General features: G+C 29.2%; 51 protein-coding genes, 2 tRNA genes, 2 pseudogenes and 1 CRISPR repeat array. Of the genes and pseudogenes, 48 read left to right on the forward strand and 7 right to left on the reverse strand.

The window, feature by feature from the left end:
• The first annotated feature begins 41 nt into the window (after window positions 1-41).
• From dnaK to AC27L2_RS10900, 7 genes are all read left to right on the forward strand, one after another.
• On the forward strand, window positions 42-1955 hold the full coding sequence (gene dnaK, locus AC27L2_RS10870; RefSeq protein WP_487211792.1) for a molecular chaperone DnaK: 1914 nt from the start codon (window positions 42-44) through the stop codon (window positions 1953-1955).
• Between the two features lie 62 nt (window positions 1956-2017).
• The gene (locus AC27L2_RS10875) at window positions 2018-2413 is read left to right on the forward strand and encodes an Hsp20/alpha crystallin family protein (protein WP_487211793.1); all 396 of its coding nucleotides are present in this window, start codon (window positions 2018-2020) and stop codon (window positions 2411-2413) included.
• Window positions 2414-2529: 116 nt separating this feature from the next.
• Entirely contained in the window at window positions 2530-4509 is a 1980-nt protein-coding gene (locus tag AC27L2_RS10880; protein WP_487211794.1) for a M1 family metallopeptidase, read from the forward strand.
• Window positions 4506-5408 carry a hypothetical protein gene (locus AC27L2_RS10885; protein WP_487211795.1) on the forward strand — a complete coding sequence of 301 codons (903 nt, stop codon included), beginning with the start codon at window positions 4506-4508 and terminating at the stop codon, window positions 5406-5408. The genes AC27L2_RS10880 and AC27L2_RS10885 overlap by 4 nt, the downstream gene beginning before the upstream one ends.
• Window position 5409: 1 nt before the next feature.
• Window positions 5410-5955: a peptide deformylase gene (def, locus tag AC27L2_RS10890; protein WP_487211796.1), complete on the forward strand. Its 546-nt coding sequence runs from the start codon at window positions 5410-5412 to the stop codon at window positions 5953-5955.
• 23 nt (window positions 5956-5978) lie between these two features.
• Window positions 5979-6881, forward strand: a complete 903-nt coding sequence (fmt, locus tag AC27L2_RS10895; protein WP_487211797.1) for a methionyl-tRNA formyltransferase — start codon at window positions 5979-5981, stop codon at window positions 6879-6881.
• 21 nt (window positions 6882-6902) lie between these two features.
• On the forward strand, window positions 6903-7880 hold the full coding sequence (locus tag AC27L2_RS10900; RefSeq protein WP_487211798.1) for a PLP-dependent cysteine synthase family protein: 978 nt from the start codon (window positions 6903-6905) through the stop codon (window positions 7878-7880).
• A gap of 4 nt (window positions 7881-7884) precedes the next feature.
• Here AC27L2_RS10900 and AC27L2_RS10905 read toward each other — a convergent pair whose 3' ends face one another.
• From AC27L2_RS10905 to AC27L2_RS10915, 3 genes and pseudogenes are all read right to left on the reverse strand, one after another.
• Window positions 7885-8430 carry a CZB domain-containing protein gene (locus AC27L2_RS10905; protein ID WP_487211842.1) on the reverse strand — a complete coding sequence of 182 codons (546 nt, stop codon included), beginning with the start codon at window positions 8428-8430 and terminating at the stop codon, window positions 7885-7887.
• 57 nt (window positions 8431-8487) lie between these two features.
• A pseudogene (locus AC27L2_RS10910) lies at window positions 8488-9390 on the reverse strand (methyl-accepting chemotaxis protein); the annotation flags it as partial.
• Window positions 9382-10212, reverse strand: a pseudogene (locus tag AC27L2_RS10915) (GAF domain-containing protein); the annotation flags it as partial. The pseudogenes AC27L2_RS10915 and AC27L2_RS10910, both read right to left, overlap by 9 nt.
• A 202-nt stretch (window positions 10213-10414) precedes the next feature.
• On the opposite strand from AC27L2_RS10915, the gene AC27L2_RS10920 reads away from it, so the two are divergent.
• From AC27L2_RS10920 to AC27L2_RS11025, 22 genes are all read left to right on the forward strand, one after another.
• Window positions 10415-11728: a trans-sulfuration enzyme family protein gene (locus tag AC27L2_RS10920; RefSeq protein ID WP_487211799.1), complete on the forward strand. Its 1314-nt coding sequence runs from the start codon at window positions 10415-10417 to the stop codon at window positions 11726-11728.
• A 27-nt stretch (window positions 11729-11755) separates the two neighbouring features.
• The gene (gene pgeF / locus AC27L2_RS10925) at window positions 11756-12499 is read left to right on the forward strand and encodes a peptidoglycan editing factor PgeF (protein ID WP_487211800.1); all 744 of its coding nucleotides are present in this window, start codon (window positions 11756-11758) and stop codon (window positions 12497-12499) included.
• Entirely contained in the window at window positions 12496-13404 is a 909-nt protein-coding gene (locus AC27L2_RS10930) for a DMT family transporter (RefSeq protein WP_487211801.1), read from the forward strand. The genes pgeF and AC27L2_RS10930 overlap by 4 nt, the downstream gene beginning before the upstream one ends.
• A gap of 5 nt (window positions 13405-13409) precedes the next feature.
• Window positions 13410-13778 (forward strand): dihydroneopterin aldolase, encoded by a 369-nt coding sequence (folB, locus tag AC27L2_RS10935; RefSeq protein ID WP_487211802.1) that lies wholly within the window; start codon window positions 13410-13412, stop codon window positions 13776-13778.
• Window positions 13771-14271: a 2-amino-4-hydroxy-6-hydroxymethyldihydropteridine diphosphokinase gene (folK, locus tag AC27L2_RS10940; protein ID WP_487211803.1), complete on the forward strand. Its 501-nt coding sequence runs from the start codon at window positions 13771-13773 to the stop codon at window positions 14269-14271. The genes folB and folK overlap by 8 nt, the downstream gene beginning before the upstream one ends.
• An 8-nt stretch (window positions 14272-14279) precedes the next feature.
• Window positions 14280-14924 (forward strand): deoxynucleoside kinase, encoded by a 645-nt coding sequence (locus AC27L2_RS10945; RefSeq protein ID WP_487211804.1) that lies wholly within the window; start codon window positions 14280-14282, stop codon window positions 14922-14924.
• Between the two features lie 4 nt (window positions 14925-14928).
• On the forward strand, window positions 14929-15132 hold the full coding sequence (locus tag AC27L2_RS10950; RefSeq protein ID WP_487211805.1) for a hypothetical protein: 204 nt from the start codon (window positions 14929-14931) through the stop codon (window positions 15130-15132).
• A gap of 6 nt (window positions 15133-15138) precedes the next feature.
• Window positions 15139-16239 carry a glycosyltransferase family 9 protein gene (locus AC27L2_RS10955; protein ID WP_487211806.1) on the forward strand — a complete coding sequence of 367 codons (1101 nt, stop codon included), beginning with the start codon at window positions 15139-15141 and terminating at the stop codon, window positions 16237-16239.
• Window positions 16236-17798, forward strand: coding sequence for a Ppx/GppA phosphatase family protein (locus tag AC27L2_RS10960; protein ID WP_487211807.1), 1563 nt, complete (start codon window positions 16236-16238; stop codon window positions 17796-17798). Before AC27L2_RS10955 ends, AC27L2_RS10960 begins: the two co-directional genes overlap by 4 nt.
• A gap of 95 nt (window positions 17799-17893) precedes the next feature.
• A complete protein-coding gene (gene asnS, locus AC27L2_RS10965) occupies window positions 17894-19192 on the forward strand; it encodes an asparagine--tRNA ligase (protein WP_487211808.1) in 1299 nt (432 codons plus the stop codon).
• Window positions 19193-19708, forward strand: coding sequence for an NADH-quinone oxidoreductase subunit J family protein (locus AC27L2_RS10970; protein WP_487211809.1), 516 nt, complete (start codon window positions 19193-19195; stop codon window positions 19706-19708).
• Between the two features lie 19 nt (window positions 19709-19727).
• Entirely contained in the window at window positions 19728-20036 is a 309-nt protein-coding gene (nuoK, locus tag AC27L2_RS10975; protein WP_487211810.1) for an NADH-quinone oxidoreductase subunit NuoK, read from the forward strand.
• 6 nt (window positions 20037-20042) lie between these two features.
• Entirely contained in the window at window positions 20043-21983 is a 1941-nt protein-coding gene (nuoL, locus tag AC27L2_RS10980; RefSeq protein ID WP_487211811.1) for an NADH-quinone oxidoreductase subunit L, read from the forward strand.
• 19 nt (window positions 21984-22002) lie between these two features.
• Window positions 22003-23529, forward strand: a complete 1527-nt coding sequence (locus tag AC27L2_RS10985; RefSeq protein WP_487211812.1) for an NADH-quinone oxidoreductase subunit M — start codon at window positions 22003-22005, stop codon at window positions 23527-23529.
• A gap of 14 nt (window positions 23530-23543) precedes the next feature.
• Window positions 23544-24977: an NADH-quinone oxidoreductase subunit N gene (locus tag AC27L2_RS10990; protein WP_487211813.1), complete on the forward strand. Its 1434-nt coding sequence runs from the start codon at window positions 23544-23546 to the stop codon at window positions 24975-24977.
• 476 nt (window positions 24978-25453) lie between these two features.
• Window positions 25454-27019: an NAD(P)H-hydrate dehydratase gene (locus tag AC27L2_RS10995; protein WP_487211814.1), complete on the forward strand. Its 1566-nt coding sequence runs from the start codon at window positions 25454-25456 to the stop codon at window positions 27017-27019.
• Window positions 26985-27425: a VanZ family protein gene (locus AC27L2_RS11000; protein ID WP_487211815.1), complete on the forward strand. Its 441-nt coding sequence runs from the start codon at window positions 26985-26987 to the stop codon at window positions 27423-27425. The genes AC27L2_RS10995 and AC27L2_RS11000 overlap by 35 nt, the downstream gene beginning before the upstream one ends.
• Before the next feature lie 96 nt (window positions 27426-27521).
• The gene (locus tag AC27L2_RS11005) at window positions 27522-28181 is read left to right on the forward strand and encodes an energy transducer TonB (RefSeq protein WP_487211816.1); all 660 of its coding nucleotides are present in this window, start codon (window positions 27522-27524) and stop codon (window positions 28179-28181) included.
• Between the two features lie 116 nt (window positions 28182-28297).
• Entirely contained in the window at window positions 28298-29104 is an 807-nt protein-coding gene (locus AC27L2_RS11010; RefSeq protein ID WP_487211817.1) for an ABC transporter ATP-binding protein, read from the forward strand.
• Complete coding sequence (locus AC27L2_RS11015; RefSeq protein ID WP_487211818.1) at window positions 29101-30126, forward strand: YdcF family protein; 1026 nt, start codon at window positions 29101-29103, stop codon at window positions 30124-30126. The genes AC27L2_RS11010 and AC27L2_RS11015 overlap by 4 nt, the downstream gene beginning before the upstream one ends.
• Window positions 30127-30179: 53 nt before the next feature.
• The gene (nusB, locus tag AC27L2_RS11020) at window positions 30180-30662 is read left to right on the forward strand and encodes a transcription antitermination factor NusB (protein WP_487211819.1); all 483 of its coding nucleotides are present in this window, start codon (window positions 30180-30182) and stop codon (window positions 30660-30662) included.
• The gene (locus AC27L2_RS11025) at window positions 30625-31929 is read left to right on the forward strand and encodes an MFS transporter (RefSeq protein WP_487211820.1); all 1305 of its coding nucleotides are present in this window, start codon (window positions 30625-30627) and stop codon (window positions 31927-31929) included. The genes nusB and AC27L2_RS11025 overlap by 38 nt, the downstream gene beginning before the upstream one ends.
• Here the strand turns inward: AC27L2_RS11025 and AC27L2_RS11030 are convergent.
• On the reverse strand, window positions 31926-32606 hold the full coding sequence (locus AC27L2_RS11030; RefSeq protein WP_487211821.1) for a M50 family metallopeptidase: 681 nt from the start codon (window positions 32604-32606) through the stop codon (window positions 31926-31928). The two genes, AC27L2_RS11025 and AC27L2_RS11030, sit on opposite strands and share 4 nt — an antisense overlap.
• A gap of 77 nt (window positions 32607-32683) precedes the next feature.
• Here AC27L2_RS11030 and AC27L2_RS11035 point away from each other — a divergent pair.
• The 7 genes from AC27L2_RS11035 to AC27L2_RS11065 all read left to right on the forward strand — a co-directional run bounded on the left by AC27L2_RS11035 (window position 32684) and on the right by AC27L2_RS11065 (window position 38201).
• Window positions 32684-32756, forward strand: a tRNA-Gly gene (locus tag AC27L2_RS11035).
• Between the two features lie 149 nt (window positions 32757-32905).
• Window positions 32906-32980, forward strand: a tRNA-Val gene (locus AC27L2_RS11040).
• Window positions 32981-33623: 643 nt separating this feature from the next.
• Window positions 33624-34286 carry a carotenoid biosynthesis protein gene (locus AC27L2_RS11045; RefSeq protein WP_487211822.1) on the forward strand — a complete coding sequence of 221 codons (663 nt, stop codon included), beginning with the start codon at window positions 33624-33626 and terminating at the stop codon, window positions 34284-34286.
• Window positions 34287-34336: 50 nt separating this feature from the next.
• Window positions 34337-34909, forward strand: coding sequence for a lysophospholipid acyltransferase family protein (locus AC27L2_RS11050; RefSeq protein WP_487211823.1), 573 nt, complete (start codon window positions 34337-34339; stop codon window positions 34907-34909).
• Complete coding sequence (locus tag AC27L2_RS11055) at window positions 34910-36019, forward strand: glycosyltransferase family 2 protein (protein WP_487211824.1); 1110 nt, start codon at window positions 34910-34912, stop codon at window positions 36017-36019.
• Window positions 35977-36708 (forward strand): tetratricopeptide repeat protein, encoded by a 732-nt coding sequence (locus tag AC27L2_RS11060; protein ID WP_487211825.1) that lies wholly within the window; start codon window positions 35977-35979, stop codon window positions 36706-36708. The genes AC27L2_RS11055 and AC27L2_RS11060 overlap by 43 nt, the downstream gene beginning before the upstream one ends.
• An 8-nt stretch (window positions 36709-36716) precedes the next feature.
• Window positions 36717-38201 carry a phytoene desaturase family protein gene (locus AC27L2_RS11065; RefSeq protein ID WP_487211826.1) on the forward strand — a complete coding sequence of 495 codons (1485 nt, stop codon included), beginning with the start codon at window positions 36717-36719 and terminating at the stop codon, window positions 38199-38201.
• Between the two features lie 46 nt (window positions 38202-38247).
• Here AC27L2_RS11065 and AC27L2_RS11070 read toward each other — a convergent pair whose 3' ends face one another.
• From AC27L2_RS11070 to AC27L2_RS11080, 3 genes are read right to left on the reverse strand one after another with little or no spacing between them, the layout of a single operon-like run.
• On the reverse strand, window positions 38248-38946 hold the full coding sequence (locus AC27L2_RS11070; protein WP_487211827.1) for a lycopene cyclase domain-containing protein: 699 nt from the start codon (window positions 38944-38946) through the stop codon (window positions 38248-38250).
• Window positions 38943-39416 (reverse strand): sterol desaturase family protein, encoded by a 474-nt coding sequence (locus AC27L2_RS11075; protein WP_487211828.1) that lies wholly within the window; start codon window positions 39414-39416, stop codon window positions 38943-38945. Before AC27L2_RS11075 ends, AC27L2_RS11070 begins: the two co-directional genes overlap by 4 nt.
• Before the next feature lie 11 nt (window positions 39417-39427).
• Window positions 39428-40264, reverse strand: coding sequence for a phytoene/squalene synthase family protein (locus AC27L2_RS11080; protein WP_487211829.1), 837 nt, complete (start codon window positions 40262-40264; stop codon window positions 39428-39430).
• Window positions 40265-40614: 350 nt separating this feature from the next.
• Here AC27L2_RS11080 and AC27L2_RS11085 point away from each other — a divergent pair, with 350 nt between their 5' ends.
• The 12 genes from AC27L2_RS11085 to cas2 all read left to right on the forward strand — a co-directional run bounded on the left by AC27L2_RS11085 (window position 40615) and on the right by cas2 (window position 55044).
• Window positions 40615-43074, forward strand: coding sequence for a WD40 domain-containing protein (locus AC27L2_RS11085; RefSeq protein WP_487211830.1), 2460 nt, complete (start codon window positions 40615-40617; stop codon window positions 43072-43074).
• 76 nt (window positions 43075-43150) lie between these two features.
• Window positions 43151-44461 (forward strand): ligand-binding sensor domain-containing protein, encoded by a 1311-nt coding sequence (locus AC27L2_RS11090; RefSeq protein ID WP_487211831.1) that lies wholly within the window; start codon window positions 43151-43153, stop codon window positions 44459-44461.
• Window positions 44462-44580: 119 nt separating this feature from the next.
• Window positions 44581-45480, forward strand: a complete 900-nt coding sequence (locus AC27L2_RS11095) for a DUF1848 domain-containing protein (protein WP_487211832.1) — start codon at window positions 44581-44583, stop codon at window positions 45478-45480.
• Between the two features lie 498 nt (window positions 45481-45978).
• The gene (cas6, locus tag AC27L2_RS11100; protein ID WP_487211833.1) at window positions 45979-46701 is read left to right on the forward strand and encodes a CRISPR-associated endoribonuclease Cas6; all 723 of its coding nucleotides are present in this window, start codon (window positions 45979-45981) and stop codon (window positions 46699-46701) included.
• A complete protein-coding gene (locus tag AC27L2_RS11105) occupies window positions 46698-48071 on the forward strand; it encodes a hypothetical protein (protein WP_487211834.1) in 1374 nt (457 codons plus the stop codon). The genes cas6 and AC27L2_RS11105 overlap by 4 nt, the downstream gene beginning before the upstream one ends.
• Window positions 48072-48073: 2 nt before the next feature.
• On the forward strand, window positions 48074-48541 hold the full coding sequence (locus AC27L2_RS11110; RefSeq protein WP_487211835.1) for a hypothetical protein: 468 nt from the start codon (window positions 48074-48076) through the stop codon (window positions 48539-48541).
• Between the two features lie 22 nt (window positions 48542-48563).
• Window positions 48564-49598: a type I-B CRISPR-associated protein Cas7/Cst2/DevR gene (cas7i, locus tag AC27L2_RS11115; RefSeq protein WP_487211836.1), complete on the forward strand. Its 1035-nt coding sequence runs from the start codon at window positions 48564-48566 to the stop codon at window positions 49596-49598.
• A gap of 9 nt (window positions 49599-49607) precedes the next feature.
• Window positions 49608-50435, forward strand: coding sequence for a type I-B CRISPR-associated protein Cas5b (gene cas5b, locus AC27L2_RS11120; protein WP_487211837.1), 828 nt, complete (start codon window positions 49608-49610; stop codon window positions 50433-50435).
• Window positions 50410-53064, forward strand: a complete 2655-nt coding sequence (gene cas3 / locus AC27L2_RS11125) for a CRISPR-associated helicase Cas3' (protein ID WP_487211838.1) — start codon at window positions 50410-50412, stop codon at window positions 53062-53064. The genes cas5b and cas3 overlap by 26 nt, the downstream gene beginning before the upstream one ends.
• Complete coding sequence (gene cas4, locus AC27L2_RS11130) at window positions 53061-53561, forward strand: CRISPR-associated protein Cas4 (protein WP_487211839.1); 501 nt, start codon at window positions 53061-53063, stop codon at window positions 53559-53561. The genes cas3 and cas4 overlap by 4 nt, the downstream gene beginning before the upstream one ends.
• Window positions 53562-53610: 49 nt before the next feature.
• Entirely contained in the window at window positions 53611-54699 is a 1089-nt protein-coding gene (gene cas1b / locus AC27L2_RS11135) for a type I-B CRISPR-associated endonuclease Cas1b (protein ID WP_487211840.1), read from the forward strand.
• 81 nt (window positions 54700-54780) lie between these two features.
• The gene (cas2, locus tag AC27L2_RS11140) at window positions 54781-55044 is read left to right on the forward strand and encodes a CRISPR-associated endonuclease Cas2 (protein WP_487211841.1); all 264 of its coding nucleotides are present in this window, start codon (window positions 54781-54783) and stop codon (window positions 55042-55044) included.
• Window positions 55045-55144: 100 nt separating this feature from the next.
• A CRISPR array of direct repeats spans window positions 55145-57421; the repeat unit is 30 nt; unit sequence GTGTTAATCGAACTATAGTAGAATTGAAAC.
• Window positions 57422-57435 lie beyond the last annotated feature (14 nt).

Here is a 57435-nt window from a genome sequence, read left to right on the forward strand (position 1 = left end):
TATCCTTTTTTTATTTATAAACAAATTAAAGGGTATGAAAAATGGGAAAAATAATTGGAATTGACTTAGGAACTACAAACTCCTGTGTAGCTGTAATGGAAGGGAATGAGCCGGTAGTTATTCCGAATTCTGAAGGTGGAAGAACTACTCCTTCGGTTGTTGCTTTTACAAAAACAGGAGAAATTCTTGTAGGACAGCCTGCAAAACGACAGGCAATTACTAACCCTAAAAATACGGTCTTCTCAATTAAAAGATTTATGGGAAGAAGACTTGATGAAGTTGATGAAGAAACTAAAGAAGTTCCTTATGAAGTTGTTGCTGCAGAAAATGGCTCGGCAAGAGTTAAGATTGGAGATAGATTATATTCACCCCCAGAAATTTCTGCAATGATTTTGCAGAAAATGAAAAAGACTGCAGAAGATTACCTTGGTCACGAAGTTACAGAAGCTGTTATTACTGTTCCAGCTTATTTTAATGATGCTCAAAGACAAGCTACTAAAGATGCAGGTGAAATTGCTGGTCTTAACGTAAGAAGAATTATTAATGAACCAACTGCTGCTGCTCTTGCTTATGGTCTTGATAAAAAACACAAAGACCAAATTGTTGCAGTTTATGACTTAGGTGGTGGAACTTTTGATATTTCTATTCTTCAAATTGGTGAAGGAGTTTTTGAAGTTAAATCTACAAACGGAGATACACACTTAGGTGGTGATGATTTTGACCAGAGATTGATTGATTATCTTGCTGATGAATTCCAGAAACAGGAAGGTATTGATTTAAGAAAAGATCCTATGGCTCTTCAAAGATTGAAAGAAGCTGCTGAAAAAGCTAAGATTGAATTATCTTCTTCTATGCAGACAGATGTTAATTTGCCATTTATTACTGCTACTCAAGATGGACCAAAACACTTAAACATTACTATTACTCGTGCAAAGTTTGAACAATTAATTGATGATTTAATTCAAAGAACAATTCCACCTTGCGAAAAAGCAATGAAGGATGCTGGAGTAACTCCTTCACAAATTGATGAGGTTATTCTTGTAGGTGGTTCTACTCGTGTTCCAAAAGTTCAGGAAGTTGTAAGAAAAATATTTGGCAAAGAACCACATAAAGGAGTAAATCCTGATGAGGTTGTAGCTGTTGGCGCTGCTATTCAAGGTGGTGTTCTTGCGGGTGATGTTAAAGATGTTCTGTTGCTTGATGTTACTCCATTGTCTTTAGGTATTGAAACTTTAGGCGGTGTTATGACTGTTCTGATTCCAGCTAATACTACAATTCCAACTCGAAAGAGTGAAATATTCTCAACAGCTGCCGATAATCAATCGTCTGTGGAAATTCATGTTCTCCAGGGTGAAAGACCAATGGCAGCAGACAATAGAACACTTGGAAGATTCCATCTTGATGGAATACCGCCAGCTCCGCGTGGTGTTCCTCAAATAGAAGTTACTTTTGATATTGATGCTAATGGAATTCTTCATGTTTCTGCTAAAGATAAAGCTACTAATCGAGAACAAAGCATCAGAATTACATCTTCAAGCGGCTTAACAAAAGAAGAAATCGAAAGAATGAAACAGGAAGCTAAAGCTCATGCCGCCGAAGATAAGAAAAAGAAAGAAGCTGCTGAAATCAGAAATAATGCTGATAATCTTGTTTTCCAAACTAAAAAGCAGATCCAAGAACTTAAAGATAAATTAACTCCTGAACAAAGAAGCAGACTTGAAAGTGAAATTCAGAAAGTTGAGGATGCTCTCAAAACTAATGATACTGACAGAATCAAAAATTCTGCTGATGCTCTAACAAGAGTATGGAACGAAATTGCTCAGCATCTCTATGCTCAGCAGGGAGCTTATTCTCAAGCTAATCCTGGTTCTCAAACCAAATCTGATGGAACTGGAAAGGATGATAAAGATGTTCAGGATGCTTCCTATGAAGTTGTTGATGACGACAAAAAATAATGTTTGAAAATAAATTCAGTAATTGAATTGAAAAAGTTTGAAAAATAAAAAAGGAGGTGGATATGGCAGAAGTAAAAGAAATGCAAGAAGTTAAAACCCAAAAAAGCTGGGAAGAAGCATTAGAAAATGAATCCTGGGTTGCTCCTCTTGTTGATATTTATGAAACCGATGATGAGTTTTTCTTAAATGCTTATATCCCAGGAGTAAAAAAAGAAAATCTCAAGATTAAACTTGAAGACAATCATCTCGTCATAATGGGCAGAATTGATAATTACGATGAAGCTGTAAACCGTAAATATGTTCTAAAGGAAACTGAAATTGGAAACTTCTATCGAAGATTTAAAATTTCAGACAGCATTGATGAATCAAAAATTGATGCAAAACTTGAAAATGGTGTTCTTGAAATTCGATTGCCTAAACATGAACGTGTAAAACCAAGAACAATTGAAATAAAGTAATTCCTGATTTAAAGGCTGCTCGAAATTAATTACTCTCAATTCCAGATAAATTTTGAGCAGCCATTTTTTATTTATAAAATTGAATTAAAAATCTAGTGTTCTTATGTTTCTGATGTATGAAAAAATTATTTATTCTGATTTTTTTAATCTTATTTTCTGGTATCCTTTATTTTTATCAAAATAACTTTGAATCATACCAGAATTTTGATGTTCAGAATACATCTGCTTATTTCAAAGGTATTCTGAAATCAGAATATGATAAAATTCAGAGTGTTGCCAATTACAATATCGACGTTGAACTAATCCCTCATGAAAATCAGATTAATGTTAAAGAAGAAATCATCTGGATAAACAAAACAAGTTTTTATACCAACGAAATTCATTTTCATTTTTATGCAAATGCTTATAAAAGCAACAAAACTTTATTTGCTTCGGCATTTAATCTTGAAAAGGAAAATCAAACAGAGATTAAGATTAAGAAATTTTATGTTGACGGCAAATCTTCAGAATTAATCTTTTTCCAGCCTGAAATTCCAAATCCGCACGACAGCACTGTAGCTAAAGTAATGCTGGATAAATTTATAAAGCCAAATGATACAGTAAAAATTTATTTCGAATACTCACTGATAATTCCGATTTCAGTAAAAAGATTTGGAAGAGCTGCAGGAAGAAATTTTTATTTTGTATCTCAGTGGTTCCCAAAAGTTGGCGTATTTGAAAATGGCAAATGGATATGTAGTCAATATCATCCTTATCTTAATTTCTATGCTGATTTTGGAGAATACAATGTAAATATTAAAGTGCCAGAAAGTTATATTGTAGCATCAACTGGGGTTTGTAAAGAAAAAATAGTTAATGAAAAATTTACTTTGTATAAAATAACTCAATATGGAGTTCATGATTTTGCATGGATGGCTTCCGATGAAATTATTCATAAAAAAGATATTTATAAAAGAAAAGACGGCACACCAATTTTTATTAATGCTTACATTCAACCAGAAAATGAAAAATATTCAGAACGATTTATTCAATGTGTGAAAAATTGCTTAGAGTATTTTGAAAATTATATAGGAATTTATCCTTATCAAACAATTTCTCTAATTGATGTTCCTCATTCAAGTGCTTCTGGTGGAATGGAATATCCTACATTGTTTACTGTTCATGTAAATTTATTTTCGCCAAAAAACACTGGTTCACCTGAGTATCTTACAGCTCATGAATTTGCTCATCAATATTTTTATGGTATTATTGCAAACAACGAAGTTTATGAAGCCTGGCTCGATGAAGGTTTTGCCTCTTATCTTTCAACAAAAATAATGTACAAATATTATCCAAACATTTTAGAAAATTTTAAAATACTTACCTATATACCTGTCTATGGAATAAATTTTCTTTCGTTCAATGATATTCCTTTAATCTACACTGTTGCAGATATTCCAATAGTTGAAGGCAGCAATAGTGCAAAAGATTATTATAAAAATTTAACGATTGGCTCGATTGCAGATACTTCTTACAAACAGCCATCAAGACTTTCTTATGTTGTTAACTCTTATGATAAACCTGAATTAATGTTATTATCTCTCGAAAGATATTTGGGCTTTGATAAGATGATGAAAATACTTCAAGAATATTTTGATAGATATAAATACAAACATCCAAAGTCAGAAGATTTTATTAATGTAGTTAATAAAAATTGCAATGAAGATATATCATGGTTCTGGGAAGATATTTTTTACAACTCAAAAATTTTTGACTACAGAATTACATCTGTAAAAAAAGTTTCATCGAATGTGTATCATGTTTTAGCTGAAAGACTACGGGACGGTGTTTTTAAGAATGATATTGCACTTTATACTGATAAAGATACTCTCTATCAAAAGTGGGATGGCAAAGAAAGATGGAAAATTTTTGAATTTAGAACTAATAACAAAGTTATTGCAGCCGAGATTGATCCTCAAAGAAAAAATCTTCTTGATATAAATTTTGCAAATAATTCATTTACAATGGAGCCAAGATATTGGGCTTCAATTTCAATTGCACTCAGATGGTTTTTCTGGGTTCAAAATGCATTAATGATGCTTGGAAGTATAGGATGATAAAAAGTATCAACGAAATTATAATTAACTCAATAAGAGCTGTAAGTCATAATCTTAAGTTTGTCATTTTATTCTGGTTTACAAATACTGCATTTGCTGTTGTGCTCAGTGTTCCAATTTATAATTTGCTTTTAAATGACTTAAAGAATTCTTTGATTAGTGATAAATTAAATTCTGGATTTGATTACTTCTGGTATCTTCAATTCAGAAATTTATATCAAATACCGCTTGACCAAATTCCATGGGCTATTTATACAGTTGCCGGAATTTATACAATTATTCAAACATTTTATCTTGGAGGTTTGATTTCTGTATTCAATCAGTTCAACAAAAATCATTTTGTTGATTTTTTTTATGGCGGAGTTAAATACTTCTTCAGATTTTTTAAGGTGCTTCTTGTATCTGTAATTTTTTATTCAATTGCATTTCTAATGAATGACCTTCTTGGTGATTTAATAACTGTTGTATTTCGAAATACTGAATTCATGAAGACTGAATTTATTATGCGTTTTTTAAGATATACATTTTTACTATTCTTAATTGGAATAATTACATTGATATCAGATTACTCGAAGATTGCTCTTGCATTGAAAGATAAAACTAAAGTTCTTCAAGAAATTATCTATGCATCAAATTTTATTAAGAACAATTTTTCAATTGTATTTCTTGTATTCTTGTTTATTGCATTTCTTGGAGCAGTTGGTTCAATTGTTTATAATCTTATTGTAATAGAAATTCCACGAACACCTTATTACTTTTTGGCAATTTCCTTTTTTCTTCAGCAAATGTTAATTATCTTTCGATTGTTAATTCGAATGTTATTCTGCTCAAGCGAGGTAATTTTATTTAAAGACTTGGCAGCAGGTATTGTTCAAACAGAAGAAAAGGAAGAAATTTAAAATGGCAATATTACCAATAACGATATATGGAAATAAAATTTTAAGGCAGAAAGCTAAACCTGTGCGTTCGGTTTCTGATGAACTGATTAAAAAAATTAAAGATATGTTTGATACAATGCGAAATGCTAATGGAATTGGACTTGCAGCAAATCAAGTTGGATTTACGGAATCAATATTTGTTGTTGATTTAAAAGGTGTTGATGGTTATGAAAAATTCAAACCAGTTGTGATGATTAATCCAGAAATTATTTTGAAATCAGAAGAAACAGAAATTATGGAAGAAGGATGCTTAAGCCTTCCTGGATTAAAAGCAGAAGTTGAACGACCAAAACAAATCAAAGTTAAGTATGTTGATGCAGATGAAAATGAAGTTGAAATCGAAGCAGATGATTTGTTTGCAAGAGTAATCCTTCATGAATATGACCACTTAATTGGCAAGTTAATTCCCGACAGAGTTAATGCAGAAATTAAGAAACAATTGCAGGAAGATTTGAACAAAATTAAAAAGAGAGAAGTCAGCATTGATTATCCCATTGTTGAAGATTAAATATAATTTGTTTGGAGAGTGACTTGAAAATTGTATTTATGGGTTCTCCTGAATTTGCAATCCCTTCTTTAGAAAAATTATTAAACAGCAATCACACAGTTGAATTAGTTGTTTCTGCACCAGATAAAGAAAGAGGAAGAGGGAAAAAACTATTACCAACACCTGTTAAAGAGTTTGCACTTTCAAAAGGATTAAAAGTTTTATCTCCAATTTCGCTCAAAGAAGAAAATTTTATTAAACAGCTCAAAGAAATAAATCCGGATTTATTTGTTGTAGTTGCTTTTAGAATTCTTCCACAAGAAGTATTCACAATTCCTTCAAAAGGTTCTTTTAATCTGCATGCATCTTTACTGCCAAAATACAGAGGAGCAGCACCAATTCAATGGGCACTGATTAATGGAGAAAAAGAAACAGGCGTAACAACATTTTTTCTTGAAGAAAAAGTAGATACTGGCAATATCATTCTTCAAGAGAAAATTGAGATTGAAGATGAAGATAATTTCGGAACACTTCACGATAAATTGATGATTCTTGGAGCAGATGTTGTGCTAAAAACTGTTGAGTTAATTGATTCAGGAAACTATGAATTAATCAAGCAAGATGATTCATTAGCATCACCAGCCCCAAAAATTACAAAAGAGATATGCAGAATTGATTGGTCAAAAAGTGCAATAGAAATACATAATCTAGTAAGAGGTTTATCACCTCACCCCTGTGCATTTTTTGAACATAACGAGAAAATTTATAAAGTATACAAAACTAAAGTTGTTAAGAATATAAATTTAGAACAATCAAAAATTCATCAAACTAAAAAAGAAATTTTTGTTGGCACTTCCAGTGGAGCAATTCAAATTTTAGAATTGCAATTGGAAGGAAGAAAAAGAATGTCAGCAGAAGAATTTCTAAGAGGTTATTCTTTATTATAAAATATTACAAGAGAATTAAAGATGAGAAATTTTTGTTATGAAAATGTTCTTGAAGCAATTGGAAGAACCCCAATTGTTAAATTAGGAAATATTTCCAAAGGCTTGAAAGCAAAGATTTATGCTAAACTTGAGTTTATGAATCCTGGTGGAAGCATCAAGGATAGAATTGCAAAGTATATGATTGAAAAAGCTGAAAGAGAAGGAAAGATAAAACCCGGTGACACAATAATTGAAAATTCATCAGGCAACACTGCGATGGGTTTGGCAATTGTTTGCAGACAAAAGGGATACAAATTGAAAATTGTAATTCGTGATACAACCAGCAAAGAAAAAATTAAAATGCTTGAAGTACTTGGAGTTGATGTAATTAAAGTCGATGCTTCACTTCCTCCAGAACATCCTGAATCTTACAACAATTATGCATATAACTTAGCTAAGAATGACCCAACAATTTATTATATCGATCAACATAACAATTTAGATAACAACGAAGCTCATTACATGACAACTGGACCTGAAATATGGGAACAGATGGAAGGAAAAATTGATTACTTAATTGGGGCAATTGGAACAGGAGGAACAATTACAGGCGCAGGAAAATTTTTGAAGGAGAAAAATCCTGCAATCAAAGTTATAGGCATTGACCCTGTAGGTTCAATATTTTATGAATATTTCAAAAACAAAAGACTAATCAAACCTTCAAAATATTTAATTGAAGGAATGGGAGATGAATTTTTAATTAAAACAGCTCAGCTTGATATTCTTGATGATATGTATCAAATAGATGATAAAAAGGCTTTTGGATGGACAAAAAAATTAGCTTATGAAGAAGGAATAATTGCAGGCGGTTCATCAGGCGCAAATATCTGGGGAGCAGTTAAACTTGCAAAAGAAATTGACAAAGAAGCCAATATTGTCACCATTATAAATGACAGCGGTTATAAATACTTTTCTACCATTTATAATGATGACTGGCTTAGAGAAAATAATTTGTTATGATTTTTTATTGTAAACTCGGAGTAAGTAAATAACCTTTGTATTTGGTGGACTTTCTCTCGAGTATATCCAATAATTTAATTATTTCATCGCTGTATTTTTCTATATCTTCCAATTTTATTTTAGCTGAAGTTTTATTGCCATGAATTACATCTTTTACAATTTCTTCTGCTAATTTATGTAATTGAATGTGCCATTTTTCTAATTCAATAAAGTTTGGATCATTTTTGAAGTAAGCTGAACCTGCTCCATAATACCATTTGCCAAGTGAACAAGCTTTATAATTTCCTGCTGTATGAGGTTCAACTTTTTCTTTTCCAAGAATTACATTGGATAATCTTATTTTCCATTGTCTGTGAGCAAGCTTTGCAGCTGAAAAATCAAAATCATCAATTTTAATATTATCACCTGTTATTTGTTTTGTTTTAACTAAAGTATCTGATTCAGAGAGCCTGAACATATTTAATAGTTCCTGCAAACTAACAGCTAATCTCGAGAGGTCGTTGGAACCTACTGCAATTTGTGACAAAGCTTGTGCTGATTGATGAATCATTTCTGATATATTTTCAACATTTTTATAAACTTGTTTTGAAGTTGCTGATTGTTCTTCGCTTGCTGCAGCAATTTGATTAATTAACTCAATTACTTCTTCGATATTAGCTGGAATTTTTTCGAGTGATTTCTGTGATTTTTCAATAAGATCAATTATTTCTAATACATTTTTATTTCCTGCATTCATTGAATCGATTACATTATGTGTTTCTTTCCTAATCGCAGTAATAATATCGCTGATTTCTTTTGTAGATTTTGAAGAACGTTCGGCTAATTTACGAACTTCATCGGCTACAACTGCAAATCCTCTTCCATGTTCACCAGCTCTTGCAGCTTCAATTGCAGCATTAAGAGCAAGTAAATTTGTTTGTTCAGCTATTTCATCAATAACTTGTAAAATTCCAGTGATTGCTTCTGTAGATTTTCCAAGTTCTTCTAATTTCTTAGTTGCATTCTGAACAAAACTTGTAATTTGTTTGACTTTGTCAATTGTTCCACCAATTTCATAAATACTTTCTTTAATAATTTGTCCGTTAGTCGAAACTTTGTTTGCAGTTTGAACAGCATTTTCAGCATTGGTCTGAATTGCAACATTCATTTGGTCTGCTGATGTTGTTATTTCATTTATTTGCTCTGATTGATTGTTAAGTGTTGCAGTCAATTCTTCTGTTGTTGCCGAAATTTGATTTGTTGATGATGCAAGAGTATCGGTAACTTCACGAACCTGCTTGAGAATATCTTTCAGCGAGTAAACCATGAATTGCAGATTATCTAATATCAATTTATTGTTTTCATCTTCAAAGTGATTATTGTTAAAATCAATTGCAAAATTTCTGTCAGATAAATTATTTAATATTTCTTTTAGTTTTTCAGATTCATTCTTTAATAAGTTATTTCTTCTAGTTATATATTCGATGAAATCAAAATTAATAATTTGATTTACTGCTATAATTGCAAGCATTTCAATGAATTTTTTATCTTCTTCTTTAAATGGCTGACCATTGTTTTTCTCTGATATGTATAAATTTCCAAAACTTTTATCTTCATGGATTAACGGCGTAGCAAGCAAAGTTTTCATAACAGGATGATTTGGAGGAACTCCGAATGATTTAGGATGTTTCGAGAGGTCATCAAGCATTAATGTTTGTTTTGTTTGATGAATATAACCGAGTAAACCTTTCCCTTCTGGGTATCTTCCAATTAATTTTTTTGTTTCTTCATCAATGCCTCTTGTTATAAATTTTTTTACTCGCGAATTATCATCAAAGACAGAAATTGCAACATATTTTACATCGAAGATTTCTTTTGTTAAATCAGCTAATGTTTCTAAAATTTCATCTATATTTTTTTGATTACGGAATTTAAAAAATGCATCTATAATTAAACTTGTATTTTTAACAAATCGATGAAAGGTGTTGTGAACAAGATTAAGGTCATTATTAATATTGCTTAATTCATCATTAATAAAAAATTTATTGTATGATTCTGAAAAATCTAACTGTGCTAATTTATGAAGCTTTAATTTTAGCTGACTTATTTTTGAGATTAATGTGAATATAAAAAATAAAGCTAAGCAAAATGCTGCTATTGTAATAACAATAAATAAAAAATGTAGTTTTGTTATGTAATTATTAACAATAGTTTTAATGCTTGTAATATCTTTTCGAAGAAGGTAAGAATTTATTTCATTTGTGAATGAATTGACATTTAAATAAAGGAAGAAAACAAGAATTCCAATAATAACAGCTGCTAATAAAAATTGAATTTTTAAATTAATCCTCATTTTTATCTCCAAAATATAATTTCTGTAAATATTATCGGATAAAAGGGCTTCCGGTTTAGTGATTACTGTAGAACAGACTTCAGTCTGTTGTTATTATAAAAAAATTTTGTAAAAATTTTTTGAGATTAATATTCTGATTCAAACAAGATAGGTTTCTAATCTACTTTTCTTTAATTTTCGTTAGAAAAAATCGGAGGTAATTATGGCTGAGAATGCCAAAAATAATAAGTATGATGAATCGAAGTATTCAATGGATACCCATTTAATCTATGGGAAATATATTACTGATAAATGGGATTACTCACATCATGTTACAGCTCCAATTTCATCTTCCACAACATTTCGATTAGATTCTGTTGAAAGAGGTGCCGAAGGATTTATGAGATTTGCTCATACTCAGGAATTTGGTGAAAAAGCACCAATATTTATTTATGACAGACTTGGCGAACCTAACAAAGATATGCTCGAAGAAAATTTAGCTTATGTTGAAAAAGGAGAAATGGCTGTTAGTTTTGCAAGCGGTATGGGGGCTATTTCAGCTGTGCTTGGTATTTTAACAAAATCAGGTGACGAAATCATAACTCATAACACTCTTTACGGATGTACACTTTCATTATTAACTAATTGGTATCCTCGATATAATATTAAATGGACACCTATCGATTTAACTAATTCACAAAATTTACTTAATCATGTAACAGAAAAAACTAAGGTAGTCTATTTTGAAACTCCTGCAAATCCTAATTTGCAAATAATTGATATTCAAGAAATTAGAAATGTAGTTGATGAAATAAACAAAACAAGAACTGAAGAAAACAAAATTCAAATTGTTATTGATAACACATTTGCTACTCCATTCTGTCAGCGTCCAATTGAATTTGGAGCAGACTTTGTAGTTCATTCTCTTACAAAAGGAATTGGCGGCTTTGGAACAGATATGGGTGGTATTGTTATTGGGAAAAAGAAATATCAAGATTTACTTCAGCTTTATAGAAAAGATTTTGGAGGTGTATTGAATCCTAAAAGTGCATGGTCAATTTTAACTTATGGACTTCCAACTTTACCAATTAGATTAAGACAACAAATCAATTCTGCTACTAAAATTGCAGATTACTTAAATTCTCATCCAAAAATTGAATTTGTCAATTATCCAGGGTTACCAGATTTTAAATACTATGAAACCGCAAAAAAACAAATGAAAGATTTCAACGGAAACTTTGCCCCGGGAAGTTTAATTTACTTTGTAATAAAAGGGAATAACCCGGCTGAAAGCAAAGAAAACGGAAGAAAATTTATGGATTATGCTGCCGATTATGCTTACACAATGACTCTTGCTGTTAGTCTTGGTCATACTCGCACTTTGCTTGAACATCCTGCTTCGATGACTCATTCTGTTGTTCCACCTGAACAACTGGCAGATAGAGGTATTGATGCCGGTGGAATTAGATTGGCTATTGGCCTTGAAAATCCTGATGACATTATTTATGACCTTGAACAATGTCTGAAAATTATATAATAAATTTTCATTCATCTTGTTATTGAAATGTTAAAGATTATTCAGAGTAATTTATTCAGAAAATTTCCAGAAATTATTTTTGGATTTTCAACAAAAATTGGACTTAACAGAAAAGAACCTTATTACTTTAATATGTCTTATTCTGTTGGTGATAAAAAAGAAATTGTGGAAGAAAATAGAAGAGAATTTTTTAAAGAACTTGGATTAAATCCTGCTAATGTAGCTTATCAAAAACAAATTCATAGCGATATTGTTAAGATAATTGAAAAACCAGGCTATGCTGGACTGAGTGATGCTTTAATAACGCAGGTTCCTGAAATTGCTTTAGCAATTTCTTCTGCAGATTGTGCTGCAATTTTTATTTACGACACAAAAAATAAAATCATAGCAGCGGTTCATTCAGGATGGAAGGGAACATATAAAAAAATTCTTAAAAAAACTCTTCATCTAATGTTTGAAAATTTTCATTCCAACCCAAAAAATTTATTTGCCTACATAGCACCATCAATTTCCCAAAAAAATTATGAAGTTAGAGAAGATGTAGCTTCATTGTTCGATTCAAAATATCTTAAAAAAATTGATAGTAAAATTTTTCTTGATATAAAAAAAGCAAATGAAGATATGTTAATTGAAAATGGAATACCTGAAAAACAAATTGAAATTTCAGAATTATGTTCTTATGAAGAAAAAAATTTGCTCCATTCATACAGACGTGATGGGAAATATTCCGGCAGAGCTTTAGGTTTAATTGCTATGAGAAAAATTTTATGATATCAGAAAATTTTAAAATAATATTGGGCTACATTTTAATTTGTTTAATTTGGGGTTCAACCTGGCTTGCTATTCGAATTGGGTTGGATTCTTTAACTCCAATTTTTTCAGCAGGAATAAGATTTATCTTGGCTTCTATTTTCATTTATATTCTTATGAAATTGAAAAACATTGAATTGCAAAGAGATTCATCTTCAATGAGGTTATATTTAATTCTCTCACTATTTTCTTTTACAATTCCATTTGGATTGGTATACTGGGCAGAACAGTTTATTCCTTCTGGTTTAGCTTCAATTTTATTTGCAATGCTTCCGTTTGGTGTAATAATTTTTTCTTTCCTTGCTTTCGAAAATTATAAAGTTTCTTTCAATCAATTAGTTGGTGTTTTATTAGGTTTTGCTGGAATTGTAATTATTTTTTCAGAAAACCTCAGCTTTAATTTATCAGATTACTTCTGGGGTACATTAGCTGTTCTGCTTAGTGCATTTATGCAGGCTTCAATTGCAGTTATAATTAAAAAATATGGTGAACATTTAAATCCGCTTTCAATGAATTTTTTACCATTATTATTTGCTGGTTTAATTATGATTATTGCTGCATTTATGTTTGAAAATTCTTCTGCATGGAAATTTGATTATAAAGCTGTCGGCTCAATTATTTTCCTTTCGTTCTTTGGGACAGTTGTTACTTTTACAACTTATTACTGGCTTCTTAAAAGGATGAATATTGTTATACTTTCTTTATCTTCTTTCATTACTCCAATTGTTGCAGTTTTACTTGGTTGGTTGATCTTAGATGAATCACTATCAAGTTACACAATTTTTGGAAGCTCATTAGTGCTAATAGGAATTTTATTTGCTAATTTTAGAGGGTTGATAAAATATTTTGAAGCAAAAAAATTGTAAGTGGTATGGTTAATATCATTAGAATAAAAAATGCAAGTTTTTATGCATATCATGGAGCATTAAAAGAAGAACAAAATATTGGCGGCAGATTTGAAGCCGATGTAGATATTTATACCGATTTCTCAAAAGCTGCTGAAAAAGATGACTTGAAACTTACAATCAACTACGACGAAGTTTATAAGTTTATTAAAGAAATTGTTCACCAAAAAAAACTTTATTTAATCGAAACCCTTGCAACTACAATTGCAAATGAACTGCTTAAAAGATATCCGGCAATACAAAAAATCGCAGTTAGAGTCCGCAAACATAATGTTCCAGTTGGCGGAGTTCTGGATTATGTAGAAGCGGAGGTTATAAAAGAAAATGGTGAATAATATTTTTCTGGGTTTAGGTTCTAACAAAGGAGACCGTTTATATTTTCTCCGTGCTGCAGTAAAAAAAATTCATGGATTTGAAAGCTGCAAAGTTCTTGCTGCATCTTCTATTTATGAATCAAAACCATACGGAAATCCAAATCAGGAAAATTTTTATAATGCAGTTATTGAAATTGATACAGGTCTTGGAGTAATTGGGCTTCATAAATTCTTAAAGGATATCGAAAAAGAACTTGGAAGAAAAGAATCATCCGAAAGATGGGGTCCAAGAGAAATTGATATTGATATTCTCTTCCTTAATACTTTAATTTATGAAACAGATGATTTAATTATACCACATCCTGAAGTGTACAAAAGAGATTTTGCATTGATACCATTAATTGAAATAGCTCCAGATTTTATTCCGCCTGGACAAAAGAAAAAGTTAAAAGAATTTGATTTGTCAAACATAGAAAAATATATAATTGGGAAATTAGATTACTCACTAATTTAATTAATACCGTGAAAGAACTTAGATATATCGCAATCGAAGGTGTTATTGGCGCAGGTAAAACAAGTTTAGCAATGAAACTTTCAGAAAAACTTCGCGCCAATCTCATTCTTGAGGAATTTCAAACAAATCCTTTTCTCGAAAAATTTTACGAAGACAGACGCAAATATGCTTTCCAAACTCAAATCTTTTTTCTGATTAGCCGCTATCAACAACTTCTAAAATTGAATCAGCCTGATTTGTTTAATAATTATGTTGTATCAGATTACATATTCGATAAGGATAGAATCTTTGCTTATTTAAATCTTTCAGGAGAAGAATTGAAACTTTATGATACTCTTTTCCCATTACTGATGCGCGATATTCCAAAACCTGATTTGGTAATTTATTTGCAGTCGAGCATTGATAGACTTATGCAGAACATAAAACATCGTGGACGAACATTTGAGAAAAATTTAACACGTGCATATCTTGTAGAACTTTCAGAAGCTTATAATGATTTTTTCTTTAAGTATAACGAAACTCCATTGTTAATTGTTAATACAACCGAAATTGATTTCATTAATCGAGAAGAAGATTTTGATGAACTCTATAAACAAATATTTCGAGATGACAGAGGATTCATAGAATATTTTAACCCAGAAGCAAGGAAATAAAATAATGATACGATTAATAATCTGGTTTTTATTGCTGTATATAATTTTCAAAATTGTTAGGATGGTAAAAGCTGCATTGTCTTCTGATTATAAATCAGAAAATGAAATTCATAAGAAAAAGAATAAATCAAAATACAATATAAAAGATGAAGATATTATTGAAGCAAAATTTGAAGATATAATTCCAAAAGATAGTTCAAAAAGTTGAATCTAAATGTCCCATCAGAATTTAATTTCGAAATTCTTTATTGATTATTTGCGTAAAAATTTTTCTGAAGAAGAAAAACACGATTATAAACTCAATAATCCAGAAAATTTTTTGATTATTCGGCAGCATAATCAATTTGGTGATATGCTTGCAAGTATTTCATTGTTCAGAGCAATAAAAGAAAAATTTCCATCATCAAAAATCACTTTGATTGCAAGTCCAGAAAATTATTTTGCAGTTACAAAAAATAGTTTGATAGATTATTTGTTTGTCTTTAATAAAAAGAAATTATTGAACATTATTTATTTATTGCGTTTAATCAAAATATTGAGAAAAAGATATGATGTTGCAATTGTTCCAGCAACTGTAGCAATTTCAAAAACTAGTTGTATTCTTGCAGCATTCTCTAATTCAAAAATAAAAATTGGGCCTACTTCGTTAGATAACAAAGAAAATAATCTTTCTTTTCTTTTTAATTACAGAATCAATTTGAACTGGAAAAAAAATCCTGATGCGCATGTATCTGATTTTATTCTCGATATTGTAAAACCTTTTGGTATTACAACCAAAAATTTTCGTCCACATATTGATTTTACAGAAGAAGATGAAAATGAAGTAATAAAATTTATTTCAAAAATGAATCTTAATGATGTTGAATATTTAATTGGTTTTCATGTGGGAGCCGGAAAACCACAGAATAGATGGGCACTCGATAAGTTTATTAAATTAATTTACATGCTGAATGAACAATACAAAATTAGAATCTATTTTACCGGAAGTAGTGCGGATAAAAATGAAATTTCTTACATCAAAAAAAATCTGAAAATTGATGCATATTATTTTTTGAATAGACCGATATCTCAGCTTGCAGCTTTAATATCAAAAAGTGATTTGTTTATAACTAACGATACTGGTGTTATGCATGTAGCAGGTGCAACTGATACACCACAAATTTCAATTTTTGGTCCAACCAATCCATTTAATTGGGCACCGATTGGAAATGAAAAATATTTTATCAGGAAATCTGAACTAATTTCTGATGTAAGCGTAGATGATGTGTTTAATCTTTGCAAATCGATATTAGAAAAAAGAAAGAAAAGAATATGAAAGGACAAAATTTAGCTGCTATAGACCTTGGCACAAATTCATTTCACTTGATTGTTGTTAAAATAAAAGACAACGGAAATTTTGAAATTATTGACAGAGAGAAAGAAGTAATTAGATTGGGTGAAGGGAGTAGTGGTGATATAAAAATTATTTTGCCACAGGCAATAGAAAGAGCAATCAATTGTTTGAAAAGATTTAAGGGCATTGCAGAATCTCATAATGCAAAAATTCGTGCTGTAGCAACAAGCGCAGTAAGAGAAGCTCATAACAAAAATGAATTTATTCAGAAAGTAAATGATGAAGTTGGAATTGATATTGAAATTATTAGTGGCTATGAAGAAGCACGATTAATTTATCTTGGTGCGTTAAAAGCATTGCCAATTTTTAATAAAAAGATTCTTCTAATTGATATTGGAGGAGGAAGCACTGAATTTTTAATTGGAGAAAAAGGAAATCCAATTTATTCAGTAAGCTTGAAAATTGGAGCTGTAAGATTATCACAAAAATTTTTCCCGGATTATATTATTTCTGCTACTCGAATTAAAGAATGTCGAAAGTGGGTTGAAGGTGAAATTTATCCAATTGTTCATCACCTTTTGAGTGAAGGATTTGAACTGGCTGTAGGAACATCAGGCACAATTATGTCTGTTGGGATGATGATTAATACATTGAAAAAAGGGAATGTAAATTCAATAGTGAATTTGAACAATTTTGTTTTTAATAAAGATGAATTAGAAGAAATTGCTGAAGAAATTCTTAAAAGAAAAACTCCAGAAAAAAGAAAAAAAATTCCTGCAATGGATGAAAAAAGAGCAGATATAATTCCAGCTGGAATAATTATTCTAAAAACAATTTTTGATTTGTTGAAAATTCAGGAGATAACGATTTCAAATTATGCATTGAGAGAAGGAATTATAATTGATGCACTTCAAAAACACAGCTCGGAGTTGAATAAGCCAATTCTTTCAGATATAAGAAAAGAATCTGTTAAACATCTTGCTGAAAAATGTAATTACGATAAAACACACTGTGAACATGTTGCTAAATTATCTCTTCAAATGTTTGATGATTTAATAAATCTTCATCAATTAGAAGATGAATACAGAGAACTTCTTGAGGCTGCAGCAATTTTACATGATGTTGGATATAATATTTCACATGCAAATCATCATCACCATAGTTATTACTTAATTAAAAATAGTGAACTGCTTGGCTTTAATGAAAATGAAATAGATATAATTGCTCACACAGCAAGATATCATCGTAAAAGCCATCCAAAGCCAAGCCATATTGAATTTGAAATGCTGCAGGGGAAGACAAAACAAATTATCAAAAAGTTATCAGCTATTTTGAGAATTGCAGATTCATTAGACAGGACACATCAACAAATAATTAAGAATATTAAAGCCGAAATAAAAAGTGATAATGTAATACTTCATATTGAATGTGATAATAAATTAAAACCTGATATTGAGTTATGGAACTTAGAAAGACGCAAAGGATTGTTTGAAGAAGTCTTTAAGAAAAAAATAAAAGTAAGTATATCAAAGGTTGATTGAAATTAATTTATATGAAAAAAGATGAATCAATGTTTTTGCATAATAGATAATCACTTAGTTATATTTGAAAAAATAAATTCGAGAATTTCCAGATAATGAGACCTGCTGTTTATATTAAAGATTTATCAAAACATGTCGGGGAAGAAGTTACACTTAAAGGTTGGCTCTATAATAAAAGGTCAAGTGGAAAAATCAAATTTTTAATTCTACGTGATGGTTCTGGTTATACTCAATGTGTAGTTGTAAAAAATAATGTTAGTGATGAAGTATTTGAGATAGCAGATAAAATTACACAGGAATCATCATTCGAAGTAAAAGGCAAAGTAAGAGCAGAAAGTCGTGCAATTGGTGGTTATGAACTTGATGTAACAGACCTTAAGTTAATTTCTCTTTCCCAGGATTATCCAATTACACCCAAAGAACATGGCATCGAATTTTTAATGGACAATCGCCATCTCTGGGTGCGCTCAAAAAAACAAGTTGCAATCTTAAAAATTCGCCATCGAATTGTAAAAGCAATTCGTGATTTCTTTGATTCACATGGTTTTACTCTTTTTGATCCCCCAATCATAACTCCAAATGCATGCGAAGGAACCTCAACATTATTTGAACTTGATTACTTTGATTTAGGTAAAGCTTATTTAACTCAATCAGGTCAACTCTATGCTGAAAGCGGCGCAATGGCACTTGGAAAAGTTTATTCATTTGGTCCAACTTTTCGAGCAGAAAAATCTAAAACAAGAAGACATTTGACAGAATTCTGGATGGTCGAACCTGAAATGGCTTTTTATGATTTGAATGATAATATGGACCTTGCAGAAGAATTTCTTGAATATATTGTTCAAACAGTTCTTGAAGATAAGAAAGAAGAATTAAAAGAACTTGAGCGTGATACATCAAAATTAGAAAAAGTTGTTCGTCCATTCCCAAGAATAACTTATGATGAAGCTGTAGAAATTCTTAAAAAGAATGGTGTTGATTTTCAATGGGGGAACGACTTTGGTGGAGGTGATGAAACAATAATTTCAGAACAATTTGACAGACCTGTCATGGTTCATCATTATCCGGCTGAAGTTAAAGCATTCTATATGAAAAGAGATCCTGATAATCCTAAACTTGCACTTGCTGTAGATGTTCTGGCTCCTGAAGGTTATGGAGAAATTATTGGAGGAAGTCAACGCGAAGACGATTTGAATTTATTAATTGAAAGAATAAAAGAACATAATCTGCCTCAGGAATATTTTGAATGGTACCTCGATTTGAGAAGATATGGTTCAGTGCCTCACTCCGGTTTTGGTCTTGGTCTTGAAAGAACTGTAAGCTGGATTTGTGGCCTTGAACACTTAAGAGAAGCAATTCCATTTCCAAGAATGATTTACAGGAATACACCATAAATGAATCTGGAAATTTTACTTTTTACAATTCTTTCTTTGATAGCTGCAGTTTCTTCTGTTATGATGATTACAAGAAGAAATGCAGTAATTAGTGCTTTGTTTCTGATTCTAAATTTCTTTGCTCTTGCAGGACTTTATTTATTATTAAATGCACAATTTATTGCTGTTGTTCAAATTATAGTTTATGCAGGTGCAATTATGGTTCTTTTCTTATTTGTAATTATGTTGTTAAGAACCGACAATGAACCTTCTATATTAAGCAATAATAAATCATTAAAATATTTTGCAATTGCAATCGGAATTTTTGTATTCATTCAAGTGGCATATTTGATTTCTTATGAAAAGCCTTCAAGAAAATTGACACCTAATGAAGAATTGAGTGTGAAAGTTGGAACAATTCAAAATATTGGAAAAGAATTGTATACAAATTACTTTATTCCTTTTGAAGTAGCAGGATTTTTATTGCTTGCTGCAACTATTGGAGCAATTATTCTTGCTAAGAAAAAATTTGAATAACTAAAATTGTGGAATTAATATGTCTTCAATTCCAATTGAATATTATTTAATCTTAAGTGCATTTATGTTTATTGTTGGTGTTATTGGTGTGTTAATTAGAAGAAATGCAATTGTTGTTTTCATGTGTATTGAACTGATGCTTAACTCAGCTAATTTAGCTTTGGTTACTTTTTCATCTTATCTTGGAAATCCTGCGGGACAAGTTTTTGTATTTTTTGTTATGACTGTTGCAGCTGCAGAAGCGGCAGTTGGACTTGCAATTATTATTGCTATTTTTAGAAATAAAATGACCGTTAATATTGACGAAATAAATATCTTTAAATGGTAGTTGCTGATGATTAATTACATTTATCTGGCAGTAATTCTTCCATTAATTGGATTTTTAATTAATGGACTTTTTGGAAGAAAAATCAAAAATGAAATTATAATTGGAATAATTGGAAGCTCTTCAGTTGGAATTGCTTTCTTAATTTCTTTAGGTGCATTTCTTCAAACATTGTCCTTGCCTGTTGACCAGCGAGCAAATACTGTAGAATTATTTACCTGGCTTTCTGCAAATGGATTGAATATAAAATTTGCATATCTCGTTGACCAGCTTTCTTTAACAATGTCTTTGATTGTTACAGGTGTAGGATTTTTAATTCACGTTTATTCGATTGGCTACATGCATGGCGATAAAGGTTACTGGAGATTTTTTGCTTATCTCAATCTTTTCATCTTTGCAATGATGAATTTAGTTCTTGGTGATAATTTTGTTGTTCTCTTTCTTGGCTGGGAAGGTGTTGGTTTATGTTCTTACCTATTAATTGGATTCTGGTACGATAAAAAATTTGAAAAGAGCACAACTGCCGATGCAGCGAAAAAAGCTTTTATTGTAAATAGAATTGGCGACTTTGGATTTCTACTCGGTATGTTTTTGATTTATTACACTTTTGATTCTCTTAATTTCCATGAAGTATTTTCCAAAGCACAATCATTATCAATAAATGAAACTACTTTTAGTTTAATTGCTTTGTTTTTGTTTATTGGAGCAACAGGCAAATCTGCTCAAATTCCATTATATGTCTGGCTACCAGATGCAATGGCTGGACCAACTCCAGTTTCGGCATTAATTCATGCTGCTACTATGGTTACCGCTGGTGTTTACATGGTTTCAAGAGCATCTATATTATTTGCATCTGCTCCAGCAATTATGATGCTTGTTGCAGTAATTGGATTATTAACCGCATTGTTTGCAGCATCAATTGGATTAGTTCAAAATGATATCAAAAAAGTTCTTGCTTATTCAACTATCAGCCAACTTGGTTATATGTTTTTAGCTGCAGGTGTTGGGGCTTTTAGTGCTTCCATTTTTCATGTTATGACACATGCATTCTTCAAAGCTTTGCTGTTTCTTGGAGCAGGTTCTGTAATTCATGGTATGCATGAAGAACAGAATATTCAGAATTACGGCGGCTTGAAAAAATATATGCCAAAAACTTATGCAACATTTTTAATTGCTGCTCTTGCAATTTCTGGCTTTCCAGGTTTATCAGGATTTTTCAGTAAAGATGAAATTTTGTGGTATGCTTATGCAAACGGCGGATTTATTTTTTGGCTAATTGGTGCTTTAACAGCAATGTTAACTGCATTTTATATATTTAGACTTTTCTCACTTACATTCTTAGGCGAAGAAAGATTTGACCATCATAAAATTCATCCTCATGAATCACCATCTGTAATGACAATTCCATTAATTATTCTTGCTGTCCTATCTGTTATTGGTGGTTATGTTGGAATTCCCGAAGTTTTTTCTGGTGAAGATGGAAATTTGTTCGAAAAATGGCTTGCCCCAATTTATGAACCAGCTGAACAAAAAATTATGCATTATGGATTTCATACTCACGCTCAGGAAATTTTATTGATGGCAATTTCTGTTATACTTGCTTTAAGTGCTATTTACTTTGCTCTTTATGTTTATACAAAAAATAAAATTATTGCAGAAAATATTTCCATCAGATTCAGAAAATTTTATAATCTCTTATTGAATAAATATTATGTCGATGAAATTTATGATGCAGCTGTAGTTAATCCGATTAAAATTGGTTCTGAAAAAGTTTTGTGGAAATTTACTGATTCATTTATCATAGATGGAATTGTAAATGGAGCAGCAAAAATTATTGCAGTTATTTCAGAATATATAAGAAAAATTCAAACTGGAATTGCACAGTTCTATGCAATTGTAATTGTTGCTGGAATAGCAGCAGTTCTTTTATGGATAATACTAAGTTTATAAAAAGGTATTTATTGAAAATATGCAGGAAAATCTAATTCTAACATACTTGTTAATAATTCCGATAATAGGAAGCATACTTGTTCTTTTTTTTGATGAAGAACAAAAAAAATTCATTCGTTGGTTTGGATTCCTAATTTCTTTAATTGCATTTATTATTTCATTAATTGCATATAAACAATTTAATCCTCAAGACCCACAGTTTCAGTTAATTCATAAAGTCTTATGGATAAAAAGTTTGAATATCAGTTATCATGTAGGTGTTGATGGAATTTCGTTGATATTAATTTTGCTTACAACATTTATAACTCCTTTAACACTTCTTTCAACATGGAAAGCAATTGATAAGAATGTAAAAATGTTTACTTTCTCCATGCTTCTTCTTGAAGCTGGAATGCTTGGTGTATTTATGTCTTTGGATATTTTTCTGTTTTATATTTTCTGGGAAGCAATGCTTATTCCGATGTATTTTATAATTGGAATCTGGGGAGGAGAAAGAAGAATTTATGCATCAATTAAATTTTTCCTTTACACAATGTTTGGAAGTTTATTGATGCTTGTTGCAATTATATGGCTTGCGGTTTATGCTTCAAATCAAACAGGAATGTTTACAACAAATCTTATTGATTTATATAAAGTTGGTCCAACAATTGCACGAAGTATTCAGAACTGGATGTTCCTTGCATTCTTCTTAAGTTTTGCAATTAAAGTTCCAATATTTCCACTTCATACATGGCTGCCCGATGCGCATGTTGAGGCTCCAACTGCAGGCTCAGTAATTTTAGCTGGGGTTTTGCTTAAGATGGGAACATACGGTTTAGTTCGATTTTGTTTGCCATTGTTTCCACAAGCTGCTGTTCATTATGCATCTTTTATTTCTATTCTCGCAGTAATTGGAATTATTTATGGGGCTCTTGTTTCAATGGTTCAGCCTGATATGAAAAAACTTGTTGCTTATTCCTCTGTTTCTCATCTTGGTTTTGTTGTGCTTGGAATTTTTGCAATGACAGTTGAATCAATGCAGGGAGCAGTTATTCAAATGATAAATCATGGATTATCAACTGGAGCTCTCTTTCTTTTGGTTGGAGTAATTTATGAAAGGACACATCATCGCGAAATTGAATATTATGGCGGTATCGCAAAAATTGTTCCTATATATTCAACTTTATTGATGATTGTATCTTTATCATCAATTGGTTTACCAGGATTAAATGGTTTCGTAGGTGAATTTTTAATTTTATTAGGTTCATTTAAATCCCAGGTTTTGAACAGCTGGTGGTATACAATTTTTGCTGCAAGTGGAGTAATCTTTGCTGCAGTTTATTTATTGTGGATGTATCAGCGTGTAGTTTTTGGAGAAGTGAAGAATGCAAATTTGTTCCAAGAATTAACAGATATGAATAAACGAGAGTTATTGGTTCTTCTGCCTATCATTTTATTTATTGTCTGGATAGGAATTTATCCTTCAACATTTTTGAAATTAACTGAAGTCTCAGTTCAAACAATTTTACAAAATGTAAGCATCAATACATTTGATTTTTTGAAATAATTAATTGAGTTACTATGCCAGCAAATACATCAGAATACATAATGATTATGCCTTTTATATTTCTTGGCACTGCAATATTATTTTCTATAGTAATTGAAATATCAACAAAAAAGAGCGAAGAAATTCTTCCATGGCTTTCTATAATTTCATTCTTTATTGTTGCTCTGTATTCATTATTAAATATTAATAATCAAGCAGTTTTGTTTAATGGAATGATGGAAGTTGGCGGAAAATCTGCAATATTTAATTTTATTTTTAATCTTGGTGCAATGCTAATAACTATCAGCTCGATTGATTACATAAAAAAATATGGAACATATTATGGTGAATATTACATTTTGATTCAATCTTCTGTATTGGGCATGATGATAATGGCTGGCTCGAATGATTTAATTATGATTTTTCTTGGATTGGAATTAATGTCCATCTGTTTTTATATACTTGCAGGAATTAACAGAAAAAAATTATCTGCAAACGAAGCCTCAATGAAATACTTTCTGCTTGGTGCATTTGCAACTGGATTTATTGTTTATGGAATAGCATTAATTTATGGAGCTGCAGGTTCTACCAATATTTCATTTTTAATTACAAATTTTTCTAATCTGTTAACAAATATAATTTTTGTTACAGGTTTTATTTTATTTCTTATCGGATTCAGTTTTAAAATTGCAGCTGTTCCATTCCACATGTGGGTTCCAGATGTTTATCAGGGTTCTGCAACTACTGTTACTGGTTTAATGTCGACTACAGGAAAAACAGCAGCATTTAGTGTATTAATTATAGCATTGACTGCTGTCTTTACATTAAAAGCTCCAAACAATTTTAGAAATTATTTTGCAGTTATATCAACACTTTCTATGTTGCTTGGAAGTATAGTGGCAATTTCTCAAAATAATTTAAAAAGAATGCTTGCTTATTCTTCAATTGCACATGCTGGATATATGTCAATTGGTTTAGCTGCGGGAAATATTGATAGCATTGCTGGAATTATTTTTTACCTTGCTGCTTATACATTTATCAACATTGGTGCTTTTAGCGTGATTTCAATTGTAGAAGGAGAAAATGATTCTCGAATAGATATTGATTCATTCTCTGGGTTGAATTCAAAAAGTCCTTTCCTTGCTGCATTAATGTCTCTGTTTATGTTTGCACTTGCAGGTATTCCGCCTTTAGCAGGATTCTTTGGAAAGTATTATGTATTTGTTGGAGCAATTGAAAGTGGATTAACATGGCTTGCAATAATTGGAGTTTTATCGAGTGTAATTAGTGTATATTTTTATTTGCGTGTTGTTGTTTATATGTACTTCAAAGAACCTGTTCAAAACTTCCAGATAGAAATATCACCATTCGCCTTAACTTCTGTAATTATTAGCAGTGCGTTAGTCCTGATATTTGGAATTATGCCCGATTTACTGATGAATATCATTACATCAGTAATCAAGTTGTAATTTGATGATAGGAAATTATTTTTGTTAATTTTGTTTAATAAGTTGAATAAACTTGTTAAAATAATTTTGTCTTATTGATATAATTTCATAACGATGAAAAATATCAATCTGTGTTAACCAAAAGAAGTTGAATTATTTCACTAAAATTTTATTTATGAATTGCAATATTATAGGGAAGAAATATTTTCAAAATTTATGTAGATAAAGTTCCTTCGAGAACTAAGCAGTTTCTATAGTTGTACGCAGATTAACATAATTTGCATGAATTTATTCTGAATAGTTTTAGATATTTCAGTTACTCTGCTTAAAGTGGAAAAAGAATCTTAAAAATATTGTCAAAAAGATTCATGTAATGCTTAGCGAAGCAAGGAATCTAAAATATTAATAAAACTGAATTGCAGATTTTTCTTATTTGCATCTGAATAGGTTCTTAAGTGATAGAAAAAATATAATTTAAAATAAAAATCAATTTAACCATGATTCCTTTATACACAACACAACAAGTTCGTGATGCAGATAGTTATGCAATAAATACTCTTGGCATTCCAAGTATTGTGTTGATGGAAAATGCTGCAAGAAGCATTTACTCAGCTTTAATCGAGTATGCAAATGATATTATAAAAAGTAAAACTGTTGGATTAATTTGTGGGAAAGGAAACAATGGTGGTGATGGTTTTGCTGTTGCACGCCACTTTGTTAATAATGGATTTAAAGTTATTGTGATTTCACTTGGAGCAGAAGAAGAATTAAAAGGAGATGCACTGATTAATTTCAGAATCATAAAAAATCTTTTTAATGAATATCCTGAATCAAAATTAATTGTTTATCAAAGCATTAAAGATTTATCTTTGCTTGATACTTGTGAAATAATAATTGATGCTATGCTTGGAACTGGAAGCAGAGGAGTTTTATCAGAACCATATAAAGAAATTGTAGAATATGTTAATAAGCTTGATGCATATCGCGTCGCTGTTGATTTGCCAACTGGGTTGGATTTAGAATCAGCATCTGGAGAAGTAATTTTTAATGCTGATTTAACAGTCACACTTTCTGAATTTAAAACTGGTTTATTCTACGGTAAAGGATATACTCATTGTGGCGAAATAGTAAAAGGTTCAATTGGAATTGGAGAAGAATACTACAAAAAATTAAATGTTTATGATTATTTGATTGAACCAGAGGATGCTTTTGCGGGTTTGCCTGTTAAAGATTTGAATATTCATAAATATTCAGCTGGAAAAGTTTTTGTAATAGCAGGTTCATCAAAATTGCCGGGAGCTTCCTTTTTCACAACAAATACTATTATGAAATCTGGTGCAGGTGCATGTTTTCTTGCTTTTCCAAATTCAATTAAAATTTTAGCTCAACAAAAAATTGAATCGGCAATAGTATTTTCTTATGATGATAGCAGTAAAGGATTTTTATCAGCAAATAACTTAAAAGAAATATCTGAAAAAATTGAATGGGCTGATGTGATTGCCATTGGTCCTGGACTTGGAAGAGAAGAAGAAACCCAAATTGCAGTTAGAGAAATTTTGCGTTTGTATAAGTCAAAAAAATTTGTTATCGATGCAGATGCAATCTTTGCATTACAAAATGAAGAATACAAAAAAGTAAATTTAAAAGGTAAAATCTTAACCCCTCATCATAAAGAATTTGCAGATTTAATTGGAATTGAAATCAAAGAATTAGAAAATAATATCTTAACAATTGGGAAAAATTTTGCTAAAGAGAATAACTGTTATCTTGTTTTGAAAGGAGCTCCAACAATAATATTTAATCCTCAAGGTGAAGCATTTATAAATTCAGCAGGAAATCCAGGACTTGCAAAATTTGGCTCAGGTGATGTTTTAACTGGGATTATTGCTTCTTTTCAAGCTCAATCAGAAGATATTGAAGAAAGCCTGATTAGTGCAGTTTATATTCACAGTCTTGCAGCAGATTTATTATTAAATGAAAAAAGTGAATTCGGATACACTTCAAATGATTTAATGGAAAAAATTCCTTATGCGATTAAATTTATTATCAATTCGTTTGTATAAAATCTTACAAAAAAATCCAAACTTATATGTGTATTTACCATTATGCATTTACTGGATTTTTTTATTTTTTCTTACAACAATTCCTCTTGATGCAGTGCCACAAATATTTTCATCTCAAGATAAAATTGAACATTTAATTGCATATTTAATTTTATCTTTCCTTCTTACTTTGAGTTTGCATTTTCAAAAAAAGTTAATCAAGATTTCAAAAAATTATTTAATGTTTACGATAATTTTATTGATACTTTATGCAACAATAGATGAACTTCATCAAATTTTTGTACCTGGTCGTTTTTGTGATTTGTATGATTGGAGTGCAGACATGATTGGCGGAGTTACAGGAATTTTTTTATCCAATTCATTTATTAAAATGAATGAAAATAAAAATGAAATTCAGGAAACTTAATTCCAAAAATGGTGTAAAATTTTTCGAATTAATTGACAATTCTTTCCCTATTTCTTAAGTTAGCCTTCGCAAAAATGGGGAAAAAGGAGGATTTAAGTGGCTTTAAGGAAAAACCCAAAAGTTGATTTGAGAAGAAAATACCAGAGAGTATTCGAAACATCAATGATTATTTCTCTGGCAATTATGATAGTTGCCTTTAAGTATTTTCCGCAATTTCAAAAGGAAAAAGTAAAAGTTGAGGCAGCTCAAGAATTAGTAAATGTTGAAGATGTAGTAAATACTAAACAGGAAAGTGCACCTCCTCCGCCACCAAAGCCCCCAATACCTATTGAAGCTCCTTCAGAAGACATACTTGAAGATGTAGAAATTGGGCAAACTGAATTAGATGTAAATGCTCAAGTTTCTGCACCTCCTCCACCACCAAAACAGGAAACAAAAGAAGAAGATGAAGAAGCTGTATTCTTTGTTGCTGTAGAAGAACAACCTGAACCAATTGGTGGTATCGAGGCAATTCAACAAAAAATTGTTTATCCAGAAATTGCTAAGCGTGCAGGAGTTCAGGGAAGAGTATTTATAAAAGCTTTCGTAAATGAAAACGGTGATGTTGTTAAAGCTGAAGTAATAAAAGGTATTGGTGCCGGCTGTGATGAAGCAGCTGTTCAAGCTGTTATGCAAACAAAATTTAAACCTGGCAGACAAAGAGGTAAACCTGTTAAAGTTCAGGTATCTATTCCTATAGTATTTAAGCTTCAATGATATAAAGGCGCTTTCTAAGCGCCTTTATTTTATCTGGTATTTTCTTCCAGTTAGTTTATAAATAAACCCATAAACTTTTTATCTTTAAGCTGTATAATTAAAATTTGGTTATTGATTTGCTTATTGAAATTGACAATCTGAAGTTTTCTTACAACTCGCCTAATAATCACAACTTTTGTCTTAACATCCAAAATTGGAAATTAAATGAAAGAAATTTTATAACTCTTCTTGGTCCAAATGGAAGTGGAAAATCTACTTTATTAAAAATCTTGATGAAAATTATAGATGATTACACAGGTAGCATAAGATTAAATGGAAAAGAACTAAGAACAATCTCCAGAAAAGATTATGCAAAACAGGTAGCTTATGTTCCACAGTCAATTAATACTTTGTTTCCTTACTCTGTTTATGAAATTGTAATGATGGGAAGAACTCCCTATCTCAATCTTCTTGGTTTTGAATCCAAAGAAGACAGGCGAATTGTTAATGAAGTTCTTGACCTTCTTGAAATAAGTCACTTGAAAAAAAAAGGAATTAATGAAATTTCTGGTGGTGAACTTCAAAGAGTAATAATCGCAAAAGCATTGGCTCAAAAACCTAAAATAATTTTACTTGATGAACCAAATGCTCATCTTGATATCGAACATCAGATTTCAATTTTTGATTTGCTTAATAAATTAAAAGAAGAACAAAATCTTACTATTCTTGCTGTTTCTCATGATTTGAATCTTGCAGGAATTTATTCTGATGAAATTTCATTTATGGTTGAAGGCAGAATTATTGTTAGCGGACCTAAACAATTGGTTTTTACAGAAGAAAATATTCAACATGTATTTAATGTTCATACAAAAATTTTTAAATCGAAAAACGAGAATATTTTTAATGTGCTTATAAATCCAAATTCAAGTGGTCTAATAAATTGAGCAAGAAAATTAACTCAATTAATTATTTTAATATTACTATCATTTTGACATTAATTCAATTTATCGGCTTATCATTTCTTAAATATTATTTGAATAATATTTCAATTTTATTTTATAGAATAGATTACATTGGAAATATTCTTAATATCATCTTCTCATTTATTTTATTGCTTGGGGTCGTTGTTCTTAAAATCAAACAAAAAAATTTTAATAGTGCTAGACATAAATTTTTAGTAACACTTCTGCTATTGTCTATTATTCTTCTTATCCTTGTTTTACTCTCGGTAAAAGTATTCACTTATGATGAAAATGCATATCTTTTTTCTTTTCAGATAAAAAAAGTTTATACTGGATTTTTCTTTATACTTAGCGAAGTGATTATTTTATATTCGATAAACTATGTTTGGGGACTTATATTTGCCTTTGATAAACTTTATGAATTGAGAACTTTAATTAGAACCTCTTTTATGGTTATTCTTTTGTTAATCTTTTCAACATTTTATGTATGGAATGTAAAAAGATTTAATGAAAATATTAAACCAGATGAACATTATGATTATGCTATGATTCCAGGAGCTGCAGTATGGAAAAAGGAAAAACCAAGTCCAATTTTTGAAGGCAGAATTCGCAAAGCATTTGAACTTTATCAGGAGAAAAAAATTGATAAAATAATATTAACAGGCAGTAATGCTCCAGGTGAAATTTCTGAAGCTGAAGCTGCATTTAAGTTACTCTTGAGATTGGGAGTTAATGATAATGATATGATTATCGAAAAGAAAACTTCAACTACAACAGAACAAATTAAATTTTTGAAAGATTTTGAAAAAAATCTAGGCAAAGAAAATATTATGCTAATTATATCAGACAGTTTCCATTTGCCAAGAATTCTTGAGATTAGTAAATTTTTTTATTTAAGTACTAATGCAGTTGCTTCTGACTATAAGTTATCATTTTCAAAAACAGTATTTTATCGTTTGCGTGAAAGTGTAGCTTTACTTTTATTCTGGTTATTTGCTATTTAGTTGTAAAGTTTATTTATCTTTAATATTATTCTAATAACAAATAGAACAATCTTATGGCAAAAAAATCGAACAGAAGATTATTACGAGAAAAAACTTTACAAGTTCTTTATGCTTATGAACTAAATGGGGAAGGTTTATCTGACCTTACTGAATTAGTTTTATCTGATTTGTCATCACAAACAGATATTGATTTTGCAAAACAATTAATTAATAAAACTATAGCAAATAGAAAATTGCTTGATGAAAAAATTCAGAGTAAAGTTGCTAATTGGGAAATGGATAGAATTGCTTTAATTGATAGAATATTATTAAGAATTGGTATAGCTGAATTATTGTATTTCCCTGACATTCCACCAAAAGTTACTATTAATGAAATTATAGAAATAGCAAAAGATTTTTCTACTTCGAACAGCAATAAATTTATTAATGGCATACTTGATGCAATTTACAACGACCTAAAAAATTCCGGCCAGTTAAACAAATCGGGCAGAGGACTTATTGAACAATCTTTACCAAAGAAATCTAAAGATTCTTAAAGAAAACGAAAAGTTCCGTGTTTTTGTTTGGTCACTTTTTGATTTTGCTAATACATCTTATTCAATCATTGTAGTTACATTTATTTATGCAGTTTATTTTAAGCAAACAGTTGCAGAAGCTAAGCCCATTGGAGATTTTTACTGGAGTTTAGGAACAAGCATTTCAATGTTAATTACTGCTGTTATCTCACCTGTGCTTGGAGCAATTGCAGATTATTCAGCTGGCAAAAAAAGATTTTTACTTTTCTTCACTCTCCTTTGTATAATTTCAACTTCGCTACTTTATTTTGTCAATAAGGGAGATATTCTTTCTGGATTAATTTTATTTATTTTGGCAAACATTGGATTTGAAGCTGGATTAGTATTTTATGATTCATTTCTTCCTGAAATAACAAAACCCAAAAATTATGGTCGTGTAAGTGGTTATGGCTTTGCAATGGGCTATCTTGGCTCGTTTACAACTCTTGCAATAATTTATCCCTTAATTCAAAAACAAATGATTAGAGAAATATTTCCACTTTCTGCTTTGATATTTTTAATCTTTGCAATTCCTTTATTTGTTTTTATTAAAGATTCGAGAAAAAAAGTAGAGAAGGAAAATTCATTTTTTAAGATTGGATTTGGCAGAGTAATTAACACTATTTCCAATCTTAAAAGTTATAAAAATCTTTCTTTGTTTTTATTATCCTTTTTCTTTTTTATTGAGGGAGTTAATACTGTAATTTATTTTTCAGGAAATTATGCAAGTTCTACATTGAAATTTTCTTTTCAAGAACTTATTGCATTTTTTATAATTGTTCAAACAACAGCAATATTAGGTTCATTAATTTTTGGTGTAATAGCGGATTCCTATGGAACGAAAAAATCATTGGTTATTTCACTTTTGATCTGGTTATTTACAATTTTGTTAGCATATCTTACAAGCTATAAAGAAAGTTTTTTGGTTATGATGATTTCGAAAAGTTTTTCTTTGGATTTAAATGCAATTATACATTCAAGTTTTTATTTGATTGGATTGCTTGCCGGAAGTGTTATGGGTGCCACACAATCTACAAGCAGAAGTTTGATGTCAAAGTTAACCCCATTCGATAAAAAAACTGAGTTTTTTGGTTTTTATTCTTTTTTCGGGAAAAGTTCTGCAATTGCTGGACCATTAGTATTTGGATTAATAAGTTATGTAACAGGCACACAAAAGTATGCAATACTTTCAATATGCTTTTTCTTTGTTGTTGGTTTGATAATCTTAACTTTTGTGAAAGATGATTAATAGAATTTACTTTTTCTTAAAGAGAAAGCAATTAAAAATATGATTCCAATAATAGAAAAAAGAATCCATAATAATCCCCAGAAAGAAGTAGAAAGACCAGTTTTTTCAGCAATGAATGAAGCATCACTTAAATAAGATGAATTATTAAATACATCTTCTTTAATATCATAAATCACATAAACGCAACTCATTAACCCAATGGCTCTAAAAATAATGTTTGAGATTGATGCAGATAAAAATTTGTTAATTACGATAATTAAGAATGCAATGAGAATGGATATAAAACTTAATAAAAGGTTACTAACTGTATTTACTGCAAATAAAAAAATTATTATTGAAATAATAGATATGATAAGAATTTTCAATTTAGGTTTATAAGTTGAATAAAATAAAATTGCTCCAAATAAAAAGCTGCCAGGATATCCGGCAAATGCAATTAACAATTGATTTCCATCTTCAGTAATACATTTACCGCCAAGATTTAAATCAATTTCAAGAGAAAGAATTTTACCACCAGTTATAATTGCTGTAATGCCATGACTGATTTCATGAAGCAAAACAACAAGGAGTTTAATTGGGAAAATAATAATAGAATCCCACACAACAAACGAAGCAATGATTAAAATAAATAATAATGCAACTTCGAAAATATTTTTTTTATAAGAGTTTATTTTCATAGATAAAAAAATTTTGAAATGGAAAATAAATAAAAGTCTTGAATAAGAATTAACTCATTGATATTTTTGTATTAGAAGCGGGCGTAACTCAGTTGGTAGAGTAGTAGCTTCCCAAGCTAAATGTCGCGGGTTCGAGTCCCGTCGCCCGCTCAAAAAATTTTTAGAAAAAATTTGAAACTTTGTCTTAAAAATTCTAAGTTTGGAGCGCAAAATTTAAGTTCTTTATAGTCTGTTAGAAATAAATTCGGTAAATATCTGATATTATTCAGAGCGCCATTTGAAAAGATGAAAAATTTTATGGGCGCTTAGCTCAGCTGGTTCAGAGCACCTGCCTTACAAGCAGGGGGTCGTAGGTTCGAATCCTTCAGCGCCCACAACTGTAAAGCCTTGTAAGACAATAACTTACAAGGCTTTTTTAGTTTACAAGCAGGGGGTCGTAGGTTCTTCCAAAGGAATCCATTAAGGAGAATCCTTCAGCGCCCACAACTGTAAAGCCTTGTAAACAATAATTTACAAGGCTTTTTTAGTTTACAAGCAGGGGGTTGTAGGTTCTTCCAAAGGAATCCATTAAGGAGAATCCTTCAGTGCCCACAACTGTAAAGCCTTGTAAAAGAATAATTTACAAGGCTTTTTTAGTTTAAAGGGAAATTGACTGAAGTATTTTATTTTGCCACGAATTCACGAATTAAAAACGAATATATTCGTGCATTAGTGGCAAAAAATAGTTTTTTAATTATATCTCCGATATAAAATAGTTGAGAAATAAGCGTATCTGAAGCGTATCTGAAGCGTATGTGAAGCGTATGTGAGACGAATTTATGACGAATCTAAGATGAGTTTATGATGGATTTCAAAAGAGTTATTAAAAAATTTGTTTTATCTATATTTTTATGAAATATTTTCATCATAGTAATAGGAATAAAGTGCTTAAAAATATTAAAGCCTAAAAGAACATTATATTATTTTTTTATGTTCTTATAAAAAGTAATATTATTCCAATCAATTTTATCATTTATTATGAAATTATTAAATGACTTGTTAAGAAAAATTATTAAGAATTATAAGTTCTTTAGCTTATTTATTTTCATATTTTATGCAGTGGGTTTTGCAGGATTTATTATTCCCGTTACAACTCCGCTTTTTCAAGAATTAATTCCCTATTCGATAATTTTAAGTTTTTTAGTCATATTAATATTCGACAATGAGAAAAATTATAAAGTAAAATATTTGGCTTTTTTAGTTATATTTTTTTTCTCTTTTGTGATAGAAGCAATTGGTGTTAATTATAAATTTATATTTGGAGATTATACTTATGGAGAATCGCTGGGAATAAAAATTTTTTCTACTCCATTAATTATAGGAATTAATTGGTTATTTATTACATACTTATCATCTTCAATTTTTGAAAATATTAAGATAAATGTCGTTTGGAAAATATTTCTAAGTTCTATTACAATGGTTATTTATGATTTAGTTTTGGAGGGAGCTGCTCCAAAATTAAATATGTGGTATTGGGAAAATAATTCTGTCCCATTAAAAAATTACATTGCATGGTTTATTCTTGCATTTGTTTTCAATACAATCATCAAACTTTTTAATATTAGTACAAAAAATAAAATTGCTCCAATTCTTTTATTAACTCAATTTGTTTTCTTTTCATTACTTAATATGTATTTATGATTATTAAGGCAAAACATAATTTTCTTATTTATAACTTTTTCAAGTTTTATTTGAAATTTATTATAAAAAAATATTTCTCTGGAGTAAATGTTTATGGCAGCTATATAGAAAAAAATTTGCCAATACTGATTATTGCAAATCATATAAGCTGGTGGGATGGTTTTTGGGTAATGTATCTTAATATGAAAATTTTTAAAAGAAAATTTTACTTTATGATGCTAGAAGAACAACTTAAAAAGTATTGGTATTTTAAATACTGTGGTGGATATTCTATTAAAAAAAATTCAAAGTCAATTATTGAGTCTCTTAAGTACTCTATTGAGATTCTCTCTAACCCTAAAAACTTATTAATGTTATTTCCTCAAGGCAAAATTGAGTCACAACATAAACACATCATTGAATTTGAAAAAGGAGTAGAAAAAATTATTAAACAACTTAAAAGTCCTGTACAAATAATTTTTGAGGTTAATTTAGTTGATTATTATTCAAACAAAAAGCCAACATTAAACATTTATTTTCAAGAAGTTTTTATTGAAGATTTATTTAATTTATCAATTAAAAGTATCTCGGAAAAATATAATAGTTTTTTCCAAAACTGTATTGATAAACAAATTAAAATTTAGATGGAAGTATTAGCTTCACTTATAATAGTATTTGCTTTTATTCAATTTGCAATTTCATTAATTAATCTAGTTTTTCAACAAAAATTACTTAAAAATATTGAAAAGGATAGTCCTCTGGTTTCAATATTAATTCCAGCGCGGAATGAAGAAAAAAATATTGAAAAGACTATCATTTCACTGCAAAAACAAAATTATAGAAATATTGAAATCATAATTTTCAATGACCAGTCTATTGATAGAACAGCAGAGATTGTTGAAAAATTAGCTAAAGACGATAATAGAATAATGTTAATAAACTCAGATAATCTAAGTAATGGCTGGCTGGGGAAAAATTATGCCTGTCACATGCTTTCTACCTATGCGAGAGGAAAATTTTTGCTTTTTATGGATGCTGATGTAAGGATTAACGGCAATCTTTTAATAAAAATAATTTCTTTTGTAAAAAGATACAATCTTGGTATGGTTTCAATATTCCCTAAACAGATTTTAATAACATTTTGGGAAAAAATTTCTGTTCCAAATATGAATTTTATTCTTCTTACACTTTTGCCATTAATACTTGTAAGAATTTCAAAATTTGTATCTCTTTCTGCAGCAAATGGTCAGTTTATATTTTTTGATAGTGATGTATATAGAAATACATTACCGCATGAAAAATTTAAAATGAGTATGGTTGAAGATATTGAAATAGCAAGATATTATAAAAAATTAGGTATACGCATTGCTTGTCTAACAAGTAATGGTGAAGTTACATGTAGGATGTATTCAAATTTGCGCGAAGCAATAAATGGATTTTCAAAAAATATTTTAACAATATTTGGTAATTCAGAAATTTTAGCAATTACATTCTGGTTAATTACAACATTTGGTTTCTTAGTAGAAGTTCTTTTTATGCCCATTTATTTTTTTATGATTTATTTAATTATAATCTTATTAACAAGAATTTTCGTATCAATTACAAGTAAGCAAAATGTAATATTAAATATGTTACTTATTATTCCACAACAAATAGTATTAGGATTAATTATTTATAAAGCTTTGTTAAATAAGTACAGGAAATCATGGGAATGGAAAGGAAGAAAAATATCCTACTTTTTATTATACTTATAATAAATGTCAGTGTACATGCATCAAATAAATATGATATATATAAAGCTTACATAGGTAATTCCATGAATACATGGAAGATTGTTATAGATTCGATGATTGAAAACAAAAACTTAACAAAAGATGAAGTATTAGAACTGATAAATTATTGTTATGGATATATAGGTTGGTTAATTCATAATGATAATAAAAGCGATGCAGAAAAATATATTATTATTTCTGAAAAGTACCTTAATTTACTTGAGAAAGAAAGATATAAGCTTTCATGGGTTTATGCTTATAAGTCAGCATTAATTGGTTTTAAAATTGGATTAAATATATTAAGAGCCCCATTTATAGGTCCTAAAAGTATTCAATACGCAAAACAGTCATTGGATATAGATAGTTTAAATTATCTTGCATATATACAATTGGGCAATGCAGAATATTACATGCCTAAAATTTTTGGTGGTTCAAAAGATAAGGCTCTTAAATATTATCTTAAAGCACAAGAAATTATGGAATCAAAACCTGAAAATTTAGAAAACGATTGGAATTATTTGAATCTGCTAGTCTACATTGGTAAAATTTATTTGGAACTTGGGAACTACACAAAATCAAAATTTTATTTTGATAAAATTCTGAAAATTGAACCAAACTTTCATTGGGTCAAAAATGAACTTTATCCTAAATTATTTAATAAATTCAATTGAGGAGAATAATGGGAAGAAATATTTTAATTGTAGGTTCAGGGATAGGAGGTTTGTCTCTGGCATTACGACTTGCAAAAAGAGGTCATAGAATTAAAATTCTTGAAAAACATAATAAAGCAGGAGGAAGATTAAATCAGATTTCTAAAGATGGTTTTACATTTGATACTGGTCCAAGCTTTTTTAGTATGTCTTATGAATTTGAGCAATTTGCAAGAGAATGTAATATCAAATTACCTTTCAAGTATAAAGAACTTGAGCCTTTATATACGGTAAACTTTGCAGGTGACTCAAAAACTTATTTATTATACAAAGATTTAAAAAAATTAGCTGAACAATTTAAAGATATTGAACCGGACTTTGAATTAAAAATGAGAAATTATTTAATGAAATGTCAAAAAGTTTTTGATGATACAGTTGATGTAGTAATAAAAAATAATTTTGATAGCTTGTTAGATTACTTTTTATCACTTATTAAAGTCAATCCAATTCATTTACCATTATTGATGAGAAGTTTCTGGCAACAAGTAAGCAAAAATTTTTCGTCAAAGGAAGCACGACAAATAATTTCTCTTGTAGCTTTTTTTCTTGGAAGAACACCCTTTGATACTATGGCTGTTTATACATTATTATCTTATACAGAATTTATGCATGATGGCTATTACAATGTAGAAGGAGGTATGTATAAAATTGTCGAAGGTTTATTATCAGAATTAAAGAAAGAAAATGTAGAAATTTTCTATGATACTGAAATTATAGATTATGAATCATCTGATCGAAGATTAATTTCTTTAATTGATAAAAATCATAATAGATGGCAAGCAGATGTTTTTGCAATAAATGCTGATGCATTAGTCTTTAGAAGTAAAGTTCTTAAAAGACCACGCTATACAGAACAAAACTTAGATAAAATGGAATGGACAATGGGTTATCTTACTTTTTATATTGGATTAAAAACAAAGTTACCTCGAGTACATCATCATAATTATTTCCTTGGTACAAATTACGAAGAATTTACAAATAAGGTTATTACGGATATCAGTACATTAGAAAAACCATATTATTATGTTAATGTAGTTTCAAAATACAATGAAAATTGTGCACCAGAAGGCTGCGAAAGTCTCTTTTTTGTTTGTCCTGTACCAAATTTAATTTATAAGAAGAATTGGGATGACAAAGAAAAAATTGTAGAAAGTATAATTAATGATTTTTCAAAACGTATTGGTATAAATATAAAAGAAGATATAGTCCTTAAAATTATTTTTACGCCCGAAGATTGGCAAAATAAATTCAACCTTTATAAAGGTAGCGGCTTAGGCTTAGCTCACACTTTCAATCAAATAGGATATTTTAGACCAAAGAACTTTGATGAGGAATTTAAAAATTTATTCTATGTTGGAGCTTCGACTGTACCTGGAGCTGGATTGCCTATGGGAATAATAAGTTCAAAATTGGCTTATGAAAGAATTGAAAGATATTTGAATAATTATATGTAGATATTTTTTAATTGTATAATCTACATTTAAGGTAATAAAATTATGCTTAATGATTATTGTTTTTTTTCGAGTAGTAGTAAATGAAAGAACCTAATAAAATCATATCATAATTGTAAATTATATCATCAAAAGGGATTGTAAATAAATATAAAGAACTATGTTTCATGCTGTCATAATACACTATTGGACTTGATGTAAACATTCCAGTTAAAGCACCATTTACGATTAAAAAAGGGACTAACGATATTAAGAATGTTATTAAAAATACAATTTTGAAAAATTTATCTTTATTAAATATTATAAATGATGTAATTAACAATGCAAAAAATGTTACAATAAATGTGTAAGTTTTTCCTACGAGAGAAATAATATTTAGAATAAAAAATATTATTATGAACAGAATGTAGATGTAATTAATTACTTTGTCTAATATATGATTGTGCTTTAAATTAATTTCTACAAGATGAAAAATAAACAACACAGCAAAGTTGACTACTATAAAAAATAACCATTCCTCAATAGGAAGATTAAGTAAAAGAAATCCTGTAACAAAATTATGATTAAAACCCCATATCTTTTCTCTTGTAAAAAGAATATCCCAAGGAATAAATATGATCAGTATAAATAGTAGTGCTATACCTACATTTTTCCATTTTTTAGAAAATGGATTTTGAAGATGAAAGGAAAAAATAAAAGGGATAAAAAAAGTTGATAAAAGAATAATCAAATAATAAAAATTTTTCATGAATAAATATTTTTCTTAGCTTCTTTATAATATCTTAATGGGACAATTAATAAACCGAAATTTTCACTTGGAAATTTGTTAATATGTTTATGGTGGTCTTTATGTGCTCTTCTTATTGCTGTGAAATAAGGATGATTGATTTTTTTGAATAATTTAAATCTTTGATGGATATATACTTCATGAATCAAAAAATAGACTAAACCATAAAGAGAAATACCAACACCAATCCAGAATAAATAATTAAAATCTGATGATATACCTCGCATTATAAAAAATATACCCGGTATTGCAAATATAAAGAAGAAAGCATCGTTTCTATGAATAATGCTATTATTTTCATAAGTATGATGGTCTTGATGTAATATCCATAGAAATCCGTGCATAACATATTTGTGAACAAACCATGCAACAAATTCCATTAAAAAGAATGACAATAAAACTAAAAAAATATTTATAAGTGTGTTTTCCAATTTATACTCCATTAAAATTTCTTAAACTTACTTTTTATAATAACCTTTAATGCAATTAATAGTTTAATAAAATTATTGATCCTAATTCTTTTTTTGAGTAATTCATTTGATGGTAATTTTTTTATTTTTTTAAGCAATGCTATGTAATATTCATAAGCTATCATAACCCCTAATTTTGCATTAGGGGGGAGCATTTTAATTCCATCCAAAGCATTATAAAAATCTGTTTCGATATCTTTAATGATACTCGCTTTAGCCTCTTCACTTAAGTTTTTAAAATCAATACCAGGAAAATAAGTTCGATTTAATAATTCATAATCATTTTTTATATCTCTTAAAAAGTTTACTTTTTGAAAAGCTGAGCCTAGTGCTTGTGCATAAGATTTTAACCTATCAAATAAAGTTTTATCCCCATTTGTAAATACTTTTAAACACATTAATCCAACAACTTCAGCACTACCATAAATATATTTTTTGTAACTTATACCATCGTATTCTCGTTTATATAAATCCATATTCATACTATCAAAGAATGGATTTATTAATTCTTCATCTATTCCAAACTTATTTGCTGTTAATTGAAAAGCATTAAGTACTGTGTTAGTTGAGAATTTTGATTTTAATGCAAGTGAAGTTTCTTCTTGTAAACTTTTAAGCCATTCTTTTTGAGAAATGTGGAACATTGTATCAACAATTTCATCAGCTAAACGAACTAATCCATATATTGCATAAATATGTTTTCGGATTGATTTATCAAGAAAAAGTATCCCTATTGAAAAGCTAGTTGAATATTTTTTTGTAATTAGTTCAGCATGTTTGTAAGAAATTTCGTTGTAAAGTGTTAACATAAATTATTATTTTTTCTACATAATAACAGAAGATTCCCATAGATTGTTCAAAAAATTAACCACTTGCTTTTTGAAAACCAATAAAAAATTTTAATGACTGAAAAGTTCATGAATCTTGATAAAAAATAATTTATTAATGCATTAAACTAAAATTTAATCGGCTAATAATTTTATTTTGTGAAAGTTTTATAAAAAATATAAATTAATCAATCTAGGGCATATAAAATTTCCTAAAAAAAACAGGTTCATGTTTTATTAATTTTTTTCAAATTTTATGAGAATGATTATCTCTATTTGAATCTAAGTTCTCTAATGAAGAATTCTAAAAATAAATAAAAATATAAATTGCTATGAAGAACCAATTAATTATACTCTTTTCTTTAATTATCATTTTTATGACAAAGAGTTTTGCTCAAATTAATTGGGATTTTCTTTGGCAACAAAATCTTGATACATCGGTTACTGCAGTCTCATTAAGTCCTGATGGAAGTAAGATGGCATCTGGAGATTACATTGGTAAAATTAGAGTTTGGGATTCATCAACAGGAACATTATTGTGGGAAAATGAGCATGAGGCTCAAATAGTAGCTATAGCATTCAGTCCTGATGGAAGCAAAATAGTTACTGCTGATAAATATTACTTAATTAAAGTCTGGGATTCTTCGACAGGTTTATTATTCTGGGCAGGGTACCTATCTGAGTATATAAATAATCGAATCTATTTTAGTGCAGATGGGAAAAAAGTAGCAGCTGCAAGTACAAGCAGAATAAAAGTATGGGATTTGTCTACTGGTACATTGTTGTGGGGAAAGAAAGTTGAAACTATATTTTCATTTTCATTAAATCCAGCTGGTAATAAAGCAGTTATTGGATATTATAATGGGAAAGTTGAATTATGGGATATTAAAAGTGACTCTTTATTATGGAGTTATACTCATAATAATTTGGTGTCTCAATTATCCTTTAGTCCAGATGGAAATATTTTAGCTGTAGGAGGTTACCATGGTAAGTTAAAAATATGGAATATTGTTAATGGTTCATTACTTTGGGAAGGAAGTCATCAAGCAGAAATATCTTCTATTTTATTTACTCCAGATGGAAGTAAAATTATAACAGGAGAAAGTAATTTAACATCGGCTATATGCAAAGTTAAAGTTTGGGATACATCAACAGGAAATCATAATGCAAAAGTTTTCATGTTTAGTCCTTTAGGAAATGAAATTATATCATGTGGCGAATATAAAATTTGTTTTTGGCGCCAAAATATTAACAAGAGTATTTATTTAATATCTCCTAATTTTTCAGAACAATATAGCATAGGCGACACATTAGAAATTAAATGGATAAGTACAGATATCCAAAGTATCAATATTGATTTTTCAACTGATAACGGCATAACCTGGAATACTATTGCAAGTAATATTTTAGCCAAATCTGGTTCTTATCTATGGCAAATCCCTAAAGTAATCTCAAATAGTTGCTTGATAAAAGTGAGTGATTATAATGATCAAAATATTTTTGATATTAGTGATCAAACTTTTTCTATAATTGGGAATATGTATTTGAGCTATGTTTATAAATTTGATAGTAACAATAAACATAGTTCTGAAAAACTAATTGGATTACCCGGTGATGTAAATTTTTCTATTATAGAATTATTCTCAACTTCAAATAAAGTTAGAGGAATAGATTGGAATGTGTTCTGGGATAATGGAGAGGATTATAATTATAAAATTGAATTTGATAATTCATCGACATTTAATTTTAGTCCAGGTAAAGCATTCTGGATAATTAGTAAGAATGATATTGCTGTAAATCGAAATGTTAATGCAGTAACTCTCAACGATGATGGGACATATGCAATATCACTTCACAAAAGCTGGAATTTAATTTCAAATCCATTTGATAAAAGTGTATCGTGGGAAGATGTAAAAACAATTAATGGAATAACACAGCCAATCTGGGATTTTGAAGGTTCATATTCAGAAGCAACAAACTTTGAACCTTATAAAGGTTATTATTTCTTTAATGCTACAAATCTAACACAATTAAAAATACCATATGTAAGCAGTTTGAAAAAGAAATCTCTTTACAAACAATCGAACGATTCATTAATAGCCAGAATTTCACTCTACAAGGATAATAATAAAATCTCGAGTGTTAGAATCTGCATAAATAAAAATGCGGCAGATACACTTGACGAATTTGATGTATATTCACCTGGAGTAAATGAAGAGGATATCAACATAGTAAATGAAAGCATATCTCCACGAAAAAGATATCAGAAAGCAGATTATAGAAATAAGATAAAAGAAAAAAATGAATACAAAATTGAAGTAGCAAATAGCAACAATGAAAATCTAAGATTAAAAGCTGAGGAAAATAATACAGCAATGGAAATCTATTTAATTGATGAAGAAGGGAAAATGATTTACAATTTGAATAAGGGATATGAAATTCCAAAATCAATAAAGAAGAAAATTTATAAAGTTATGCTTACAACTGAAGAAGAGATAGAAAAGATAAAACAAGAATTTTTACCTAAAGAATTTTATTTATCACAAAATTATCCCAATCCATTTAATATCAGCACCATAATAAACTATTCATTGCCCGAAGACCAGACAGTAACGATGGAATTATATAATGTAATAGGACAAAAAGTAAGTACAGTGATGGAGAATAAATATCACGAAGCAGGGAATTATAAAATAGAAATAAACGGCAATAAACTTGCAAGCGGAATATATTTATTAAAGATGTATTCAGAGAAATACAGTAAGATTATTAAAATGGTATTAATGAAGTAGAAAATTCTGTAAAATGATTTTTGGGAAGAAATTTTTATATTAATTAAGGTAATGGAATTAATTATCAGGAGGGAGTATGAAAATAAAATTAGTTTTTGCATTACTTTTATCCCTCTTGCAAATCAGCAAAGCACAAAATCAAGAATGGTTGATTTTTAGTAAAAATAAAAACTCTTTCCCATCAAATAATATTTCTTCAATTAAAATTGACTCCAGGAAAAACTTCTGGATTGGGACTATGGATTCGGGTCTTGTTAAACTTGATTTGTCAAAAGGAATTTCAAGTTTAAGCTGGACAGTTTATAATATTCCAAGAAATAATTTCCCGTCAAATACAATTTATTCTATAACTACAGATAATTTGAATAACTTATGGATTACCTCAGGCAATGGATTGATAAAATTAAGTGAATCTAAAATTGAACATAATAATTTTAATATCCCAATTGATTTTTTGTGTATAGCAATTGATTCAATCGGTAATAAATGGATTGGTACTGGAAATCCACTTTTTCAAATTGGTGCAGGATTAATTAAATATGATAACGCTCTTCCAGTCATTTATAATAAATCAAACTCTGGATTGCCCTCAGATTTTGTTTCTGCATTGTTAATTGATAAACATAATAAAAAATGGATTGGCACTAACAAAGGTCTTGCAGTTTATGATGATTCAAATTGGATTCTATATAACAGTGCAAATACAAATCTTCCTTCTGATTTTATCTATTTTATTTTTATTGACAGCAAAAATAATTTATGGATAGGAACAGGCTATGCATTAATTGCTGATAATAAAGCAGGACTTGTTAAATATGCCAATAATTCTTGGACAATTTACAATGTTAGCTCAGGTTTGCCTGTTAATTATGTAACTTGTGCTGCAGAAGATAAATTTGGAAATTTATGGTTTGGCACTTGGGGCGGAGGTTTAGTTAAATATGATGGCAAAAATTGGAAAGTTTATAATTCATCAAATTCACAGCTTCCCAATAATGTTATTTTGTCAATTGCAATTGATTATAATGATAATAAATGGATTGGAACTTATGGAGGCGGCTTAGCAATTTATAGAGAAAATGGAGTTATAATTTCTGTTGAAGAAAATTATTTATCACTTCCAAAATTTTATGAACTAAAACAAAATTATCCGAATCCATTCAATCCAGAAACTACAATTGAATTCTCAATTCCAGAGCAGACTCATGTGAAATTAAAGATTTATGATATATTAGGCAGAGAAATTACAACTTTGATAGATAAAGAATTAAATCCCGGTAATTATAAAAAAGTGTGGTTTGCTTATAATTTGCCGAGCGGAATTTATTTTTGCAGACTTCAAACAAATAATTATTCTGAAATAAAAAAATTAGTATTACAAAAGTAGTTAAGAATAATTCATACAATTTTTTATATGTATCATACCTATTGTAGTAGTTAATTGTCCCATAAAAATGTTTCCTTTATTGTTTTAAAGTAAATTCAATTTTAGTTAAAGCTATTTGAATGAAAAAAATAATAATCTCTGCAAGCAGAAGAACTGATATACCAGCATTCTATTCAGATTGGCTGATTGAAAGAATGAAGCTTGGATATTTGTATTATCCAAATCCATTCTCACAAAAACCAGTTTATATCGATTTAAGTCCAGAAGCAGTAAAAGCATTTGTATTTTGGACTCGCAATCCAAAACCTCTTTTTAAGCATCTCGATTTTATTGATGAAAAATATAATAAACATCATTACATGCATTTGACAATAAATGGCTATCCAAAAATTTTGGAGAAAAGAAGTCCAGATATAAATCATGTAATTTCTTATGCAGAATATTTAGCGAAAAGATTTGGTGATAATTATATTCAATGGCGTTTTGACCCAATAATTATTTCGAGTATAACTCCTTATGAATTCATTATAAATAAATTTAGATATATAGCAGATAAACTTTCCGGCATCACAAAAAGATGTTACATAAGTTTTGTCGATTTATATAAGAAAACTAAAATAAATTTGCTGAAAGCAGAGAGAGATTTTGATATAAAATTTTATGAGCCATCAGTTGAAGAACAAATTAAATTAGTAAAAGTACTCTTAGAAATTGCCAAAGAGAAAAAAATAGATTTATACGTCTGTACAGAAGACCATTTGCTTAAAAGAATTCCAGAATTGAAAAAAGCTCACTGTGTTGATATTGAAATTATTGATTCAATTTGTAGTGATGATGAAAAAAGTAATTATAAAATTTCTCCATCTCGATTAGGATGCGGCTGCTATGAAAGCAAAGATATTGGAATTTATGATACATGTCCGTTTGGTTGCATTTATTGTTATGCAAATTCAAATTCTGATAAGAAAATCAATGATGTTAAAAGAATTATTAAAAATTATTATACAAAATTAATTTAATAAAAGAGGGCATAAAGCTTATTCAAAATTTTTGTTTATAAAAATTTTTAAAAATGCTAAATTGAGTTAGAAATTTAATTCATTCAGAGGGTGGTCCGAAGATTAAAAAATAATAAGATTACAAAATTACAGTATTACACTATTCCAAGATTGCAAGTTAAGTGTAGCGATTTATAGCTTATTGTTAAAAACCCCGAAAGGGGTTAAATATGAATAGAATTAAATAAAGCATAAAATAATTTTAAGAACCCTGCAGGGGTTTAATGATAGACGATGAGAATAGAAACGCTTGGAATGATGGAAAGTTGGAATAATGGAAAGTTGGAATAATGGAATAATGGGCTGATGATTGTAACATGAAACATAGTTTCGTGCAAATACATTAATAGTTGCCAGTAACTAATTGAAAGGTTAACTGGTTGTAAGTTAAAAACCCCATAGGCGCTTAATATTAATAGATTAGGATAAATAATTTGTAATAAATAATTCGAGGATAATGTGAGACTTACATTTGATTTTGAAATAAGTCCTGCCGAAATTCCAAAAAATTACCGAATAGGATTTATTTCACTAATTAAAAAGCTTATTGAAAAACAAAATCCATCACTTTTCGGTTTATATTACAACCAGCACAAATTAAAGCCCTTCACATTTGGTGTTTATTTCCCTCAATTACAAAAAAGCAATAATGAAAATTTTAATGTAGGGAATGTTGCTGTATTAAATTTTTCTACATCATCTTTAGAACTTGCTGCTTATGTCTACAATGGTTTTATGAAGCTCAAAGAGCAAAAAGAAAAACACATATGGAAAAGAGAGGGCTATGAAATTTATTTCAAGCCAAAAAGAGTTTATATGCATCCCTTAAAGAAAATAAGAAATGATGAAATTGAAGTAAAAACATTATCACCATTACTTGTTAATAATCTTGGTGATTCAAACAAATTTTTGCTGCCGGGCGAAGAAGGATTTTTAGAAGGTTTGAAATTTTCTGTAAAAGAATGCGCAAAAGAATTTTTGAGTATCGATTATGATTTCCCATTTGAATTTATACCAGAAAAATGGGGAAGAGAAGTTGTTTATCATTATCAAAAGACACCTGGAGTAATAGGAACTTTCAGAATAAAATCAATTCCTGAAATACTGCAGATGATATACGATGCTGGACTTGGCGTCCATCGTTCACAAGGTTTTGGATTATTGGAGGTAATAAAGCAATGAACGATAAACTTATTCTTTATCCATCTAACTGGCTTTATAATGCCGGAGTTGTAGGATTAATGAGTTTGATCGAAAAAACTGTTAATAATATTCAAAATTACTTTATAGATGGAAATATAAATGGAGATGAATTATTAGATAGTTTAAAAGAAATAACGAAAAATAAAAAATGCATCCATCTCAATGAGCCTTTCAATACTTTACCTTTATGGTATTTGTATTATATAGAAGATGGATTTAATTGGAATTATAGTAATTTACGAAGTTTTATTAGCCAAAATCTTGCAAAGGCTTCTTCTAGTGGGAACAAATCTAATTTAAAGGAACAATTACAAATTAAAAAAAATATTAAATATTATAATTATGAATTTTATGCAACAAATATCAATCAAGTAATTGATGATGTGTATTCTTCGTTATCCAGTAAAAATGAAAAAATATCGTTAAAAGATGCCATAGACAGAATATTTAACATTATAACCAATGACGAAAGAAATAAAATCTTATATATTTATAGAAAATTTGTTGGTGCTCTTTTTTCAAAAACCAAATCTGGTGTTTACCAGAATTTTTTCCATAAGAGCAAGTATGATAACTTTGAAAATTTTTTAGAGTTTTTTGATATATCACATTTTCTTATTGAAAAAAATGATTCGGATGTATGTAGCTTCTGTAATAATAACCTATTTAAGCTAATTCCCATTAAAACTGAGTATATGTCCCTTATTTTCCCTAATTATAATGAATTCCCAAATTCATTTTGGAATAATGATCAAGAAAAAGTTACAAGAATTTGCGGATTATGCAATTTTATTTTACTTCACCATCATCTTGCATTAACAAAGATGCCAGATTCCCAAATCTTTATTAATGCTCCATCATTCAAAGTAATGTATGAATTAAACAAGTTAGTAAGAGAAGTTTATGGAACAGACAATTATGAAGAATCGAAAAGTAAAAGAGAAATACTTGCAATGTCGATAATTGAGTATTCAAGAAAAATAGCAACAACACTTGGCTTATGGACTGGGATGAATATTGAAATTGTTACAAGAAGCAGCAAAGGAATTGATTTCTTTTTATTGCCTTATGATGTAGTAAAAATTATTTCTGATAGAGAAGTTGCATCATTATTATCTGAATTAGGAGAATTCAAAATTCTTAATAATGTGCTTGATAGAAAATACGCATACCTTACAGAGATTGCATATTTACTCTTAAGAGAATCAACAAAGGATTATAATGAAAGAAATAATGATTTAATTAAAAGCATACTCTACAGATGGGATAACCAGAGAAACTTAGTAGAAACAGCTAATAAAATTTTAAAGCTGTATTCATTAATTGAAGAAAAAATTAAAAGGAGTTAATTATGGATACACAAACATTAGAACAAAAAATTCAAAACGGGGAAATCTATTACGAAGACTTTGAAAAAAGATTTAAAGAACTGCACAGTCAATTAAAAGAATTCCAGAATCAGCTTGAATATATTACTGAAATAAAAAAAGATGAAGCAAGATTTAGAGCACTTTTACAGAAAGTATCTGGTATGAATTCTTCTGAGCTAATGGAAAGTTTGAGGGGACTTGGATACAAATATAAAAGCGATTTAAAAGATGCGTTTAAGTATGTTGGTTATCGGCTGCTTGAACAAACTCGTGCCGGTAAGCGAGCAGATGTCTATTACGGCATTATGAGAATATTTGTTTCTTATAATCTGGAGTTTCCTAAAATACTATTAGAGGCATTCAAGCCATATTACTCAGATGAAATGTTCAAAGTTTTTATTTTTTCTTTCTTAAGTGGATTATTGAGTCAAGAACAATCAAAACAATAATTTTATAAAAGGAGGATTTACAATGTCTAATAATAACAGCATTAAAAATATTACATTAACTATAATCTTTGAGGGCTCTGCATTAAACCGAGATGAAAAAATTGGTAACAATATTCTTTCAATTAAAAAAATGAACGTAAATGGTGAATTAAAATCTTTTATCAGTAAAGTGGCAATAAGACATTATTTATTTAACTCTTTACAAGAAGCTTATAAATGGAATTTTTCTAGTGTAAGACTTGGAGAAAAAGATGTGGTCCAATTTGATATAGAGAAATATAATATTCTAAACTGTGAAGAATTAGATGCTTTTGGGTATATGTATACAATAGGTAATGTCTCTTTAACCAGAAAAGCTCCTGTAAGTATGACAAAAGCAATTTCATTATCATCTTATAATCATGATATGGCTTTTTATGCTAATCATGATTTAGTTCAGAGAGGGAAAAAACAAGGATTATCTAAAGTTGATCCTGATCCATATAATAAAGAAGAGCATACATCATACTATAAACTTACTTATACAATTGATTCTCATGTTTTTGGAAAGCATACTATTATAGCTGATGAATATGATGATAATTCAAATGTTATTGTAATAAAGTATAAAGAAAATAAAATTGATAAGGAATTTAAGTTTAAAATTGAATCCGAGAATGGAACAGTAACGCCATCAAGAATTGATAATTCTGAGAAAATTAAAATTGATATACAATTAAATAACGATATTAAAATTAAGAGAATAAAAAACATCTTAGAAGTAATAAAAGATGGTCTTCATGCTCAATCAAGTGGAGAGCCTAACACAATTATTCCTTTATTTATCATTGCCAGCGGAGTTAAAATCCCTTCCCCAATATTTCATCCTTATATTGATGTTAAGAAAGATAAGAATGAAGTAAAAGTAATTGGTATTAATGATTGCCTTGATAATTCATGGATTGATAGCAAAATCTTTATTAAAGATTGTGAGAGATTAAGCGTTAATGTTTCCAGTAATAAGATTACACGGGATTGGAATGAATTCTTAAAAGAAGTAGGTTTAGAAAATAAGTAAGCGAGAAAAATGAAAATGAACATTCTTAGACTTAAAATTTATCAACCTCAGGCTCATTATAGAATCCCTTTTACTTATCTGAGAAGGCATACATATCCACTACCACCATATTCAACTGTAATTGGATTCATTGTAAATGCACTGGGGATTTTTAACCAAGAAGATGATTTGTATAAAAACGGAATTAAAAAGTTGAAGATTTCAATAGCAGGAAGATTTGATAGCAAAACAACTGAATATATTTGGTTTCGAAACCTGGGGAAAGATAGTCATAAGTCCAGATTTGGTTATTTGGAAAACAGAGAATTAAATGGACATATCGAGCACATTGGAGGTCAATCACCTATGTCCATTGATGTTCTTAATGAAGTAAGACTCGTAATTTATCTTTATCATACTGATTCGATTTACTTGAATAAAATTAAAGAAGGAATTTCTAATCCAGTCAATCGACTTGAAATTTTGCACCTCGGTAGAGCAGAAGATTGGATAGTGTTTGAAGAAGAACCAAAGTTATTGAATATTGATAACTTCGAGTTTAATTGTCGTGATGCAGATTATAAACATTTCTTCTGGATTCCTGAAAAAATATTTCAGTTAGATAATTATAAAATAGACTATCAACAATTTGATGGTTTGCTTTATAATCTAACTACATTTTGTGAAATAGAAAATTATCAAGAAACATTTAATCGTCACGGTGTCAGAAAGTTTGAATATATGAGAACCAAGTTAAACGATGGGAAAATAAAAGGTGCAGAATTAATAATTGATAAGGAATTAAAACTTCCAATTTTCTTGGGGGACTTTAATGGAACAGGTCAAAATATGGGCTAAAAGCATAAAAAAATATAATAGAGTAATTACATTAAGTGAACATACAAATAATGTTCTCAATGCATTTGATCAAATAAAAATTAGAGTTGAAAAACAATATCTCAGAGAGTACATAAAGCTTGCTATCCAGTTCCATGATTTAGGAAAAGTATTACCTTATTTTCAGATTGTTCAGCTGGGTAATAATTTATATAAGCCATTCGATGTAACTAACAATATTTATCACTCAATTTTTTCTGTGTTATGGATTAATCAAACAGAGTTAGAAAGAGAATTAAAATCAGTTAATCCACAATATGATAAGGACTATTTGAATTTTCTAAATTCAGCGGTTGCCTATCATCACTGGAAAGAAAGCTTGGAAGATTTAATGAGATTTGGAGGAACAGCTTTTGAAAGATTTGGTGATAAATTTCTTAACAATGAATTATTAGAAGAATTAGAAAAAAATCTTCTAAATGAAATAAGATTGATAAATGGCTTTAATGAAAATTTAATTTCCTTTAACAAAAAAATGTTGAATGGATTATCGAATGGAATTTCATTCACTGAATATGTAATCCCACCATATCAACTTTGTTGGCTTCCAAAACGAATTGAAACACCAGAAGAAAAATTGAAAGATTGGATTTTATTAAGCGGATTCTTAATTCGCTGTGACCACTTTGCTTCTTTCTGTGAAGAAGATGAAGATAATTATCAAATTGAAATTGAAAATAAAAGCTATGATTTAATCAAAGAAAAAGTAGTGGAGAAAATTAATGAAAAATTAGAAGTTAAAATTTCGGAAGACAATATCTGGCAATTTAAAGAAGTTGAAAATCTAAAAGACAAAAATGTTATTCTAATTGCCCCTACAGGTTCAGGTAAAACAGAATTTTCATTTCTATGGTCAAATGGAGAAAAATTTTTCTATACATTACCGCTTCGCTCCGCTGCTGAACAAATCTTTGAACGAGCAGCAAATATATTTGATAATGATAAAACTGGTTTACTTCATTCTGATGCAGATGTTTATTTTCTATCAAAAAATAAAGAAGAAAATTCAATTAAACTTTATGATACAGCTCGCCAGCTTTCTTATCCTGCTATTATTTCTACAGGCGACCAATTTTTCCCTTATGCACTTAGACCTCCTGGATACGAAAAAATATATGCAGTTTTTTCTTACTCGAAATTAGTTATTGATGAAGTTCAGGCATACGACCCACGAGCAGCTGCAATTATAGTTAAATTTATTGAAGATGTTGTTAGAATGGGCGGTAAATTTCTTTTAATGACCGCTACAATGCCAAAATATATTGAAGAAGAGATTATCAATCGGTTGAAAAAGCTTAATGTAAATGAAGTATTCATGAATCGCTATGAAGATGAAAAACAAAAGTATACAACACTAAAAAAACACAAAATAGAATTAAGAATAATCGAGAACAAAAAAGATTCTAACAATAAAACTGATTTTTCTTTTACTCCGGAGTTAATTGATGAAATACTTGAGAAGGGTGCTAATTCGAGAGTAATGGTTATCGTAAATACTGTAGAACAAGCTAAAAATGTTTATAAAAAAATTATTGAAAAAAGAAATTGTAATGTTTGGTTACTACATTCACAATTTACTAATGACGACAAAAAAATTATTTATAATGAAATAGAGAAACATTTTAAGAATCCTAAAGAAGAAAATGATAGAGAAGGAAAAATTCTTATTGCTACACAAGTAGTAGAAGCTTCACTCGATTTAGATGCTGATTATTTGTTTACCGAAATTGCCCCATTGGATTCACTTGTTCAGAGAATGGGACGAATACTAAGAAGACATAAACAAAATTATGAATATCAAGGTGAACCGAATGTAAAAGTTATTGTATTCACAGAAGGTTATGAATCTGGGAATGGAAAAGTTTATGAAAAAGAGTTGATAGAAAAAAGTTACATAATGATAAGATTTATTGATAAGTTTTGTCTGGAAATAGAAAAATCAGAATTGATTTCAGAAATTAATAAGTATTATAGTAAAGGTGAGTTTATTGGAATTTCGATTGAAGAATCAAAAAGCAATAAGCAAAAAAAGACAAAAACGAAAAAAGAAGTTGAAATAAATTTATTTGATAACAAAGTCGATAGTTACCTAATATCTGAGTATCAAAAATTTATATTAGTTTCTAATTTGTATCGCTTACTTGAACCAGAGGGAAAGTATTTATCCGAATTTTATAAAACATTAGAGATTCTAGATGCTGGATATATGTCTGATAGAAAAGCAGAAGCACAAAAAATATTTAGAGAAATAATTTCAACTTCAGTTATCTGCAAAAAACAAAAAGATGAATTAAAAAAAGATCTTGATAATTTCTTGCAAAAATATAAAGAAGCTAAAAGTCAATACACTAATTTTAAGAAAGAAATACTTTCTAAATATGTAATTAATATTTCTGGCTTTAGGAGTAAGATAATAAGTTATGATAATTCATTAGAGTATTGGATAGATTATGAATGTGAATATGAGTCTAAGATCAAAGAGAAATTAAAAAGATGGTTAAATAACATTTATTTTACCTATATAGTATGTAATGAAAAAAATAATGAATCTCAAAAAATTGAAGCTGATTCAAATTCTACAATAATATGAAAATAACAGGTACGCATATATCATATTACTTTCACTGTTATAGACATCTTTGGTTATTTGCTCATTCAATAAATATGGAGCAAACAAGCGATACTGTAGCTCTTGGTAAATTTATTTCCGATTCAACTTATCAAAGAGAAAAACATGATTTGCATATTGTTAATGAGGATGATGAAATTGTTATCGATTTTTATGACCCCAAAAGAAAAATTATTCATGAAGTAAAAAAATCTGATAAGATGGAAGAAACTCATATCTGGCAGGTCAAATTTTATATTTATGTGCTCAACAAAATTGGAATCGAAAATGTAACAGGTGAAATTGATTATCCAAAACTTAGACAATTAATTAAAGTGGAATTTAATCAACAAGATAAAAGCAGAATTGAAGAAATTAAAAGTGATATCAAAAATTTAATTTCACAAAAGTCTCCGCCCCCTGTGATTAATAAACCATATTGTAAAAGTTGTTCTTATTATGATTTATGCTATAGTTAAATCAAATTTCTATTTCATCATTTTCAAACAAAACCAATACTGATATAAGATGAAAAAAAATTATTACATATTCTCAAGCGGAAAACTTATTCGAAAAGAAAACACTCTTTATTTTGAACCAGGAGAAAACAAAGAACCTGAAGAGATAACCTCTGAAGATGAAATTGAAGTTGATGACCAAACAATTAATGAAAAAGATTCTGACGATATTGAACCAAAAAGATTGCCTCGTAAACCAATACCTGTTGAGGATATTGATTCAATTTATTGTTTCAGCGAATTAAGGTTTAATACAAGATTTCTAAATTTCATTGCACAAAAAGAAATCATACTTCATCTTTTTAATTATTATGGCTATTACACTTCATCATTTTATCCTCGTGAACCATATATTTCCGGCAAATTACTAATTGAACAAGTTAAACATCATCTTGATGAAGAAAAGAGAATCAATCTGGCAAGAAGATTTGTTCATGGTGCAGCAGAAAATATTAAAAAGAATCTTCAATATTATAATAATAGAGACAAAGATTTAAGTTACTTTATTGAAAAGACGGAAGAATTAATTGCTCAAATTCAAGAATGCGACGATGTTCAGGAATTAATGGGCATAGAAGGGAATATAAGGTCAAATTATTATACTGCATGGAATTTAATTATTAATAATGAAATAGATTTTGAAAAAAGAACAAAACATCCGCCGTCAAATCCAATAAATGCATTAATATCATTTGGGAATTCTCTGGTCTATACAACAGTATTGAGTGAAATTTATAAAACACAGTTAAATCCGTTGATAAGTTTTTTGCACGAGCCGGGAGAAAGAAGATTTTCATTGTCGCTTGACATAGCAGAAATATTTAAGCCGCTTCTATCTGACAGAATAATTTTTAGTTTATTAAATAAAAATCAAATTCAGGAAAAACATTTCAGTAAAGAACTTAATAAATGTTATTTAACTGAAGAGGGAAGAAAAATTTATTTGAAAGAATATGATGAGAAATTAAAAACAACAATTAAGCATAGACAATTAAAAAAATCTGTAAGCTATCAGCATTTAATTCGATTAGAATGCTATAAAATTATAAAGCACCTGTTGAGTGAAAAAGAATACGAGCCGTTTAAGATATGGTGGTAGAAAAAAATGTCAACACATATATAAAAATGATTTTACAAATCATGAATTTATTTCAGAAGAAGAAATTCATCAGAGGCAGGAATGTATGTAATCATAGTTTATGATGCTGCTCCAAAAAGAGGGGCAAAATTATTAAAATATCTTCGTCAACATTTAAACTGGGTTCAGAATTCAGTATTTGAAGGCGAATTAACAGAGAGTGAATTTGAAAAAATAAAACATGGGATAAAAGAAATAATAAATGAAAAACTAGATAGTATAATTTATTACACATTTGAATCGCAGAATTATCATGAAAGGGGAATAATAGGAGTAGAGAGGAATGAGATTGATTCATTTATATGAAAAGTCGTCGAAGTCCAAAGAAAATTACATTATTAGAGGTAGACGATGGGAGGATAAAAAAAATGTTGTAAAATGAATTAAAATGGCATAAATTAGGGCTGTGTTAATCGAACTATAGTAGAATTGAAACGAGGTCTCGGAACTGGCAGGCGTGAAGGCCGTCAAGGGTGTTAATCGAACTATAGTAGAATTGAAACGTAGGCAAGCCATTGCCAATAGTTTCAGTTGTCCAGTGTTAATCGAACTATAGTAGAATTGAAACGAAAATCCTACTGAGATAATAAAAGAATTTATAGAGTGTTAATCGAACTATAGTAGAATTGAAACGAAGTTAAATTCCCACCACCTGAAAGTGGTGTATTTGGTGTTAATCGAACTATAGTAGAATTGAAACATAGAAGCACGACGAAAGCCAGGCAAGGATAAATAAGTGTTAATCGAACTATAGTAGAATTGAAACACTTGAACTTTATCTCCCAGAATTTTAAGTTGTGGATGTGTTAATCGAACTATAGTAGAATTGAAACCCTATTCCCCAACCTCGTATAATTATGTGCAAAAAGTGTTAATCGAACTATAGTAGAATTGAAACTCAAAAAATTTTAAATCGTGATAAATACTGGATGAAGTGTTAATCGAACTATAGTAGAATTGAAACTGCTCACTCGTGAGTATGAGCACGGGGAAATCGTGCAAGTGTTAATCGAACTATAGTAGAATTGAAACATTGCAAATAATCCAAATTGACCTTTTGGTAAATAGTGTTAATCGAACTATAGTAGAATTGAAACGAAGATGGAGATAATTTTATTGAATTAAAACCTGGTGTTAATCGAACTATAGTAGAATTGAAACATTGACTGCAATATATTCATTTAAACAATTATTGCGTGTTAATCGAACTATAGTAGAATTGAAACAAATAATACGCAAAGAATTTTGTTTATAAAGGATCAGTGTTAATCGAACTATAGTAGAATTGAAACATTATTACCGAATAGACCATCTGAGCGAAAGCGACACGTGTTAATCGAACTATAGTAGAATTGAAACTATAAGTCCAAAACATTATCTGGAACAACATAACCATGTGTTAATCGAACTATAGTAGAATTGAAACTTATTTGGTAATAGTACAAATAATTATATTAAATTCGTGTTAATCGAACTATAGTAGAATTGAAACTAAAAATTGTTCCAGGTGGCTTTTAATACTTCGTTTAGTGTTAATCGAACTATAGTAGAATTGAAACAGAAAAATTACGCAAGAAAATAAAGAAAATTTGGAGGCGTGTTAATCGAACTATAGTAGAATTGAAACGTGTTTATGCTTAATATATTAGACACAAATAAAATACGTGTTAATCGAACTATAGTAGAATTGAAACAGCTTAGAAATCTTATGTAATATGTTTCTATCACGTGTTAATCGAACTATAGTAGAATTGAAACGTTATAATAGAGAAGTATTGGAATCCTTTTGCTGTGTGTTAATCGAACTATAGTAGAATTGAAACCGATATTACCAAATTATTAATATGATTATAGAAAGGTGTTAATCGAACTATAGTAGAATTGAAACTGATATAATGATATATTTATAACATTTTAACCACGGTGTTAATCGAACTATAGTAGAATTGAAACATAATTCTGGATTTTCGTAAATGTTGCCTATAACTGTGTTAATCGAACTATAGTAGAATTGAAACAATTAATTATTTGGCAATGAGTGGTATGGGAACAAATAGTGTTAATCGAACTATAGTAGAATTGAAACTATTCCTTGTCGAATTTACATTGAAATGTTTTCGCCGTGTTAATCGAACTATAGTAGAATTGAAACCAATATTTCGAATCTGTATATAGGCAATACCTACCAGTGTTAATCGAACTATAGTAGAATTGAAACCCCTGCAGGGGTTTTTAATAAACTAAGGAGGAATAAGTGTTAATCGAACTATAGTAGAATTGAAACGAAATCTTAAGAATAGCAGAAAGTCTAACAGAAATGTGTTAATCGAACTATAGTAGAATTGAAACACCCCCAAAACCATAAATCTTATACAACTCCTCTTCGTGTTAATCGAACTATAGTAGAATTGAAACCACTGACGTTCATAAATATTAATAGCTTCATGACGAAGTGTTAATCGAACTATAGTAGAATTGAAACTTTAACATGTCGCATAATGGATAATTATCGCCATCTCCGTGTTAATCGAACTATAGTAGAATTGAAACATTGTTTCGAGAGAAAAAGGAGGGAAAAATGGTTCACGTGTTAATCGAACTATAGTAGAATTGAAACTGATAATTTCTGTTTTTTCCGTAGCCTTTGAATGTTGTGTTAATCGAACTATAGTAGAATTGTCCCGCAAAGCGGGATTT

It is taken from the genome of Rosettibacter sp. KY25 (assembly GCF_057554405.1).

Coding starts and splice junctions, on each gene's coding strand:
- pgeF (WP_487211800.1), top strand. CDS start 11,756: ATGTTAAAGATTATTCAGAGTAATTTATTCAGAAAATTTCCAGAAATT.
- AC27L2_RS10990 (WP_487211813.1), top strand. CDS start 23,544: ATGCCAGCAAATACATCAGAATACATAATGATTATGCCTTTTATATTT.
- def (WP_487211796.1), top strand. CDS start 5,410: ATGGCAATATTACCAATAACGATATATGGAAATAAAATTTTAAGGCAG.
- nusB (WP_487211819.1), top strand. CDS start 30,180: ATGGCAAAAAAATCGAACAGAAGATTATTACGAGAAAAAACTTTACAA.
- AC27L2_RS10955 (WP_487211806.1), top strand. CDS start 15,139: ATGTCCCATCAGAATTTAATTTCGAAATTCTTTATTGATTATTTGCGT.
- AC27L2_RS11080 (WP_487211829.1), bottom strand. CDS start 40,264: ATGTTAACACTTTACAACGAAATTTCTTACAAACATGCTGAACTAATT.
- AC27L2_RS11000 (WP_487211815.1), top strand. CDS start 26,985: ATGCGATTAAATTTATTATCAATTCGTTTGTATAAAATCTTACAAAAA.
- AC27L2_RS11030 (WP_487211821.1), bottom strand. CDS start 32,606: ATGAAAATAAACTCTTATAAAAAAAATATTTTCGAAGTTGCATTATTA.
- AC27L2_RS11070 (WP_487211827.1), bottom strand. CDS start 38,946: ATGAAAAATTTTTATTATTTGATTATTCTTTTATCAACTTTTTTTATC.
- AC27L2_RS10875 (WP_487211793.1), top strand. CDS start 2,018: ATGGCAGAAGTAAAAGAAATGCAAGAAGTTAAAACCCAAAAAAGCTGG.
- cas4 (WP_487211839.1), top strand. CDS start 53,061: ATGAAAATAACAGGTACGCATATATCATATTACTTTCACTGTTATAGA.
- nuoK (WP_487211810.1), top strand. CDS start 19,728: ATGTCTTCAATTCCAATTGAATATTATTTAATCTTAAGTGCATTTATG.
- AC27L2_RS10950 (WP_487211805.1), top strand. CDS start 14,929: ATGATACGATTAATAATCTGGTTTTTATTGCTGTATATAATTTTCAAA.
- AC27L2_RS11095 (WP_487211832.1), top strand. CDS start 44,581: ATGAAAAAAATAATAATCTCTGCAAGCAGAAGAACTGATATACCAGCA.
- AC27L2_RS10970 (WP_487211809.1), top strand. CDS start 19,193: ATGAATCTGGAAATTTTACTTTTTACAATTCTTTCTTTGATAGCTGCA.
- AC27L2_RS10995 (WP_487211814.1), top strand. CDS start 25,454: ATGATTCCTTTATACACAACACAACAAGTTCGTGATGCAGATAGTTAT.
- AC27L2_RS10880 (WP_487211794.1), top strand. CDS start 2,530: ATGAAAAAATTATTTATTCTGATTTTTTTAATCTTATTTTCTGGTATC.
- AC27L2_RS10930 (WP_487211801.1), top strand. CDS start 12,496: ATGATATCAGAAAATTTTAAAATAATATTGGGCTACATTTTAATTTGT.
- dnaK (WP_487211792.1), top strand. CDS start 42: ATGGGAAAAATAATTGGAATTGACTTAGGAACTACAAACTCCTGTGTA.
- folB (WP_487211802.1), top strand. CDS start 13,410: ATGGTTAATATCATTAGAATAAAAAATGCAAGTTTTTATGCATATCAT.
- AC27L2_RS11045 (WP_487211822.1), top strand. CDS start 33,624: ATGAAATTATTAAATGACTTGTTAAGAAAAATTATTAAGAATTATAAG.
- cas3 (WP_487211838.1), top strand. CDS start 50,410: ATGGAACAGGTCAAAATATGGGCTAAAAGCATAAAAAAATATAATAGA.
- AC27L2_RS10985 (WP_487211812.1), top strand. CDS start 22,003: ATGCAGGAAAATCTAATTCTAACATACTTGTTAATAATTCCGATAATA.
- AC27L2_RS11110 (WP_487211835.1), top strand. CDS start 48,074: ATGGATACACAAACATTAGAACAAAAAATTCAAAACGGGGAAATCTAT.
- cas5b (WP_487211837.1), top strand. CDS start 49,608: ATGAAAATGAACATTCTTAGACTTAAAATTTATCAACCTCAGGCTCAT.
- AC27L2_RS11055 (WP_487211824.1), top strand. CDS start 34,910: ATGGAAGTATTAGCTTCACTTATAATAGTATTTGCTTTTATTCAATTT.
- nuoL (WP_487211811.1), top strand. CDS start 20,043: ATGATTAATTACATTTATCTGGCAGTAATTCTTCCATTAATTGGATTT.
- cas2 (WP_487211841.1), top strand. CDS start 54,781: ATGTATGTAATCATAGTTTATGATGCTGCTCCAAAAAGAGGGGCAAAA.
- AC27L2_RS11105 (WP_487211834.1), top strand. CDS start 46,698: ATGAACGATAAACTTATTCTTTATCCATCTAACTGGCTTTATAATGCC.
- AC27L2_RS11060 (WP_487211825.1), top strand. CDS start 35,977: ATGGAAAGGAAGAAAAATATCCTACTTTTTATTATACTTATAATAAAT.
- AC27L2_RS10920 (WP_487211799.1), top strand. CDS start 10,415: ATGGCTGAGAATGCCAAAAATAATAAGTATGATGAATCGAAGTATTCA.
- AC27L2_RS11065 (WP_487211826.1), top strand. CDS start 36,717: ATGGGAAGAAATATTTTAATTGTAGGTTCAGGGATAGGAGGTTTGTCT.
- AC27L2_RS11085 (WP_487211830.1), top strand. CDS start 40,615: ATGAAGAACCAATTAATTATACTCTTTTCTTTAATTATCATTTTTATG.
- AC27L2_RS10960 (WP_487211807.1), top strand. CDS start 16,236: ATGAAAGGACAAAATTTAGCTGCTATAGACCTTGGCACAAATTCATTT.
- AC27L2_RS10905 (WP_487211842.1), bottom strand. CDS start 8,430: ATGATTCATCAATCAGCACAAGCTTTGTCACAAATTGCAGTAGGTTCC.
- AC27L2_RS10900 (WP_487211798.1), top strand. CDS start 6,903: ATGAGAAATTTTTGTTATGAAAATGTTCTTGAAGCAATTGGAAGAACC.
- asnS (WP_487211808.1), top strand. CDS start 17,894: ATGAGACCTGCTGTTTATATTAAAGATTTATCAAAACATGTCGGGGAA.
- AC27L2_RS11090 (WP_487211831.1), top strand. CDS start 43,151: ATGAAAATAAAATTAGTTTTTGCATTACTTTTATCCCTCTTGCAAATC.
- cas7i (WP_487211836.1), top strand. CDS start 48,564: ATGTCTAATAATAACAGCATTAAAAATATTACATTAACTATAATCTTT.
- cas1b (WP_487211840.1), top strand. CDS start 53,611: ATGAAAAAAAATTATTACATATTCTCAAGCGGAAAACTTATTCGAAAA.
- AC27L2_RS10885 (WP_487211795.1), top strand. CDS start 4,506: ATGATAAAAAGTATCAACGAAATTATAATTAACTCAATAAGAGCTGTA.